Below are 57,671 nucleotides of genomic sequence, written 5' to 3' on the forward strand. Positions count from 1 at the left end.
TATTAATCCGCATTTGGAAATGACAGAAATTGCAGATCGTACACTACGATCAGGTGGTCCTGCTTTACTTTTTGAAAATCCAAAAGGTTACGATATGCCTGTATTATGCAATTTGTTTGGAACAATTAGGCGAGTAGCTTTTGGTATGGGCCAAAAGAAAATAAAAGCCTTACGTGATATAGGTAATCTATTATCTTTTTTAAAAGAACCAGAATCTCCTAAAGGGTTTCATGATTTGTTAGAAAAAATTCCAAAATTTCGACAGATACTATATATGTCAACTAAACGCGTAAAGTCAGCGCCTTGTCAAGAACAAGTATGGAACGGTCTAGATGTAGACATTAACCGTATTCCGATTATGCATTGTTGGCCTGGAGACGTTGCATCGCTTATTACATTCGGAGTTACTATTACTCGTGGCTTGCATAAAAATCGATATAATCTAGGTGTTTATCGACAACAAGTTTTAGATAAAAATAAAGTAATTATGCGATGGCTTGCTCATCGAGGTGGTGCATTAGATTTTCAAGAGTGGAAAGAAAAAAAACCTGAACAACGGTTTCCAATTGCTGTTGTGCTTGGTGCTGATCCTGCTACAATTCTTGCCGCAGTAACTCCAGTTCCAGATATTCTTTCTGAATACGCTTTTGCCGGTTTATTACGGGGTGGCAAAACTGAGGTGGTTAAATGTTTATCTTGTGATTTGGAAGTGCCAGCTAATGCTGAAATCGTGCTTGAAGGTTATCTAGAGACTTCTGAAACAGCGATAGAGGGTCCCTACGGAGATCATACTGGTTATTATAACGAAGTCGATCGATTTCCTGTTTTTACTATTACCCATATTACTCAACGACACGATGCGATATACCATTCAACTTACACAGGTCGTCCTCCAGATGAACCATCTGTAATAGGCGAAGCGCTTAATGAAATTTTTATACCTATTCTGCAAAGACAGTTTCCAGAAATTGTAGATTGTTATTTCCCGCCGGAAAGTTGTTCTTATCGTTTAGCTGTCATAACTATTAGAAAACAATATATCGGTCACGCTAAACAAGTAATGATGGGTATTTGGTCTTTTTTACGTCAATTCATTTATACTAAATTTATTATTATATGCGATGATGATATCAATGCACGTAATTGGAAAGATGTAATCTGGGCAATGAGTACACGAATGGATCCAGTGCGCGATATTGTCTTAATTGAAAATACTCCAATAGATTATCTTGATTTTTCTTCACCAATACCTAATCTAGGGTCAAAAATGGGCATAGATGTAACAAATAAATGGCCAGGAGAAACCCAACGTAATTGGGGTGTACCAATTGAGATGGACCAAAAAACGCGTGTAAATATCGATTCTATCTGGGAAGAATTGGCTATTCTAAAATAGAAAGAACCATCCGTCACATATAAGATAACATGATTTTACTAAAACTCAGTTAAAATTTATAACTTTAGATAAAAAATTTGGATAGTCTAAAAAAGAGGAGCTCCGTTCTTTTTTTTGTTTTGTCATCAAGTCAATAAGTTTATTTCAGAAAGAATAAAATTATGAAATTGACTTAATTTCTTGTCAGAAACTATGACTCTAAAATGAGAAAAGTTTTTGCTCTTCTTGCAGAACTCTTATTAAAGAGAAGTTGCTCTTTTGATTAAAGAAATGGTAAATACATTCTTATTTCGATTCTCTCTTAAGAGAGAAGACAAAAAAATGGCAAAAAGCTAAATAATAATTTAATAATTAGGAGCGCACTTAACTTACTTACATATCTGTTAAGAAATTAGTTAAATTCACAAAATCAAATTAATATGCGAACTAGCCAGTATTCACTTTTTACTCTCAAAGAGGTTCCATCCGACGCAGAAACAGTTAGTCATAAACTAATGTTGCGCGCTGGAATGATTCGTCAATTAACTGCTGGTCTTTACAGTTGGTTACCTACTGGTTTACGTGTCTTGCAAAGAATAGAAAAAATCGTGCGCGAAGAAATGAATAAAGCTGGTGCAATTGAAATTTCTATGCCAGTGATACAACCGGCTAATCTGTGGAAAGAAAGTGGACGTTGGATACAGTATGGTCAAAAACTTCTTCGATTTACTGATCGACATACGCGTTCATTTATATTAGGTCCAACTCATGAAGAAGTAATAGCTGATCTTATTCGTCATGAAATAAATTCTTATAAACAGCTTCCGCTGAATTTTTATCAAATTCAAACTAAATTTCGTGATGAAATACGTCCTCGTTTTGGTGTTTTACGTTCACGAGAATTTATAATGAAAGATGCTTATTCTTTTCATAAGAACCAAATTTCCCTACAAGAGACTTATGATTTAATGTACCAAACTTATAAAAGCATTTTTACTCGCATGAATCTAAATTTCCGCGCAGTACAAGCAAATACTGGTTCTATGGGAGGCATAATTTCCCATGAATTTCAAGTTCTTACCAGTGTTGGTGAAGATGAAATTGCACTTTCAACAACGTCGAATTATGCTGCTAATATTGAATTAGTGGAGGCCATTCCACAAAGTAGAAAACGCTCGACTCCTAAAGAAAAAATGAGAATAGTTGATACTTCTGATGTCTATACTAATGAAGAATTAATAGTAAAGTTTTCAATTCCAATAGAAAAGATCGCTAAAACATTATTAGTTCACGCCAAAAAAAATTCTAGTCACCCACTAATAGCGCTGATAATACGTGGTGATCATCAGCTTAATTTTGCCAAAGCTGAAAAACTCTCTCAGATTGCTGTTCCGCTTAAATTTGCTAGTGAAGACGAAATACGCATTGCCGTTGGTGTTAGTTCTTCTTATTTTTTGGGGCCAATAAACCTTCCATTACCATTAATTATTGATCGTAGTGTGGCCATTTTAAGTGATTTTGTTGCTGGGGCCAATGAACAAAATAAACATTTTTTTGGTATTAATTGGGAACGAGATTTACCATTACCACAAGTGGCCGATCTTCGTAAAGTTGTTAATGGCGACTTTAGTCCAGATGGAAATGGTGTTTTGCAAATTAAACGAGGAATCGAAGTAGGCCATATCTTTCAATTAGGTACCAGATACTCAGAAATAATAAACGCTAATATGCACGATCAAAATAATAGAAGTAAGATACTAACCATGGGGTGCTATGGTATTGGTATTACACGCGCAGTTGCTGCGGTTATTGAACAAAATCATGATGAACGTGGTATTTTATGGCCAGAAGCGTTAGCGCCATTCAATGTTGCTATTCTACCTATAAATATGTATAAATCTTTTAGGGTAAAGGAAGTAGCAGAAAATCTATATTATCAGCTACAAGCAAAAGGAGTTGATGTACTGCTTGACAATCGCAAAGCACGTCCTGGGGTTATATTTTCTGATATGGAACTTATCGGTATACCACACCAGTTAATCATAGGCGATCGAGATCTAAACGTTAATGAAATTGAATATAGAAATAGACGTAGTGGCGAGAAAACAACGGTTAAGCTAGATGTTGTAATTAATTTTATTATGGAAAAGTGTGTTATGATCTAAATTAGACTGAATAACTTTCTTAAAGAGATTTCTTATAAAAGAAAATACAGGTGATATTTTAGATAATTAATTTCAAATTTTTTCTTTCTAAAGCACTTAGAGTCTTTCTCTTAACTTATTTGCGTGTTTTTGGAAATTTTTTAACAGTTTTTATTTTATTTAACGATTAAAAATCGTAATTACCTATATTAGACTTTCCTTATTTGCTATATTCATAAGGTATTTATTTGGATTTGAATTTTTCTTTTTTTTATAGAATTGGTTTTTAAAGTGAACTCAGTTAGATAATAATTTATCTAAAATATTTAGATATCATTTAACTCAGCTATTACAGAATGATTATTTTTTATAATATAGAAAAATATTTCATTACTTTTTTATAATTCCAATTGCCAAAAAATTTTCCATTGAACGTCTTGATTTGCGATTCCATCTCGAGTTATAAAAACCCCTAATGCAGATATGAGTTTATCATTGTAAAATAGTAAAGGCGTACTAAGCCGCTGCCAAGGTGGTACACCTAGCTCTTGCCAAATTTTTTTTAAGGTGCGTCTACGGCTACGATTGATAATATGCAACAAACCAGATACTGATCCGAACCGAATTGATACTTCTTCCGAAGTAGTAGGAGCACGAACAATAGTTACTTTTAACTGTGATATGTTTTTTTCGTTATTAATGTTAATATAATTACAAGATGTCCTTATAACCTCTTCTTTGACTAAGTGTCGATATATAATACCAACAAACCATGAAGGTAAACATGGTTGTTCGCTTCCTACTGGCCATAAGAATTGTGTCTTGCTATCTATGAAACAAGGAACAAACTTTACAATATGAAGACGATCTTTAAAACGTCGAACAAATCGATTTTCATCAATTTTCAGTTGTGCTACTGAATCTCTTCGACTGAGAGCTACCTCTTCCCATACACGAATAAGATTTTTTCTTGTCGGCATTTTTATTGCAAGACTAGCAAGCCATCGACGAAGTAATGCTGAACGTTTAACTTCGTTCATTGCTTTTAGTGGAGTCAAATTTAATGATTTATCTGGCGCTACAACATTGGCTAATGTATCTTTTAAAAGTTCATCGAGTAACTCTTCTTGCTCAGCACAAAGTTTTGCACTACGTGCTATAGCATCTGGAAACTTCGGCCAGCGCTGCTTTAAGGACGGTAAAATTTTCAGGCGCAAAAAAATACGATCAAGTTTTAGATTTGCATTATCATCATCTTCTATCCAATGAAGTCCACATAAACGAGCGTATGTTTCTAATTCTTCTCGACTAAACGATAACAACGGTCGTAATAGGCAATATTTTAAATTTGATTCGTTTGACGATGATGACATTGCTGCTAAACCGTTTGGTCCGCTACCGCGTTTTAGTGCTAAAAGACAAGTTTCTGCCTGATCATCTTTATGATGAGCAGTAAGCAACGCTTCATTTGTTTTTAGTGTCATTAATAATGCTTGATATCGAGCATTACGCGCTCTGGCTTCAATATTTCCAGATTTTTTATTAACGGTAATGTGTTTAATATTAAAAATAACATTGTGTCGATAACATTCTCGTGCGCAATGTTCAGCCCACCAATCAGCACGATAATTCAATGCATGATGAATATGCATTGCTCGAAGTAACAATTTATTTCTTTGTTCCTTCCCAAAGAAAATAACGTCCATATCTCGCAGCATAACAAGAATATTTAGCAACACAGTAGAGTCTAAACCACCACTAAATGCTAGTAGTATAGAACGATAAGGTGCAATACAGTCACTAACATGATACAAAAATTTTTGTATCTGCTTCTCATGCTTCTTATTGATTTCAAAACTCATAACGGCAACTCTCATTTCTAGAGAGCTTTATTTTATAATTAAATTAAGAAACCAACTTTCTTATTATTTATCTCAATTCTATCTGTTAGGTAGATCTTTTTCAGTTAAACAGTCAATAATTAATGCTTAATGAAATTAAGATTTTTATTGGATTACCAACTAAATCAAACAATAAGATACTATAAGTTTCATTATTTCTTAATATAAAGTTTTTCTTAAAAAGAATTGGCAATTGCCTAATTGGTAGAGAAAATACATCCACATAAATTATGTCTTGATAAAAATTTTTTGATTATACTTAACTCTTAATAATTTTTTTCTAAAAGGATTTTCAAATTTTAGCAGTATCCATAACTCATTAATCGATGATATCGACGATTCAATAACTCTTCCGTTTTTAGACTATCAAGTTCAGACAGATCAGATAATAACTGTTTCTTTAACGATACAGTAATAGCTGATAGATTACGATGAGCTCCTCCGAGCGGTTCTGGAACAATATTATCAATTAACGCTAACTCTTTTAGTCTTGAAGCGATAATTCCCATAGCTTCAGCAGCAATAGGTGCTTTATCTGTACTTTTCCATAAAATGGAAGCGCATCCTTCAGGAGAAATTACCGAATAAGTACTATATTGTAACATATTGATCTTATCTCCCACTCCAATTGCTAATGCTCCACCAGAACCACCTTCGCCTATTACCGTGCAAATGATTGGAACTCGAAGGGAAGACATTTCTCGCAAATTTTTTGCAATAGCTTCGGCTTGACCTCGTTCTTCAGCACCGATGCCTGGATAAGCTCCTGGGGTATCAATAAACGTAATTAATGGAAGATTAAACCGATCTGCCATTTCCATCAATCGTAAAGCTTTGCGATAACCTTCTGGCGCTGGCATACCGAAATTTCTTCTAATTTTTTCTTTAATTTCGCGACCCTTTTGATGACCAATAATTATAACTGGCCGTGAATTTAAACGAGCAATACCACCGACAATAGCTTTATCGTCAGCATAAGTACGATCTCCTGCTAATTCATCAAAGTCGTTGAAGATATGATGTACATAGTCTAATGTGTAAGGGCGCATGGGATGTCTAGCTAATTGAGCAATTTGCCAAGCTCCTAAATTAGAAAATATTTTTTTTGTTAGTTCTATATTTTTCTCATTTAAACGTTTTACTTCTTCATCTAAATTAATATCAAATTTTTCTCCTTTACAGACGATTGCTGTCAATGATTCGATTTTTGCTTCTAACTCTGCGATTGGTTGTTCAAAATCAAGAAAATTTAAACTCATATCGCTCCGTTCCTATCCTTCTATTAATTGAACTCTAATTTCACTTGTTTACTGCCTACAAGTGTTCGTAAATCATTAAGTAAATGATCTGTTAAATAAACTTGCCAAATTTTTTCTCCGAAACGCACTCGCATATGTGTATCTATCTTTTGATGGAAAAGATATACAGGAGTATTTCCTGATTGATTTTTTTTTAATAATATAAGAAGGCGATTAAGGAAATGATTATTGCTTATTTGCCATTCCATTAATAAAATAACAATTTTACGTACATATTTTCTTCTTGCTTCACTAATGTCCATTAATTCACTAGAAATTAGTCTAGCACTTCTATTAAGAGAATCATAACTGACCCTTCCTTTTACAAGGATAACACGATCTCTTTTCAGTAGAAAATAATATCTTTCTAGTTCATTTGCGAACAAAACTATATCAAGTCGGCTTGATTGATCATCTAGTGTACAAATACTAACTTTATTTCCTTTCTTTGTGATTGTTTTCCGAATCGATAAAATTAATCCTACAATGGTAATAACTTTTCCACGTTCAACAAGGTAAACATCTCTTAAACGTAGACCATTTGTATAGAATTTAATTTCATGTAAATATGAAGTAATGGGATGACCGCTTAAATAAAATCCAAGTGTTTCCCGTTCGTTATCCAAAATCATTTTTTCCGTCCAGGGAGTAACACTATATGAAGATTGTATAATTTCTCGCTTACTTTTTATATCAAACATATCAGTTTGACCAATCTCTTCATTTCTAGCACGTTGATTAGCGAATTTAAGTGCATCATTTATAGAGGCTATTAGCGCAGCTCGATGATCACCAAAACAATCAAATGTTCCAGACATAATTAGTTTTTCCAATATTCTTCGACTTAATTTTTTAACATTAGCATGTGCACATAATTCAAATATTCCATTAAAGCAACCTCTTCGATTACGTGCTTCAATTATTGCTTGGATAGGTCCCTCCCCAATACCTTTAATAGCGCCTAGACCATAAACTATCTCACCATTTTGGTTAACAAAAAAACGATATTGGCTATTATTAATATTTGGTGGCAAAACCTTTAGACCCATACGCAGACATTCTTCCATTAATTCTACTATTCTTTCAGTGTTATCCATATCTGCAGACATAGCTGCTGCCATGAATTCAGCAGGATAATGAGCTTTTAGCCATAGAGTTTGATACGAAACTAATGCGTACGCAGCAGAATGTGATTTATTAAATCCATATCCAGCAAATTTTTCTACTAGATCAAAGATTTTCATTGAAAGTTCACTTTTAATTCCGATACGTTCTGCTCCAGTTTTAAAAACTAATCGCTGTTTTGCCATTTCCTCTGATTTTTTTTTCCCCATAGCGCGGCGAAGAATATCTGCTTTTCCTAAAGTATATCCTGCCAATACTTGAGCTATCTGCATTACTTGCTCCTGGTAAAGGATAATTCCATAAGTTGACTCTAAAACAGGCTTTAAGGACAAGTGTTGCCATTCAATGTCAGGATAAGAAATCTTTTCGAGACCGCGTTTGCGATTTATAAAATTATCTACCATGCCAGATTGTAGTGGACCCGGCCTAAATAAAGCTACTAACGCGATCATATCCTCGAAACAATCTGGCTGCAAACGTCTTATTAAATCTCGCATGCCACGTGATTCTAGCTGAAATACAGCAGTTGTTTCGGAACTTTTTAATAAATTGAAACTTTTTTCATCGTCTAGTGGAATAGAAGAAACGTTAATGGGTTTTTTTAAATTATGATGTACACGCCTAGCATTAATCATTTCTAATGTCCAGTTAATTACGGTTAGAGTACGTAATCCTAGAAAATCAAATTTTACTAGGCCAACATACTCCACGTCGCTTTTATCGAACTGAGTCAATTGGCAGCTCCCTTCACTATCGCAATAAATAGGGGAAAAATCAGTAATTTTTGTTGGAGCGATTACTACTCCCCCTGCATGTTTACCAGCGTTCCTTGTTATTCCTTCCAATTTTTTCGCCATATCAATTAATGTTTTGACTTCCTCGTCATTGGAATAAATAGTCTGTAGTTTTGGTTCAGTTATGAGAGCTTTTTCTAAATTGATACCAGGATCAGAAGGAACAAGCTTAGAAATGGAATTTACAAAACTATAAGAATATCCAAGTACTCGTCCAACATCACGAATTGCTGCTTTTGCTGCTAAAGTACCAAAAGTAATAATTTGAGAAACTGCATCTCGACCATACATTTTAGCTACATGATCAATAACCAAGTCACGTTTTTCCATGCAAAAATCGACATCAATGTCTGGCATTGATATACGTTCTGGATTGAGGAAACGTTCAAATAATAAACCAAACGATAGTGGATCAAGATCTGTAATTTTTAGTGCATAAGCTACAAGCGAACCGGCACCAGAACCACGCCCTGGTCCAACAGGAATGTTATTCTTCTTTGACCATTGAATAAATTCCATTACTATTAAAAAATAACCAGGAAAACCCATCTGGTTTATTACTTTCAATTCACTAAATAAACGTTCATTGTAAATTGAACGTTTTTTTTTCCGTATGTTAATATTTGGGAACAAAAATTCTAATCGTTCTTCCAAACCTTGACGAGCACATTTAATTAAATAATCTGCCGTGGATAAATTTCCAGTTGGAAATTGTGGCAAAAAATATCTATTAAGACGAATAATAACATTGCATCGTCGTGCAATTTCTACACTGTTAGATAATGCTTCCGGTAGATCGGCGAATAAATTGCACATTTCTTCTTCGCTGCGAAGATATTGTTGTGGACTATAGCTTCTTGGCCGTTTAATATCATTGAGAGTGTATCCATTACTAATTGCCACTCTGATTTCATGCGCATCAAAATCTTTTGTATCGATAAAGCGTACATCATTAGTAGCTACTATTGGTAAACCATGACGAGTTGCTAATGCAACAGCAGAGCGTATGTAATTTTCTTCACCTGATCGTCCAGTACGAATAACCTCCAAGTAGTAACGTTCTGGAAAAAATCGTCCATAAAACTCTAAACAGTTTTCTATTTGAGAAACATTATTACGTATCAAAAACTTTCCAATATCCCCTTTACTTGCCCCGGAAAGAAGAATGAGACCTTCATTATAATTAGCTAACCAATTGCGATCGATAACAGGTCCAAGAGCACTGTTATATCCACGTTTATAAGCATCCGAGATTAACAGAGTTAAATGTTTGTATCCAACATTGTTTGCTGCTAAAATTGTCAACTCTGATATTTCGTTATGAAATACGTCATTTTGGACAAAAAAATCTGCGCCAATAATTGGTTTAATGCCGAGCATATGGGCATTATCATAAAATTTGACTAATCCACATAAATTAGCAAAGTCAGTAATGGCCAAGGCAGGCATATGTAGAAGTACAGCTTTTTCTAATAACTGACTTATTTTAATTAGTCCATCAACCATAGAATAGTCACTATGTAAGTGTAAATGAACAAAACGTGGTTCTGGCATATAATGTTTCTCTATAAAAAAGAGTAAAGTGATTAAGACGTAAGAAAAATTCTTACATATCGCATCATAATAAATACACTAGATTATATGTGGGCTAAAGATTTTTGTGTAACGCGGAAGATATTAATTTAATGATATACACAGTTTCTGACTTTAAAAAATTAACGTTTTATTAATGCCATTACTGCACGTGCAGCCTGTTCATTTGCGTTACAACGAATCTTCCGATGCATTTGACGAAATGTAGTTAATAAGGAATTTATTTGATGATCACTATCTTCAAGTAAGAAACCTAAAGCATTTGCTAACGCATCTGGATGACACTTTTCTTGGAGAAATTCTTTAACTAATTCATGATCAGCTAATAGATTCGGAAGAGATATCCATTTAGTTTTTATCAAACGACGTGCTATTGCAAATGACAAAGGCTTCATGCGGTAGCCAACAACCATTGGACATTTTGCTAACATACATTCAAGTGTTGCAGTACCTGAAGCTAATAGAGCTACATTCGCAGCAATCATAGCTTGTATAGATGATCGATGATTTAAAATTCGTAATGGTAATGTTGGTGTTGTCATCGCTTTAATACGTTTAAATTTGGCACAATGATTAGAATTAACTAATGGAACAATAATTTCAAGTCCTGGAAAATTGCGATACAGTTGTTCAGCAGTACGTAAAAAATCTGCACCTAACATTTCAATCTCGCTTTGACGACTTCCAGGCAACAATGCCAGGCATGTTGCTTCGACTGGTATGCCGAGCGCTACACGCGCAGCAGTTTTATCAGGATTAAAAGGAATAAAATCGGCTACTGGATGGCCAATGAACTTGCAAGGAACATTGTGATAATCATAAATTGACTTTTCGAATGGAAATAAAGCTAATACGTTATCAGTAGCTCGACCAATTTTATGAACTCGATTTTTCCTCCAAGCCCAAATAGAAGGACTAACGTAATGAATAGTACGAATTCCACGTTGTTTTAATTTGTTCTCTAATGAGATTGTAAAATCTGGTACATCAATACCAATAAATACATCGGGTTGTAATGCAATGAAACGATGTTCTAAATCGCGGCGAATACGTAATAATTTTGGTAAATATTTAACTGTTTCAAAGATACCCATTACCATTAACTCTTCTGCATTATACCAGACCTCTATCCCTGCTGTTCGCATATTTTCTCCAGCAACGCCGAAAAATTTAACATTTGGCAAATATTCACGCAGCGCATTCATTAATCCAGCGCCAAGAATATCTCCAGATGTTTCTCCAGATACTAGACCAATAGTGACAGAACGTGATATTAATCCCATAATTATCGAATAATTCCTCGGCGAGATCGCAACAAAAAATCAAGAAAGACATTAACTACTTTGTATTCTTGCGCTAATTCTTTTAGTTCTAATTTAGCTCTCTCAAGAGTATTACCATTCCGATAAATAATCTTATATGCAGCACGTATTGCGTAAAGAGCATCACGATCAAAACCGTGTCGTTTTAATCCTTCTGTATTCAGGCCAAATAAAGTAGCATGGTTGCCTTGAGCAATAACAAAAGGCGGTACATCTTGAGAAACACCAGAACACCCTCCAATCATGACGTGCATTCCGATTGCACAAAACTGATGTATCGCAGTCATGCCGCCTATAACAGCATGATCGTCAATTATTACATGACCTCCAAGAGTCACGTTATTAGCCATAATACAATGATTGCCTATAGTGCAATCATGGGCAATATGGGTATTTACCATAAATAAATTTTCATCACCAATCCTGGTTATTTTTTTTCCTTGCATTGTCCCACGATGAATTGTTACGCACTCTCTAATGCGATTATTATTACCAATTTCTGTACGTGTCAATTCTTTAGAATACTTTAAGTCTTGATTTACATCTCCTAGCGAGGCAAATGGATAAATTTGATTATCCTCACCTATCCGAGCTATTCCTGTTACTACTACATGAGATTTGAGTATTGTTCGTGCGCCAATTTCCACTTGTGGTCCAACAATGCAAAATGGACCAATATATACATCAGCATGGATAATTGCTCCATCTTCCACAATAGCATTGTTGTGTATAAAGGCAGATTGATTAATCACCTTTAGGTCTCCCGGCGGCGAGCGCACATCATTGATGCTTCACAGGCTATTTCACTGTCAACTTTAGCAGTACCTTTGAATCGAGCTATACTTTGCCGTTCTTTAATAAATTCCACTTCGAGAATTAATTGATCACCAGGTTGAACAGGACGCTTAAATCTGGCCTCATCAATGGCAGCAAAGTAATAAAGTTCCCATGTAGTTAACTTTTCTGCGCTTTTAAATGCCAGAATACCTGTTGCTTGTGCCATAGCTTCTAAAATCAATACACCAGGAAAAATTGGTTTACCCGGAAAATGTCCTTGAAAAAATGGTTCATTAAAAGAAACATTTTTTATTGCTTTTAAGAACTTCCCTTTCTCAAAATCCAAAACACGATCTACCAGTAAAAATGGAAAACGATGTGGTAAAAATTCTAATATTTCTTCAATACGAAGAGCATGAGTATCAGTAGTCAAAATACTCTCCCTGTATATGTGGTAAGCATGATATTTAAAAAGCAAAGCTGTCTTAATCTTATTAATCTGAATAAAAAAAATAAGTAAGCGCGTGAATTACAAAAAAAAGACTGATAATCATTTAAAATCTAGACATGCACAATTTTAATTCTTATCTTATCTAGAAAGATAGTTAGTTCTTTGACAATTTTCGTTCAATAGTCTTTATTCGTTTTTTTATATTGTTAATGTTCATAACTAATGCAGCTGTTTTCCGCCATTCTTTGTTTGGTTGCAACGGAATTCCAGAAGAGTAAACTCCTGGTTCAGTTATCGAACGCATAACCATTCCCATTCCAGTAACTGTAACTTTATCACAAATAGCAATGTGACCATTGATAACACTTGCACCTCCAATCATGCAGCAACGACCTATAGTTAAACTTCCTGCCATAATAACACCGCCAGCAACTGCAGTATTATCTCCAATAACTACGTTATGTGCAATTTGGCATTGATTATCAATGATTACACCATTACCAATGCGAGTGTCATCTAACGCACCACGATCAATTGTAGTACATGCTCCAATTTCAACTCGATCACCGATAATAACGCGTCCAAGTTGAGGTATCTTAATCCAATTTCCGCAATCATTAATATATCCAAATCCATCAGCACCTATTACAGCGCCAGATTGAACCAAACAGTGTTCTCCGATAGAAATTTCATGATAAAGAGTAACATTGGCCCATAAACGTGTAGTAGATCCAATACAAGTATTTTTCCCAATAAAGCACCCAGGGCCAATTATTACGTTATCCCCGAGTACCACACCAGATTCAATAACAGTGTTAGCACCAATTGCTACCCGTTCACCCAAAATAGCGTCTGAAGCAATAACCGCTCCTGTTCCAATATCTATAGCAGGTTTTGGTGTAGTATCCATTAACTGTGCTATCTGAGCATAAGTAAGATAGGGATTTTCAACCACTAATGCAGAGCCTGCACAGAAAGGAAGGTTATCAACGGTAAGCACTACAGCAGACGCTTGACAGGAAGAGAGTTTTTTTCGAAAACGATTGTTCGAAAGAAATGTAATTTGACCAGCTTGCGCACTATCTATAGAAGCAATACCAGTGATAATGGTATTGCCATCACCATGCAATTTTGCATGCAACTGCTTCGCCAAATCAGCTAGTCGAATTGAAGACATGATAAGTCATTTAACCTGTTTTAGAACGTCGTTAGTAATATCTTTAGCATTGTTGGCATAAGCAATAGCATTAGCATTAATTACTATATCATAATTTTTTTTAGTAGCTACTATTCTCACAGCTTCTTGAATACAATTTAAAATTTTGTCACGTTCTTCTGTCTGGCGACGTCGATTGTCTTGTTCAAAAGCATGCGCTTTAGTAGAAAGATTATCACGTTGTGCAATCAACGACTTTTCTAATGAAATGCGTGCATCAGGTTCCATGTTAGAACCATTGAGCTGTAATTGTTGCATTTTAATCTTTAAATCTCGCTCCATTGATTGAAGTTCAGTAGCTCGTTTTTTGAATTCGTCTTCAAGTTTCTTAGCTACGGTCTCTCGTTGTGGTAATTGCTGAAAAATGCTTGAAATATCAACGATAGCGATTTTATCCGCAGCTTGCGAAGTCGAAGTAATAGTGAATCCTAAATTCAATAAGACTATAATGGAAAACCACTTATTCACTACAAGGCTCCTTAAATTTTTCGCAAAGAAAAATTTTTTACAAATGAATAATATTTTTTATGAAATGTTCATATATTATTTAAATGTTATCAATCGACAAGGTTTTTACCTTAAAAATCGACTATTTACCTCTAATGTTATCACATTTTTACCAAGTCTTACCGATATTAAATTGAAACGGTTCTACCTTATCCCCGTCATATTTCTTGATTGGTTTTGCATAAGAAAACGTCAGTGGACCAAGAGGTGAGATCCACTGTAGAGCAATTCCACCGGAAACTCGTATATTTTTAGGATTACTGTAATCTGGAATTTTTGCCTCAAGAGTTGTATTAGTATTCTTCCATTTGCTATCCCAAACGGTGCCACTATCAACAAATAATGAAGTTCGTATCGTATTATTTTGCCTTTCATTCAAAAACGGTGTTGTTGGGATGATAAGTTCAGTTGTTGCAATCGCCATTGCATTTCCGCCTACAGCATCATTCGATTTGCTTATTTGACATTCACTATAGTAGGTATTATTGCTATTGCATTTATAATAAACTGCTTTTGGTCCGATGGTGTTAACACGAAAACCACGAACACTATTGGCCCCCCCTACATGAAAGTTATCATAAAATGGCACATCTTTATCATCAAAACCATTGGAATAACCCATTTGAGTATGTCCTTTTAATATCCAATCATTATTTTCGTTAAGTGAAATATAGCGATAAAAATCAAAAATAACTTTATAGTACTGATTGTTAGAACCTGGCATGGTTATTTTTCCGATTAAATTTGTGTTTGTTCCGGATGAAGGAAAATACCCTCGGTTTAGATTATTAAAAACCCATCCGATTGACACAAAAAAATCATTAGCACTAATATCAAAATCGTTTTTTAAATGACTAGTCGAAATTATTTTTGAATTAATACCAAAACCTTTTAAGTAACGCCACATTGCTACTTGTGGTTGCATGTTACTTAGATCATTATGAATATAATCAAGATTAACTTTAAACGAGTGGTTGTCTCCTGCTAAAAAACCAAACATGGTATTCATACCGAAACTTCTTAAGTTATAATCAGATAAATCCGCATTGTCAGCGTAAAAGTCATTGTAAAATACTTTACCTCCCAAACTAATACCATTTGCTGTAAGATACGGATCTATCACTGATAGTTCTGTATAAGTCTGATAATCATTTTTAGCTCCATTAAAACTGAGAAGATTGCCAGTTCCAAGCCAATTATCCTGATGTATGTTAAATTGAAAACTAATACCACTTTCGCTTCCGAAACCGATACTTGCATTTAAACTACCTGTGTTGCACTCTTTTACGTTATAAATAATATCTACTTGGTCCATTGAGTTAGAAACAGGTCGAATCTTAATCTTTACATCTTGAAAATACCCGAGACGATTCAAGCGTTTTTGACCTTGATCAACTAAATTTCTTTTAAATAAAGAGTTTTCCATTTGACAAATTTCACGACGCAAAACAGAATCTTTAGTAAAATTGTTACCTTCAAAAAGAATGTAACGCACATAAAGTTTGTTTCTTACATCAACGTTAATATGTAATTCAATTGTTTTATCAGCATCATTGACTACTTTTTTTATAATTATTTGTGGATATGGAAAACCCTTTTGATAAAGCAGATTTCTAATATCACTTTCTATTTTGAAAACTTTGTCGCCATTATACAGTTCTTTAGTAAGCAAAGGCAGATTCTTTTTGGCTAAATGTTCGAGTTCTGTAGAAAAGTTAGCTATGTTACAATTAATTTTTATGTCAGTTAACGTATATCTTAAGCCTTCTGTGATTTTTAAAGTAACAAAAATCCCATTTTTATCCGGGGTTAGACTGACGTGAGTATAATCAACATTGAAACAGGCATAGCCTTGATTAAAATAGAATCTCCGAAGAGTATCTAAATCATTAATTAATTTTTGTTTTTGATACTTTCGATTATTTATAATATCCCACCATGGTAGTTTATCTTTCAGTTGAAAAAATGAAAGTAGCTTATTGGCTGTAAACATATGATTACCAATGATGTTAATTTTTTGAAGCTTAGCAGTAGCTCCTTCACTAAATATTAATTTTAAATTAACTCTATTACACTCTATCGGTGTAAGTATTGTTTCAATTTTTATATTGAATTTACCAATACTATAATAAAAGTCTTCCAGATCTTTTTTAGCGTTAAAAATATTGGAACAATTTAGGAATTCACCGACTCGAATGCCATTCAAGTCAAAATGATTTTTTAGTGTTTCTTCTTTTATTATTTTATTTCCAAAAAAAACAACACTAGCAATTATTGGACATTCTTTAACTTGTACAATTAAAGAATTTTCGTTGCGAAGTATCCGTACATGCTCAAATTTCTTAGTAGAAAAAAGATTACGAATAGCTTTACTGATATCTTCATCAGTTGTTACGCTACCAACATGAATTGGAATGCTTAATAATGCTGTATTAGTAGAAATTCTTTTTAATCCCTCAAAGTGAATTTCTTTCACCAAAAATTTTTCTGCAAAACATATGTCAACAGTATTGCTGAACAATAGCACTCCTATAAGGAATCTTCTTATTATCGTCATTCTAATAATATGTTATTTTTAATTTAATCAAGTAGCATTTGCTATTAATATCTAACTCTGATAAATAAAACCAAACTTGTTATAATGTATATGATAGAATTAGGCTGACCATAGTAATGCGAATGGAACTAAGCAAAAGCATGTTTATTCTTTTTAAGAGATTTTTTAGTATTTTTAGATATGTTGTATAAATGTATTTATAAGAACCAAAAGAAACATGTTTCTCTTACCTTAAGAGATAAGATAGTTTAAAAAATCGGTATCTAAATAAAGTGTCTGCTTACTTTTATCAAGTAAACTTAATATAAAGTCATGTTTTTCAGCTCTCTTCTCCTTGGGAAAAATGCTTAATCAGTTTTTAGTATGTTGTTTCTTTTTTTTAGACTTAATACTAATGCTAGTAGCTTTTAGTTATACTATCATTTCTAGTGACGAGTGATACAGTTACATTATAAGAAACCAATTTGTTCAAATATAAATTAATTATTCAATACGATTTGATTCCTGTTGTGTAATACAGAGTAATTTCCTACATTAGCAATTTGTAATTACGCTTTTCCTTTACGCAGAAGGAGACACTCGTTTGATAGCACAAATATTTATGGGATTAGATTGCAAAAAATTATAAATCGAGATCAACATAAATATGTTGCGGTTCAAACCGCAACAGGTTTATATGTTCGTTAACATATGCCTCTTAAATCAAAGAGTTCCGAACTCTATTTAATTGCTGACGAGTAATTTAAAAGAAAATTATAGAAATATTTTTATTGAAAATCTATAGATGTTACATAGATCGCGCAGCTTGCGTAGATACTTAAATATCTCATTTTTTAATAAATGACCTTTGGAGAAGATATTTTGCATATAAAACTTATGTTATAAACATATCCTTTTGCATTTCTATGTTACTTTCAGTAACTTTTTTCAGAATGATTTGCATACATCTTCATACTTACCATGCAATACTGCATTGAAAAATCTTTTCAACTACTTTGTTGAAGTATAAAAAAGTTGTAGTATTTCATTTCAATTATTCTAAATTAAATACTCTGAAAAATTTTTAACATAAAACATGTAAATATTGGTAAAGCAGCAATCAAACTATCTATACAATCTAAAATACCACCATGTCCAGGAATTAATCTACTACTATCTTTGATTTTAACCTCTCTCTTTAACATGCTTTCAATTAAATCACCGAGTACTGAAGCCAAAACCGTGGCAATTGATGAAACAATTAAAGCAACTGTTGATTTTGATTCAAGAGGCGCATATATTCCGAATAACCAAGAAACAGTTGCAGAAGTAATTAAACCACCGATGAACCCTTCCCAGGTTTTTTTAGGAGAAATTTTTGGTGCTAATCTATAATACCCTAAAGTACGTCCAAATATATAAGCGCCAGTATCTGTACTCCATACTAAAACCATAACATATAAAATCCACCAAGCGCCAATAAAACTATTGGTAGAATAATGGTGATATCGAAGGATTAACATCCCCCAGAAAAATGGAGAAATAGTCAAGAAGCCAAATATCAATCGTAACAGTATAGATGTACGCCAGATTGTAGAAGAATAAGGATAAGATAATATCAGGCAAAAAACTATTATAAACCACCAAAATAAAATAGTCAAAGAGATAAAATTTATTCGCCAAACTAAAAATGACGAATGCGTTGATGTCATAAAGATCATCAATAGTGTTAGAAAGATTCCATAGAGAATAGTTAGAAAAATCTTGTGGCTATTCGAGTTTAGTCCTGCTAGCTTTCCCCATTCCCAAGCGCTGAGCATACATATTGCAAGAGTAATTAACGAAAATCCGGTTAGAGATAATGAAAACAATAAAAAAATAACAATTGGTATCAGAAGAAAAGATGTAACTATACGTTGTTTTATCAAAATTTTCACTTTTCCTCTTTTTAAAATTATGAATCATTCAGGATTTGTTTTTCCAAATCGTCGTTCTCGTTTAGCGAAGGCGTTTAACGCACCTTCAAAAACAGTTTCGTCAAAATCAGGCCATAATACATCAGTAAAAAATAATTCTGAATAAGCAATCTGCCATAGTAAAAAATTACTGATACGATGTTCTCCTCCAGTACGAATAACAAGATCTACCGGAGTTAATTCATTCATACAAACCACTTGACAAAAAACGTCTTCATTTATCTGATCAGGATGTAAAATACCATTTTGAACTTGATTAGCAAGTTGCCGCACTCCTTGAATTATATCCCAACGTCCACCATAATTTGCAGCAATGTTTAAAGCTAACCCCTCGTTGTCACAAGTTTCTGCTTCCGAACGACGAATTCTTTCTTGTAACCGTATTCCAAAACGAGAGGTATCACCAATAATGCGTAATCGTACATTATTCTTACATAATACTTTAACTTCGCTATCGAGCGTTCTAATAAATAATTCCATTAATGCTGAAATTTCCTGAATGGGTCGATTCCAATTTTCACTACTAAATGCATATAAAGTTAACGCATCAAGTCGATGTCCAACAGCAAAACTTACTGCACGTCGAACTGACTTTACGCCTTCTTGATGTCCAAAGATACGCAGTTTGCCTCTATTTTGAGCCCATCGACCATTACCATCCATAATAATGGCCACGTGTCGTGGTGATGGAGGAGTAAAAATTGTTGACTCCTTTTGATTCTCGGGCAATATCACTCTTTATATATGTTCATCTTGGTAAATACTGTTCTATCAGAACAGAAGAAAAATTTGAGCATTCAAAAAATATATATTTACTATGAATAACTTCATAAGCTCAATTGCTTAATAATCAATAAGTCAAAACTGCATTATTTTTTCTGGCAAGAAAACAAACCACTTTTTAATTAGTTTATTTATTTAAAATAATAATACTCTGTTTTGCTTTTTTTCTTGCCTGATTGTCTATCGCTAGCACTTCTTCTAAGTTACGTGGTTCGGGCAAATCAACTTGTTCTAAGACGTTTCTATTTATAATAGCAATATCGGTAAAGCGAATATTTCCATGTAAAAATGCATCAACTGCAACTTCGTTAGCAGCATTAAGTGTTGTTATTGCTGCCTGACCTTGTTTACTGGCATCAATGGCTAATTGTAAACATGGATAACGTTTAACGTCTGGTTGGGAAAAACTCAACATATCAAAGTGTAAAAAATCTAATGGTGCAACACCGGACGAAATACGTTTGGGGTATGCCATTGCATGAGCAATAGGTATTCGCATGTCAGGAGAACCTAGTTGTGCCAACACGCTACCATCAGTATAACGTACCATAGAGTGAACAATAGACTGAGGATGTAATAATATTTCTATCTGTTCACTTTTAGCATTAAATAAATAACGCGCTTCGATATACTCTAAACCTTTATTCATCATGGTAGCAGAGTCTACTGAAATTTTTCGTCCCATTGACCAATTAGGGTGAGAGCAAGCTTGTTTTGGAGTTATCAAAGTTAGATCTTTTAGAGGTGTTTGACGAAATGGACCGCCCGAGCCAGTTAGTATAATACGTGATACACCATGTTCTTCTAAAGAGGAAAAACCCCATCCATGTTGAATTTTTTCTGGCAAGATTTGAAAAATCGCATTGTGTTCACTATCTACTGGTAGTAATTGAGCATGGTTAGCTCGCACTTCGTTCATAAATAGTCGACCACAAGTAACAAGTGACTCTTTATTAGCTAATAAAACTCGTTTTCCAGCACGCAGCGCCGCTATTGTTGTAGTTAGTCCTGCTATTCCAACAATAGCAGCCATGACTATATCTATTTCGTCTAGAGAGACTAACTCACAAGCTGCATGCATACCAGATAACACAGTGGTTGTAATTCCCAATTGAGATAAATTCTTCTTAAGAATTTTTGCGCTGATATTATCTTTCATACAAGCATAAAGAGGACGAAAAACGAAGCACTGTTCAGTCATTAAAGAAACATTACTTCCAGCTACTAATGTATGAGCGCTATATTGATCTGGATGATCTCTTACTACTGCTAATGTATTAATGCCAATTGATCCAGTACTGCCAAGAATTGCCAAATATCTCATGAAATTATTTCTCGTATTTGAACACGAAATTACATTAATTAATTTTATAGCTAGAAAACGGTATTAAGAAAGGAAACTGCCACAGTGATCTGATCCTATTTTTAGATAGACTAACAATTACTGTAGCAGTTTCCTTTCTTAATTTTAAAAAAGAATTATATTTCAATTAATTCTGCTTCTTTTTCTGATAAAACAGCGTCTAGATTGCTAATCCAAAAATTAGTCAATTTTTGAATATCATCTTGCAAACGACGGTGTTCATCCTCACAAATAGTTTTATCTTTCAATAATTCCTTCAATTTTTCATTAACATCGCGACGAACTTTGCGAATTGCTATTCTGCCACATTCTGCTTCGGATCGAATTACTTTTATTAAATCAAGTCGTCTTTCTTTAGTTAAAGATGGCAATGGTACACGAATAATCTTTCCATTAGAATTTGGGTTAAGCCCAAAATGAGAAGTCATAATAGCCTTTTCTATTGATGCCACTAACATATAATCAAACACTGTAATAATTAAGGTATGCGAATCCTCAACAGCAATATTAGCTAATTTGTTTAATGAAATTATTGTTCCATAGCAATTGACGGGAATATTAGCAAGTAAGCTTGGTGAAGCACGACCTGTATGGATATCCCTAATGTGGTTCTTGAATGTATCAGTACACTGTTTCATACGACATTCAGTGTCTTTACGGATTTTGTTTATCACATTTGAGACCCTCTTTCAAACTAAATTCTTTAGTAAACCGTGTGATCAATATTATCGACTCGTCTAAATTTTTCATATTATATTTATCTCGTAATTAAAGTTCCTTCTTTGTCGCCTATAACTACACGTAGCAACGCACCAGATTTATTTATATTAAATACGCGTATTGGCAAGTCATGATCTCGTGCTAATGTAAATGCACTAAGGTCCATGATTTTTAGACCTTTATCGAGTACATGCTGATAACTTAATTGTTCATAAAGCACAGCGTTTGAATTTTTCATAGGGTCGGAAGAAAACACGCCATCTACTTTCGTAGCTTTTAATACAACTTCAGCTTCAATTTCAATACCGCGAAGACAAGCAGCAGAGTCGGTAGTAAAAAAAGGATTTCCAATTCCAGCAGAGAAAATAACAACATAGTTATTTTTTAATAATCCAATAGCTTCATACCAATTATAACTATCAGAGATCCCATTAATTGGAATTGTTGACATTAAAGTAACGTTAACACCAATACGATGCAATGCCTCTCGTATTACCATACCATTTATTACAGTTGCTAACATTCCGACATAATCGCTCACTACACGACTTATGCCACTTTTTTCCAATTCTATACCACGAAATAAATTTCCACCACCAATAACTATTCCTACTTGCACACCTAATTCTACCAACTCTTTTATTTCTTGAGCGACACGATTTACTTCATTAATATCAATACCAAAACGTTTTTGACCTTGTAAGACTTCACCACTTAATTTGAGTAAAATGCGCCGATAGATTAATTTTAAATTATTTGTCATTTATTATTTATTTCCAAATAAAAAGAAAGTTTATAAAAAAAATAATCAAAACACTACCATTTAATAATGGACAAGTTAATGGTAAAGTCTCATAATACCTTTTTAATTTACTTTTTAGTTTAATTGAAGCAATCCAAAAATAACCAAAGTAATTATGTTTATAGTAAGTAAAAATCAATGTTAAACTAAATTTTTTTCTCTATCATACTCCGCCTACTTCGAAACGAATAAAATCATTAATTTTTGCGTTATGTTCACTTAATAATTGACCAACTTTTTTATTTTGATCCATGACAAAATTTTGCTCAATAAGAGAAATGCCTTCCATAAACTTACGCATACGACCATCTACAATCTTATTGATAATTCCATCTGATTTTTTTGACTGTTCAGCAATAGACCACTGAATTTGATATTCACGAGAAAAAACTTCAGTTGGTATATCATATTTATTAATATATTCTGGCTTACTGGCGGCGATATGCATCGCAATGTATTTAATTAGTTCTTTGGATATGTTGCTACCGGAAACTATAACTCCAATGCGTGTATTGTGTAGATAAAAGCCGATATGATCCCCTTCTAGAATACCGAATCGACGAATATTGATATTTTCACCAACCTGCCTAATTAAAAAAGAACATTGTTCCGCGCATACCTTTCTTAGTGTGTTAACATCAGTAATACGATCGTGTAATGCGACGTTAACAACTTTGTTACCAAAATCATTGAAGTTTTTATTTCTAACTACGAAATCAGTTTCACAGTCTAGCTCAATAATAACTCCATGTTGTTTGTTTTTGCAGATTTTAACAAAGATTGCTCCTTCTCCTGTAATGCGCTTTATTTTCTTAGCAACTTCAATTTTTCCAGTTTTGCGCATTTCTTTAATGGCTATCTCTATATTGCCGTTAGCTTTAATAAGCGCTTTTTTACATTCTAATAATCCTATTCCGGTGCGTCTACGTAATTCCACAATTAAAGCAGTAGTGATTTTGCTCATTTTCTTACAAAAACTCTTCTAGTTAAAATGTTATTAAAATTATAAAACTGAAAAATTAATCGTGATCCAGTAACAATTCATGTGAATGTCCTTCTCGAAGAGCAGCAGAAACGTAATTTAAATAAAGATCGATTGCGCGAGCAGCATCATCGTTTCCAGGAATAATAAAATTTACACCGTTTGGATCAGAATTTGTATCAACAATAGCGAAAACTGGAATACCTAAATTATTAGCTTCATTTATAGCGATATGTTCATGCTTGGCATCGATAACAAAGAGCGCATCTGGTAAGCCACCCATATCTTTGATGCCGCCTAAACTATTTTCTAACTTTTCGAGCTCACGAGTGAGTATCATTGCTTCTTTTTTTGTTAATTTTTCGAGGGTTCCATCTTGAGACTGATTTTCTAAATCTTTCAGTCGTTTTATAGACTGACGAACTGTTTTCCAATTAGTCAGCATTCCTCCTAACCAACGATGACTAACGAAAAACTGATCACAACTTTTAGCTGACCTTCTAACCGCTTCACTTGCAGCTCGTTTTGTGCCAACAAATAAAACTTTTCCTTTATTTGAGGCAATTCTATTCAGTTCAACTAAAGCTTTATTAAATAATAATACAGTTTTTTCTAGATTAATAATGTGAACTTTATTACGAGCACAGAAAATAAATGGCTTCATCTTCGGATGCCAATAGCGGGTTTGATGACCGAAATGTACGCCAGCTCGCATCATATCGCGCATGGAGACTATTTCCATAAATAAACCTCTATAAATACAGGCAATATTATAATATGTAGTCGACGTGACGTCCTTTTTTTTGCTGCAAGATTTCCTTAGTTTTGTTTCTATCCATCCAAGAACATTTAAATGACACGTACTAGTTTGCATTTACAAAGTCAAATAAAAGCTAGCTAGATAAACATAGTTCCAAAATTTCTTGGAAAGTAATTCAAGAATTAAAGTTTGACTATTTCCTTTTGTTGTTTTATTTTAGCATAAACAAGTTAATTTTTTCAAAAATCTTTAGAAATTCGAATTAGCACAGATTTTGATTAGCATTCAAAGTGCTTGAATCCTTAAAGGATAAATACTAGAAAAAACATCTTATAATGAAAAATGACTATTTCTATTAAAACAGAAAAAGACATTATGAAAATGCGCACTGCGGGTCAACTAGCTTCTGAAGTACTAAGTATTATTGAGCCGTACATTCAACCAGGAATTAGTACTGGAGAGCTGGATCGTCTCTGTCATCAACATATTACTAAAAAGCAGCGAGCTATTTCTGGATCACTTGGTTATCATGGATTTCCAAAATCTGTTTGCATTTCAGTCAATGAAGTTGTATGTCACGGAATTCCATGCGATAAAAAAAAACTTAAAGAAGGAGACATTCTTAATATCGATGTTACAATCATTAAAGATGGATTTTATGGAGATACATCAAAGATGTTTACTGTTGGAAAATCAACAGTTCTAGGTGATCGATTATGTCGTGTAACAAAAGAAAGTTTATATTTAGCAATTCGCATGGTTAAACCTGGAATTCGTTTACGAGTCCTAGGAAAAGCGATTCAACAATTTGTCGAATCTGAAAACTTTTCAGTGGTTCGTGATTACTGTGGGCATGGTATTGGCAAAAACTTCCACGAAGAGCCACAGGTATTACACTACGATGCCGATGATGGAGGTGTAGTTTTACGACCTGGGATGACCTTTACTATTGAACCTATGGTCAATGCTGGAAGCTATCGTGTTTACACTATGAAGGATGGATGGACCGTTAAAACGGAAGATCAAAGCTTATCTGCACAATATGAACATACGATAGCAGTTACTAATGAAGGATATGAAATCATAACGCTACATGCTGATGATTCCTATTAAGTCTTACTCAAAAGAATTAATTATTCAATAATATAGCAGATAATATACTTAATATAATTAACTTGTTAATTATATTAATAAGCTAGAAATTTTCTGGTACGTTTTAGTAATTGTAATGAACTTGTAATTTTAATCAAATAGAAAACAAACATATACTGTTTTTTCGTAAGATAAGATTGATAAAAATTTTATTTTGAATTTTTTTAGCACTAAATCATATTTTTTGAATTAAATTTTTTATACTCGGCGTTTATTTTCATCAAAATTTTTAAAAATTGCATATTGTCATGTTTAAAGAAGTTTAGTTAGTTTAAAATAATTCTACTTTGATATTTTTAATAAAATCTAAAAACTTAGATTAATCTCGTTAGAGATTTTTCTTTCAAGAAATTGTTCAGTGAAACAAAAAAATCTAAAAGAAACATCTTCTTAACTGCAAGAAATAAAGACTTTCTTGATTAAAATGAAAAATAATCTCTTCAATAAAATTTAATTTAAACGAATTGATGCATTCACTAAAAAAAATTATAGAAAACTTATTTGAACAACGTGATTCGGTTTTTGAAAAAAATATCGATAGTTCTGTTCGTAATTCGATTGATGAAATCATTGTAGCTCTTGATAGAGGAGAGTTACGAGTCGCAGAAAAAATAAACGGGGAATGGATTACTCATCAGTGGATAAAAAAAGCGATATTGCTTTCATTCTACATGTCAAAAAATCAGCTGATAAAAATTGGTAAAGCGCGCTTCTTCGACAAAGTAGAAATGAAATTCAATGGATGGGATCATGCCCGTTTTTACCAGGAAAAATTTCGTGTTGTACCTCTTGCTACCGTACGGAAAGGTGCTTATATTGCTCGTAATGTAGTTTTAATGCCATCCTATGTTAATATTGGAGCATATATTGATACAGGCACTATGATAGACACCTGGGCTACAGTTGGCTCGTGTGCACAAATTGGAAAAAACGTTCATTTATCTGGTGGTGCTGGCATTGGAGGCGTCTTAGAACCACTACAGACCACTCCTACCATTATAGAGGATAATTGTTTTATTGGTGCTCGCTCTGAAATAGTTGAAGGAGTAATTGTAGAAGAGGGGTCAGTTATTTCTATGGGGGTATTTATTGGCAAAAGCACAAAAATTTATGATCGTGAAACAGGTAAAATACACTATGGTCGAATTCCAGCTAGATCACTTGTTGTTTCAGGTAGCTTGCCTTCTGAAAATGGACGCTATAGTGTTTATTGTGCGGTCATTGCAAAAAAAGTTGATGCCAAAACTCGTGAAAAAGTGGCCATTAATAAGTCACTTCGTATCATTACGTGATTAGTATTATATAATATTATTATTATGATTTCAGTGAAGCAAATCATAATAATAAATAATTTATGTTTATGCGGAGTTAACAGAAAATGGAGTCTTTCTATCTGAAAAAGAATTACATTTTTTATTTTGATTGGAGAACGGAATATCCATAAAAAATGGTTTACTAATTTTTGGACTTTTTCAAAACTTATAAAAAATTTAAAAGATACTTTAGGGAATTTATAATAAACATTTTATTTTAGCAGCAAATATTAGATTCCGTTTCAAACTACCGAATCTATTTTCATAAAATAGCTAATAACCAAGGAATGAATTTTTGATTAATACTTCCATGTTTTTGAGAAGTCTTTATAAGCAAAACTAACAATATTCAGAGTTCTATTAGCCTTTTAGGTTTGTATTCATAGTGTGTCCATAGAAACTAGGACAAAACATATTTTAAGTATGTGTATCTTAAACTATCCTAAAATACCGACGAATCTAAAGAATATCTGTTTTCTGATTAACATCAATCAGTTTTATATTAAAATTGTTAGAACTATTTATTCCAAAGTAAATGAAATCTAATTTTCCTCTCTTTGGAAAAGGTTTTTAATTTTTAAGCATTCGAAAATTATAACACAAAAATTAACTAGTTATAATCTCACCGAACTTTAATTAAAATTAATCGTTGGTTATATTTTAATAGTTTTGATAATGAAAGAAATATTTCACATCTTAAATAAAATTTTTTCAAGTAAATAAAATTTATAAATGAACTAAAAAAATAAATCATTAGTTCAAAAAAACACTGATATTAAACAAGTTTATAGTAAATTGCAATAAGATATAGTTTTTTACATATTGCTTTATATTGCATAGTCTGGCATTTAATTAAGAACAAAGATTCAAGTGTAAAACAAATTCAACATATCTTATTATCATTGAGTAAAATCACTTTTTATTCATAGATGTTATACTTACCTTAAGTAAAACTGGACTTTTTATTCACTGTAACAGTATTTGCTTACTATCATAAATGAGGTAAGACTTATTATAAGGTCCTATCAAGATTGATAATGATCTTCTTTTGGAGGAATAAGAGGTCATTTTTTTGTAAAATTTTTTTTGATAAAAAAGACTCACTAACTAATTTTGGTAGTTCGTGTGTATTACTTCCAAACTTTTTTCTTTTTATTTATATTTTAATGATTTATGGCGTATTTAATACATTTCAATTTAGTCTTATGGTGTATTGAACTCTATTTAGAAATAACATTAAGCATTTTAAATGCTATCATCTGTCACTTTAATAGAAAAGAAAAAACATTAAATTGCTAGCCTTGAATAATAACTATCTTATTACAGAATTCGAATATTCTATAATGATTTAAATAAATAATTATTTCTTTACTATCTTCAAAAGAGTAATTTATTTAATTAATAAAACTAATATTTTTTTCAAATTTTTAACTTTTATAAGTAACAATTTGGTAGAAAGATTATAACCATACATTATATCAACATTTACAAAATATATTTTTAGGAATAGGTGCCGTAACTGTGAAAGAAACTAGTTATTTAGTTTTTCCTCAATATGATCCAGTAATTTGTTCTTTCGGACCGATTTCATTACATTGGTACGGATTAATGTATGTTATAAGTTTCATCTTTACTATATGGTTGGCAAAAAAACGTACAAATCTTCCAAACAATGATTGGACTAAAGAAGAAACTGAAAGGCTTCTATATGCCGGTTTTTTAGGTGCATTACTTGGAGGTCGTGTTGGTTATTTACTGTTCTACAACTTTTCTCTATTTCTTAAAGAGCCTCTTTATTTGTTTAAAATTTGGAATGGAGGTATGTCGTTCCACGGTGGACTTATCGGAGTAATTTTGGTGATGTTTTGGTTTGCTCAATGTACTCGTCGAAACTTTTTTAAAGTATCTGACTTTGTTGCACCGATAATTCCATTTGGATTAGGAGCTGGTCGATTAGGTAATTTTATCAATGGTGAATTATGGGGAAGAGTCACAATAAATTCCCCTTGGGGGATGCTTTTTCCTGGATCTCAACAAGAAGATGAACAACTGCTTTTAACTCATCCTCAATGGCATATACTGATTGAAAAATATGGAACATTACCTCGTCATCCATCACAAATTTATGAATTTCTATTAGAGGGAGTAACTTTATTTATAATTCTCAATTTTTTCATTCGAAAACCACGTCCAGTTGGAAGTGTGTCCGCTTTATTTTTGATTTTTTATGGAGTTTTTCGAATTTTGGTTGAGTTTTTTCGTCAGCCAGATAGACAACTAGGTTTGTTTGGAGGATTCTTTAGTATGGGGCAAATTTTATCATTTCCAATGGTTGTGGCAGGCTTAATCATAATGGTTCGGCATGTCAAATATACCACTCATTAGTAATGAATTTTTAAAAAAACATTCGAATAGTAAGTTTTTTAATTAGAATTATAAATTCTTCTTCTATCTACGTTCATTTAAAATGACGATCATTTATAAATGATGCCATTTATTTAAAATAAGCAAAACTTTTTCTTTTTTTTTGAAAAAATACATTTCATTCCTTGAAATGGATACACTATTAATTGTTTATAGAAAAATTGTGCATATACTAAAATAGCCATATTTAGTTTAATTTATTCAAAAATTTCTCTTCAAATGTTATTTAGTTAAATTTTTAGTCTTTAAATTAACTAGTTTTATACATATTTCAAAGTATTGATGTCCAATACTAGATAAATAATTTTTTTTCTAGAAAAACCGATCTCGATCGAACATCTTCTTCTAAAATAAAGAATTTCACATAGTTAAATTATTTAATACTGTTAAAAGTAAAAAAGCTTTCTTTTCATTATAATTAATATTAAATTGCGCGTTTTTATCCCAATTTAAAAAAACTAACTTTTCCTCCTGAAAAAAATTCAAAAGAACTAAAATGTTTACAGTTTACCATTCTAATCGACTAGATGTATTAAAGTCCATTATGGGCTCGCAAATAATAAATTGTCCACTGGAAAATCCCTTTCAACCAGAAATAGTTCTGGTACACGGAAATTTAATGGCAAAATGGTTGCAAATAGAATTAGCAAAAGAGTTTAAAATTGCCGCTAATATTAACTTTTTGTTACCTTCTAATTTTATTTGGCAAATGTTGTCTCGTCTCTATCCTGATGCTCCAAATTTAAATGATTCATTTATAAAATCGGTAATGGTATGGAAGTTGATGACACTACTTCCTTCTTTATCTAAACATCCTGATTTTGAATTAATTAGAAAATATTTACACTCTGATAAGAATCAACGTAAAAGTTTTCAACTATCAAAAAATATAGCTGATTTATTTAATCAATATTTAATTTATCGACCTGACTGGCTGGAAGCTTGGGAAAAAGGAAAATTAGTGGACGAAATAAATGAGACACAAAAATGGCAGGCGATGGTTTGGAAAGCATTGGTAGAAAACACTGAACGAAAAGAAGGATTTCTTTGGCATCAAAAAAATCCCTATCAACATTTTTTCAAAACACTTATGCAAAGCCAGACGCTTTCTATTGGACTACCAACTAGAATATTTATTTTTGGAATATCAACATTACCGCCGACTTATTTACAAATGTTACAAAGTATGAGTCATCATATTGACATTTATTTTTTATTTGCAAATCCATGCAGTTACTATTGGGAAACTATTTACAATCAGACTTTTCCTGCTCAGTTCTTGTCCCCTTTTAGGAAAAGGCATTATCAAGAATCGATAACTATTACACGAAATCTATTTCAGCATTCAAAAAAAACTGAATTATCGTTTGATAAAAAGCTAAGAGGAAAGAAAGTTGCTAACCCATTGCTTATGTCTTGTGGAAAACAAGGAGGTGATCTTTTGTTGCTTTTGGAAAAAATAGATAAGATTCTAAATATAGATGCGTTTACAAAAAAAAAAGTAAAAAAAAGAAAAAAAAACTTACTAAATGTATTGCAAAACAATATTCTAATGCTCGAAGATCAATCAGATGATGCTAAAAACTCTAAAATAAAAAATCAAAATGAAAGAAAATACTCTTTTCAAAAAAAAGACCGTTCAATAAGTTTACATTCCTGCCATAGCCAACATCGAGAAATAGAAATATTGCACAACAATTTACTAGCAATGATGACGGAGGATCCAACACTACGATTGCGTGACATTATTGTAATGGCTCCTGATATCAATCGATATATACCATCGATTACAACAATATTTGGAGGTAATATTAACAAGGAGTATCGTTTGCCTTTTTCAATTTTGAAAAATCGAACACAGTACCTTCACCCTATTTTAATAACTTTTCTCAATTTATTAAAGTTGCCGAAAAGCCGTTTTTTTTCTGAACAAATTTTTGAACTATTAGAAGTACCAGCGTTAGCGAATTGCTTTTCTATTGATAAAGAAGGAATCCGATTACTGCGAAAATGGGTGGAAGAATCTGGGATTCGTTGGGGATTAGATGATAATACTTTGCATGCATTTCACTTACCTGTTACTTTCTGTCGTCATACTTGGCAACACGGTCTAACTCGAATGCTTTTGGGATACGCTATGGACAGCGATAATGGAGACTGGAGAAATATTTTTCCTTATAAAGAATCTAGTGGATTAGTAGCTAACCTAGCTGGTCAGTTGGCAGAATTCTTAAAAAAATTAAAAAAATGGCGTGATTATCTTGCCATATCTCATTCTCTAGATGATTGGTTAAACTGTGCCAAACAAATAATTGAAGATTTTTTTAGGCCTAATTCTAAAGAAAAAGAGATTCTAAAATTCTTAGAAAGAAAATGGAAACAAATAATAATATATGGTTTAAAATCAAAATATACTCAATCTGTTTCATTGGCTATATTACAGGATGAACTAACTTCTTCTTTAGAAGAGGTAGAACAAGGAAATCAGGATTTTATGGCTGAGTCAATTATTTTCTGTACTCTGATGCCAGAAATATGTTCTATTCCGTTTCGAGTGATATGTTTATTAGGTATGAATAGTGGTATTTATCCACGTACGCAGCCAGCATTAGAATTTGATTTAATGAAGCAAAAACCTAGGTGTGGAGATCATAATTTGCGTGATGAGGATCGCTATTTATTCCTTAAAGTACTTATTTCTGCGCAAAGTTATTTATATATTAGTTTTATCGATCAAAATACTAGAAATAATTCACACTGCTATCCGTCGACACTTGTAAGTGAACTAAGTAATTACATTGCACAGAATTTTTATTTTTACGAGGATAACTTTTATATAAATACAACTGAAAATCAATTTTATCGGGCACCTTACCTATATCAGAAGCACAGTAGGATGCCTTTTGCGAAAGAAAATTTTCTTCCTAATAGCGAATGTCAAAGCTTTGCTTCAGAATGGTTAGCCGCTGCTAATGGCTCCGGAAAACCACAAAAAAACTTTTTCGTTCCTTTGAAAACACAGTTATCTCAAAATTCAACATTCTCATTAGACGATTTGTTATTTTTTTATCGTCATCCAATTCGGGCTTGGTTTAAAAAACGCTTGAAAATCACTTTCCATAAAAAAGCATATAAACTATCAGAAAGTGAGCCTTTTACTATTGACAACTTGACCAAGTATAAAATTAATAACTGGCTAATTAATTCGCTTGTTAACGGAGAGAATTCCGCTGATTTGTTTAGGAAGGCATGCGGTACTGGATTGATTCCATATGGAGTTTTTGGTGAATTATTTTGGGCTGAACAATTTCAGAATATTGAGAAACTTGCTACACAGGTCCGATTCTGGAAATCGATAAAAACGTTTAATCTTGAAGTAGATCTATTGTTAGATGATATCAGAATCTCTGGTTGGTTAACTACAGTGCATACAAACGGGTTATTACGATGGAAACCAGGTACATTATCAGCCAAAGATGGATTGTTACTGTGGTTAGAACACTTAATTTATTGTGCGCTGGGTAATCAAGGAGAAAGTAAAATGCTTGGCATACGTGGTGAATGGTGTTTCGCACCACTCTCCGTTTCCCAAGCAAAAATATTTTTAACCTCACTAGTTACTGGTTATTTTAAAGGCGTGAAAGATCCATTATTACTTCTTCCGAGATCAGGGGGAGAATGGTTGACTCATTGTTTCGATCGAACTATACGAAATATTGATTGGAGTAAAAGCTGCCAAAAACGAGCAAATGATGCACTTATCAAAACCTGGAAAGGAAGTTTTTTTACCACAGGGGAAAACAAAGATCCTTATATTCAAAGATTAATACCGCATCTGGATCAAAAACATATTCAAAATATTATCTCTATTGCGAAGCAATATTTTTTACCACCATTCATATTTAATTTAGCAGAAAATTTTTTCTATAAAAAATAGAAATAACTTTTATGTTAAAAAATTCAATAATAAGAAGGAAAATAACTTAACTTCTTTTTTAAAGAAGAATCTTAAATATTTTTGCAGTTATGGTAATTGAGAAATTATTCCAATATTAGAAATCTTTTTATTATCAACTAAGATTAGTTAGTTACATAATTTCTGATAGAGTAAAATCATCCTTACAATGTTATTCTTCTTATGGCTGAATAGTTTGAAGGTAAGGATTACCACATTGAAAATTTACAATAACCCCAATGTCTTAATTTCACCACTAAAAGGTATTTGCCTTATTGAATCATCAGCGGGAACAGGCAAAACTCATACCTTTATCACTCTTTATCTTCGTTTACTGCTTGGACTTAATAGTACTTCGACAAACTTTTCTCGTCCATTAAAAGTAGAAGAAATATTAGTAATAACTTTCAAAAAGGCTTCAATCGAAGAATTTCGTGCCAGTATTTATGAATATATTCATAAGCTTAGACTAGCCTGCTGTCAAGGTAAAAGCGAGAATGCGTTATTCAGCGCTTTTTTAGGACAACTTAATGATCATCAACTTGCCTCCTTATATTTGCTTAGAGCGGAACAGGAAATGGATAAAGCGTCTATTTTTACTATTCATGGTTTTTGTCGTCACGTACTAGCTTTTAATGTAATTAAGTCAGATATTTTATTTCAGCAGTCGATAATAAAAGATGAATCCAAACTATATCATCAGGCAAGTGCTGATTTTTGGCGTCGACACTGTTATTCTCTTCCATTAGAAGTTGCAAAAATAATACGACAACATTGGAAAGGACCAGAAAATTTACTAGCAGATTTACTTCCTTATTTGTACAGGGAACCTACTCCTACTATTTTAGTAGATGATTCAAAAGAATTTAGTATGTCTTTTTTGGCACAACATACACACATTATTGCTAATATTAATACACTAAAAAAGAAATGGCTTTCAATTTCGTCTAATCTTCTAAAAATTCTTTCCTGCTATAACCTTGATCCACATGTCTATAATAGAAAGAACATCCTATCTTGGATAGACAAAATAGATTTTTGGGCAAATCAACCTACTATCGACTATTGTGCGCCAGTTGAGTTAAAACAATTCACAATTTTTGTACTAGAAAAAACGATAACCAATCAGAATTCATCCTTTCATGCATTATGTAATTCAATAGAAACTTTCTATCATTACAGAAGTTCTTTGCGAAATCTATTTTTTTTAAAAGCTTTAAAAGAAATACGACAATCAGTACAACAAGAAAAACATTGCCAAGGAGAAATTGGATTTAATGATTTGCTAAGTTATTTTGACCAAATAATAGAAAGAGATAATGGAAAACTTGCAAAATCAATTCGCTTACAATATCCAATGGCTATAATTGATGAGTTTCAAGATATTGACCTACGACAACAGCGTATCTTTTTTCGCATTTATAAAAATAAATCTAACTGTGTACTACTTCTAATAGGTGATCCAAAACAAGCAATTTACACTTTTCAAGGAAAAGCAAATATTTTTGCTTATATAAATGCTCGCGTTGAAGTAAACACTTGTTATACTTTTGATACAAACTGGCGTTCTTCTTCTGGAATGGTCAATGCTGTAAATCAATTATTTCAGAATCTTTATAACCCATTTATTTTTAATAAAATTCAATTTTCTCCAATGAAAGTTCACAAAAACAACATTTTTTTACGACTAATAATACAAGGAAAACCACAACCAGCATTACGAATGTGGTTGCAGCCAGGAAAAGGTGTAAATATAAACGAATATCAATACTACATGGCACGTTTATGTGCCACTACCATCCATGAGTGGTTATTTGCTTCACATAACGAAAAGGCCTGGTTGGAAAATTATTGTCAAGGAAGCCAACGACGATTAACGGCTTCAGACATTACAATATTGGTACGCAATAGGGAGGAAGCCTGCATAGTACGTGCTGCACTATCAGAACTCATGATCCCAACCGTATATCTTTCTAATCAGGAAAATATTTTTTGTACTTCAGAAGCACATGAATTACTTTGGATATTACAAGCAATATTAGCTCCAGAAAAAGATAATACATTACGTACTGCACTATCTACCAAACTATTAGGTCTTAATGCCCTTGATATTGATGCTTTAAATAGCAATGAGCAATGTTTGGCGCAACAAATCGAAAAATTTATGAATTATCGCTTTCTTTGGAAGAAAGATGGAATATTCTCAATGCTTCGCCAAATAATGATAGATTATTGTATTGCAGAAAATCTTTTAGTTAATCAAAATGGCGAACATCGATTAACAAATATCTTACATTTAGGTGAATTATTGCAAGAATCTTCATTTCATTTAAAAAATGAAGATTCTTTGGTTAAATGGTTAATATCACAAATAGAAACTCCTAGTGTACAAGAAGAAACCCAATGTATACGGTTAGAGAATGATCGTCCTATGGTGCAAATTATTACAATACATAAATCGAAAGGACTAGAATTTCCAATAGTATTCTTGCCTTTCGCCGCTTCTTTTCGTATACAAAAACAACCTCTATTTCATGACAGAAAAACATTTTTAGTATGGCTAGATCTTTGTAAAAAAAAGGAAAATATGCAATTAGCAGAAGAAGAACGACTTGCAGAAGATTTGCGGTTATTATATGTAGCAATAACACGTTCTGTATATCATTGTAGTCTTGGTATTGCTCCGCTATATCGAGGCAATCGTAAAAAAGTTGGCGCTAGTGATTTGCATTTAAGTGCACTCGGTTATCTAATCCAACAAGGGCATAAAGGTAACTCTGAATATTTGCACGCACAACTATTGGCACTTGAAAAAAGATCTGGTGGAGACATTTCTTTATGCAAAGAAGCTCAAAAAATAAAAAAATCATATTTCTCACTTTTTTCATTATCAAAACAAACTCCAGTTTTACAAGCTCGCCAATGTCTCATAAAATTTCCTCGAGATTCTTGGAAGATAACCGGTTATTCTGAATTACAGCGATACAATCATCAGTCTTTAATGACGAAACTACAATCAAGTATGTCAAGTGCAGCAAATCTAATAGATGGTGAAAACAAAGGAGAAAAAAAAACATATGAAATGCCACAATTAACAATACATTCATTCCCACGAGGAACAGAAACAGGAATATTTTTACATCGCGTATTAGAAATAATAGATTTTAAAAAACCAATAAACAAAAAACAATTAAAAAAAGAACTGATACAGCATGATATCGACACTGTTTGGATGCCGGTAATAGCCGATTGGATAGAAAAAATTGTCGCTATGCGATTAAATAAAAACAATACCCTATCTCTCACAAATATAGATGCTAATAGCAGTTGTACTGAATTAGAATTTCACCTTTCTATTGATTCTTTAGTGCAGGCACATAATATAGACTCACTTTGTAGGCATTACGATCCTTTATCCGCAAAAAGCCCACCACTACACTTTCCTCAAATTAAAGGAATATTAAAGGGTGTTATTGATTTAGTATTTCGTTGGCAAGGACGTTACTACCTTTTGGACTATAAATCCAACTGGTTAGGCAACGGAAATGCTGCATATACTAGAACAGCAATAGAGAAAACTATGATTTTTCATCGCTACGATTTACAATATCAATTGTATACTCTAGCTGTCCATCGTTATTTACGTTCTCGTCTGTCTGACTATTTTTATTCACGTGATTTTGGAGGTATATATTATTTTTTTCTACGTGGAGCCGAAACAGCGGAACTAGAAAGAAGCATTTTTTACTATCGTCCAAATAAAAATCTAATCGATAAATTAGACGACCTTTTTATTAAAAAAAATGATTCTAAAAAATAAAAAAATAGGAGAAAGCATTACTAATGGAGTCCATTCTTTACGAAGCAAAACAATTAAACCTATGGAGATCAATAGATATTCAATTTGCTCTTATGGTGGCAACACCAACCCAGCCAGCATTAATGTTAGTTAGCGCTTGGTTAAGTGCTGATACTGGTGCTGGTCATACTTGTTTACCAATCAAAATGTTGACTCCAGAGAAATTATTTGATGGAAAAATGCCTATTTTAGCCAAAAAAGCATGGGAAAAAGCTGGATGTTCCTCTGTAGACGAGTGGGAAAAAATTTTACTAGCATCACAGGCAGTTAGTAATGGTTCTCACCAAACTCCATTAGTACTAGACATGGAAAACCAACTTTTATACTTGCATCGTATGTGGCGATATGAGTGTGAAGTAGCAAAATTCTTTAATACAGCTCAATCCTTTCCTATATCGGAAAATGATGAGAAAAAAATCAAAGTCATATTAAATGATTTTTTTCCTATGGAAATTAGTAGTAACAAATTAACAAATATTGACTGGAACAAAATCGCTGTAGCAATAGCAATAACTCGTTCAATATCAGTAATATCTGGAGCACCTGGAACTGGGAAAACCTTTACTGTTTCAAAAATTTTAGCAGCATTACTGCAACTTAGTAACGGAAAAAACTTACGTATATTAATGGCGGCACCCACTGGAAAAGCAGCGGTTCGATTAAGCGAAGTCGTACATTTGTCGTTAAAACATTTAGGCTTAGAAAAAAAACAAAAACTGAGACTTCCTTGCTTCGCCGTTACATTACATCATTTACTTGGTATACAACCTGACAGCAATAAGACTCGTTACCACCGCAATAATCTTCTTTATGTGGATATTTTAGTGATAGATGAAGCGTCCATGATTGATTTACCAATGATGGCTAAAATCATAGATGCAATTCCTTTGCAGGCAAAGGTTATCCTTTTAGGAGATTGTCACCAATTACTTCCAATAGAAGCAGGGTCAGTATTAAGAGATATTTTTCACTTTGCTAAAAGTGGATACAGTTTTAAACAAAAAAGAAGACTTATGCGAATAACAGGCTGTGTATTACCAAATAATAACAAAACAAACAACAATATCGATACTAATTTCAATGTAGCTGATAGTCTATGTTTGCTTAACAAAAGTTATCGTTTTGACGAAAATTCTGACATTGGCCGTTTGGCAGATATGATTAATATTGGCGATAGTGAAGGTGTGTTATCTTTATTGACATCCGAGACGATTTCAGATATAAACTACTCATCACTATGTGATCAAAAAGAAGAATATGAACTTATAATAAAAACATGTATCAACGGATACTCAGATTACCTAAAGCGAATTAAAAACTTTGATCAACCAGCTGTTATTTTAAGATCCTTTAATCAGTTTCGTTTGTTATGCGCTTTACGTGAAGGACCGTTTGGAGTTGAAGGTCTTAATAATCGTATTGAGAACAATTTAAGTCAAGCTGGATTATTTATTATCGACAGCACGAAAAATAAACACTATGCCGGTCGACCGATAATGGTCATGTGTAATGATCCATCTTTAGAACTATATAACGGTGATATAGGTGTTATTCTTTTTAAGAAAGAAGATGAAAAAAATGGATGCCCGCTTCTTCAAGCGTGTTTTTCTTTGCCGAATGGAAAAATAAAAACGGTGGCACTAAGTCGCCTTCCAAAACATGAAACCGCCTTTGCAATGACAGTGCATAAATCTCAAGGTTCAGAATTTCAACAAGTGACACTAGTGCTTCCTAATTATAGTGTTCCTATTTTAACAAGAGAACTATTATATACGGCAGTAACACGTGCTAAGTCAAGGCTATCAATTCATGCTAGCAAAGAAATAATGCGATACACTATTCTCACTAAAACTCAACGTCATAGCGGTTTAGTTAAACGACTTAATACTTTTAAAGAGAAAAGAAGACTTATAGCAATCTAGATCAATATACTGCTTTCCCTTTCAGGATAAAAGGGATCAAAATTGACAAAATGAAATAATTAGCCTTTTAGATAAAAAAACCCTTTGGACTTAATTTAAATCCCGGATTTAATAAAATAAAAAAAAGCAAGCAATAATCATTGGTTCAAAATAAATTACTAATAATTTATTTAACTAATTAAAATTAGTAGCTTTTTAGTAAAAGCAAATACACTAGAAAAATTTCTTATCTTTGATAAAGAATATAGATTATCTCTATAAATAAGAAAAGATTAATAACTTCATTTACTTTATATGAATTTTTCGTTAGCACCTAAGAGGCACGATTTAAGTGTAATCGAATTTATAAATAGTCAGAAGTCAACGTTTAATCACTCAACTCTATATTTATTGCCTATTTACTTAAGCGATAATTAACATAACAATGTTTAATACAATCTACAAGAATATTGTTTTTTCCAAATATTATGTAGTTCATTGAATATATTGTTTATATAAAGTTCTACAAACTAATTGTGTAATTAACATGTCGTTTAAAAAAATAAAACTAGAAAAAAATTTTTTGAACTTTGTCCTGACTTAATGGAATACCTATATAGAAAAAACAGCAGTGGAAAAAAGAATTATTTTTTTATCTTTTAAAGATGAGAATTTATTTAAATTGTTTTTTTTGGACGCATTGTTGGAAAAAGAATTACATCTCGAATAGTATGACTGTTAGTTAGAATCATAATTAATCGATCAATACCAATTCCAAATCCAGCAGTAGGTGGTAGCCCGTATTCTAGGGCAGTGATGTAATCTTCATCGAATAGTGTTTTGTTACCACCAGGTTCTTTAGATTTAATTTGCTCAGAAAACCGCATTGTTTGATATTCGGAATCATTGAGTTCGGAAAAACCATTACCAATTTCAAGACCCCCAATGAAGAGTTCAAAGCGATCAGTAAAGAACGGGTTATCGTCACTTTGTCTTGCTAATGGAGAAATCTCAGTTGGATAAGATGTAATAAAAATTGGTTGAATGAGCTGGTCTTGTACTTTTTCTACAAAAATTTTAGCTTGAATTCGGCCTAATCCCCAATGTTTATTAATTTTGATGTTAAGGGACTCTGCAACAGCAGAGGCTAAATTTATATCGTTCAATTCTTCAGAACGAATCTTTGGCAAAAAACGAAAAATAGCTTCTTTCATGGTCATTTTTGCAAATGGATTACTAAAGTCAAACGTTTGTTGTCCATAGTTAATTTTACTTTTGTTAAATACCCGCTGCACTAACGTATAGCATAATGTTTCTATCATTTTCATTAAATCAAGATAGTCCGCATAAGCCATGTAGAATTCCATCATAGTAAATTCTGGATTGTGACGAGGAGACAAACCTTCATTACGAAAATTTCGATTAATTTCAAACACTCGCTCAAATCCTCCTACTACTAATTGTTTTAAGTATAGTTCAGGTGCAATACGCAAATACATATTAACATTTAATGCATTGTAATGAGTAATAAATGGACGCGCCAAACCACCTCCTGGAATAGCCTGTATCATTGGCGTCTCTACTTCTATGAAGTCATTATCCATCATAAATCGACGAATTTCTGCTATAATACGAGAACGAGTTTTAAAAATTTGACGCGAGTTATCATTAACAATTAAATCAAGATATCGTTGTCGATAACGAGTTTCCTGATCAGCTAATCCGTGAAATTTATTTGGAAGCGGACGAATTGCCTTAGTTAGCAATCGGATTTCAATACATCGCACTGACAATTCGCCTGTACGGGTTTTAAATAGTTTACCACGTGCACCAATAATATCCCCAAGGTCCCATTGCTTAATTTTTTTATTATATTGTTCCTCTGGAAAATAATTTTGAGAAATATATAACTGAATTTTTCCACTTTTATCCTGTAAAGTAATAAAAGAAGCTTTTCCTATAATTCGACGAGTCATTATTCGCCCAGCAATTCTGACTTCGATATCTAATTTTTTTAGTTCTTGGTTACTTCTTTTATCATAAAGAATATGCAATTCGTTAGACAAAGAATCTCGACGAAAATCATTGGGAAAAGCAGTGCCTTGCTTACGTAGTTGAGCGAGCTTTCTTCGACGAGAACGAACTTCCTCATTGAGGTTTAGTAGCTGGCGATTCATTGGATTGTACTTTAAATATATTTTGGTAAATTCCTTTATAATCCTGTTTTAAGGCTAGCTTTAATAAAATTATCTAGATCTCCGTCCAAGATTGACTGGACATTACGCGTTTCTACTCCAGTACGAAGATCTTTAACCCGAGAATCATCAAGCACGTATGAACGAATCTGATTTCCCCATCCGATATTTGATTTAGAATCTTCTAACTTTTTTTTTTCTGCGTTCTTTTTTCTTAATTCAAATTCATATAATTTAGCCTTTAGCTGTCTCATTGCTTGATCTTTGTTCTTGTGTTGCGAACGATCGCTTTGACATTGAGTGACAATGTTTGTTGGCAAATGAGTAATACGTACGGCAGATTCAGTTCGATTGACATGTTGTCCTCCTGCACCAGAAGCACGATAAACATCAATATGAAGATCTGTTGGACTAATTTTAACGGTAACATCGTCGTTGATTTCTGGATAAACAAAAGTAGAACTAAACGACGTATGACGACGACCTCCAGAATCAAAAGGACTTTTTCGCACTAATCTATGTACGCCAGATTCTGTGCGTAACCAACCATATGCATAGTTTCCTATAACTTTTATCGTTGTCGATTTGATGCCAGCTATTTCTCCTTCGGACTCTTCGATGATTTCAGTTTTGAATCGATGTGATTCAGCCCATCGTAGGTACATTCTAAGCAACATGCTAGCCCAGTCCTGAGCTTCTATCCCTCCAGATCCAGCTTGAATGTCGATATAGCAGTCAGCGCCATCATGTTTATTTAAAAACATACGATGTAACTCTAATTTAGTTAATTGTATTTCCAAATCATTCAGTTCAGACTGAACTTCAAAAAAAGTTTCTTCATCTTTTTCTTCTATTGCAAGCGTTAATAGGTCACTAGTATTTTTTAAATTTTTTGTGAGTTTTTGAATAGACTTTATCGTTGATTCTAGGGATGAATATTCCTTACTTAAAGCCCGTGCTTGCTTTGGTTCATTCCAAATATTCGGCTGCTCTAATTGTATTTTTATTTTATTAAAGTATTTTATTTTAGAATCGTAATCAAAAAATTTCTTTATAAGAAATATCCTCTCTAATAAATCTCGGATACGACTTTTTACTTGATGAATTTCAAACATAAATTAATTTTTAATTTTTCTTCTTAAGAAAGAACTAAGCACCTTCACAGTTCTTATAAAGATTATCTCACAGACCAGAGTAAAAAATACAATGTTTATAATAAAAATTTTTGTAAAGGATTTAATTGGTTAATAGTGGTAGATTGCTTATGAGAAACTAATATTCCTTTACAAGGATTAAAAACCTCAACTTAGTCTTATCAAATCCAGTTTGATCTTTCTACTCATCATTAGTGTAGTAATCTTACTTATGTTTTTACATTTTTGATTAGTAAAAATTGTTTTCAACTAGAAAGATAGTTTGTACTTTAGTAATTGATTACTGTATTTTCCTTTTTTTGATTGTTTTTTATAAAAAAGTTCAAATTAATTAGTTGCACAATAAACTGATTTGTTATTTCTATTTCAATCTTTGATAATTATTTATATTATTTTTACTCTTAAAAAAGTACTATTAGCTTTTCAAGTTAAGGAGATCCTTTGTGTCATTATTAACTCAAGTTCCTTTTTATGCATGTTTACCGCCATCGCTATCTAAATATTTATCTTTATCTCTTATTTCTCTAGAAGATTGGGCGTTAGTGATAGTTAATGGTAAAGATGCTAAAAAATATCTTCAAGGACAATTAACATGCGATATTCTATCGCTAGATTTTAATCATTTTAGTTTTGCTGCTCATTGCAATTCCAAAGGAAAAATGTTTAGCCATTTACTTGTTTTTCATTATCGCAATGGAATTGCGCTTATCGAACGTCGGAGCGTACGAGATATTCAAGTTGCTGAATTAAAAAAATTCTCTATTTTCTCTAAAACAGAAATTATTACTGATGATAATACAACCTTATTAGGAATAGCAGGTACACAAGCTAAAAAAATGCTAGAACATTTTTTTTCTGTTCCAGATAAGTCTTATCCTGTAAGCCACCATCATGATACTGTATTAATTTATTTTAGTCTTCCAATACCACGGTATTTACTAATAACAACACCAACAGTTCGTAATATGTTATATTATATGTTGAGTAAAGAAACTCAACTTAAAGATAGCCAACAGTGGCTATTACTAGATATTGAATCGGGTTATCCAATCATTGATATAGCTAACATTACTAAATTTATCCCTCAGTCAACTAATGCAGAGGCATTAAATGCTATTAGCTTTAATAAAGGATGTTACTTGGGTCAAGAAACAGTAGCGCGTGCTAAGTATTGTGGGACTAACAAAAAGTCTCTTTATTTTTTATCTGGTAAAGCAAATAAACTTCCTACCGTGGGCGATTCATTAGAGCTTAAGGTAAAAAAGGATTGGAGACGTACAGGAATAGTTCTAGCTTCCTGTCGATCAGATAAAGGTACTGCTTTGGTGCAGGCAGTATTAAATAATAATTTAGCATCTAGTGATTTGCTACGTGTATGTAATGACGTCAATAGTCTTTTATCTATACAGTCTCTTCCGTGCCATAATCAATGATATTAATCAATATATTTAGTTCCTTCGTTTTAGTGCTTAAATATTTAAATTATTTTGATCAATTCTCGAAAAGATGAATAGCTAGAAAATGACAAACGGTCCCTATCAGAACAAATCCATGCCATATAGCATGATTAAAAGGTATTCGTTCCCAAAGATAGAAAACTACTCCTAGTGAATAAATCATGCCTCCAGCACTCAATAACAAAAAATTCGTAATAGGTAATTTTTGAAAAAGCTGATATATAAGTATTATTGAAAACCACCCCATACTTAAATAAGTAATAATCGAGATAATCCGAAAACTACGATTTATTACTAATTTGAATATAATTCCGCTTATTGCCATGATCCAAATAGTTATTACTAACCATTTGGCTATAGAAGAAGCCAGAACAACCAGTAAAAGTGGTGTATAAGTACCGGCAATTAACACATAAATTGCACAATGATCAATTTTTTTAAGCCAATTTTTAGTCCGAAGGTTAGTAATAGCATGGTATAAAGTTGAGGATAGGTAAAGCAAAATCATGCTTCCACCATAGAGACCATAGCTCATCATAACGAGAGCATTGGCACCAGATTTTTCTGCTTGATTAAGCATTAAAATTAAACCAATAATGCTAAATACTACTCCTAAACCATGAGTAACACTACTAATTATTTCTTCTATTAAAGAATATTGTTTGATTAGTGATTTGTTTTCCATAGGATTTCTAATTTTAATTAGATAATACATATCTACTACAATTAATTTTTGCTTGCAAGTAAAACCTTTAACCAAAAATTAGAAATGATAGATCAATTTGATTGTATATGTCATAACTTTTAAGTTAACTGTTTGTGCGATAAAACTGATTCTCTTGCTAAAGCTTTTTCGATTAAAAACTATCTTCCTTTTCATAAGATTAAATCGACTAAAGCATTTTTTATGTCATTTTCATCTTTGATTATTAGGAATAATAATTCTTGTAAAGAATTTAATCTTAAAAGATTCTGTTAAGTTTAACTAGGTAACTATTCAAATATTCTCTAGGCATTATTTTATAAAATATTTCAATTGAAATTGCTATGTGTTTCAAACACATAAAATTTGTTTATCCCATACAGAAATTTTATTTTAATTTAAACAAGTCATTATGATAAATAAATATGTTAAGAATTTACTTCTTTGAAGCTTATTACTATTCAATCTAATAAGTCGAGGAAATAAATAACAATTTAAAAAATTTTAGTATTTTTTCTTTATCTAAGGATGGATTTTTCTGCCTTTAAATGAATCTTGAAGAACAAGTTCTTTATTCGCTATATAAGCGAATAAAGAACTTGTTCTTCAAAACTTTAAGATCTTACTGTTTTTTTTCTAGGATTTAAACTAAATAAATAATTTATTTAAATTAAAAAATCTTTCCTTTTACCAACCATGGGGATGGTTTTTGAAATCCCATTATCTTACGAATAAAATGTAATTTTATCTCTGGAAAATTATTTCCTAACCACAATCCAATATGTCGAAGACATCTTTTAGTAGGATGTTGGTGAATAAAAAGTTCATAAAACCATTGCATTTCTTTTAGCATTAATATGGCATTACATTTTCGGTTGTATGAATGAAATTGCCAATAAGGATAATGACCAATATCTTTGCCTTCGTTCTGAAGGCAATGTAGCTTTTCTAAAGCCATCGCAACGTCCATAAATCCTATATTTACATTATGCCCTACCGGTGAATAAATAGTATGAGCAGCATCGCCCAACAAAATTAGGCGATGTGTAGCAAAATTGCGAGCATAACAACCAGTAAACAAAAATACCTGTCTTTTATCTTCTTGGAGTTTACATAGCCCCAAAATTAAATCAGCTCTTCTTGAAAGAAGAACATTAAATATATTTATAGATTTTTCTAGATATTTATATGCCATGATCGCTGGCAAAGACCAAATAATAAAACTAAGATAAGAATCTTTTAATGGTAAAAAAGTTAAAATTCCATCATCGTAGAATATTTGTCGAATGATACCTTTATGCGGCAATTCTGTGTGAACAATGGCTGTCATAGTATGGTGCTGATAGTTTCGAAAGATCATCGGAATTCCTGCACTTGTCCGTATCCAAGAACACATATCATCTGCTGCTATTATTAGTTTAGCCTGCAGTTTACGATTGTCATTAAGCTTAATAAAAACTTTGTCCTTTTCCCAACTTACTTGATGGAGTGGATTAGAGATTATAAGCTGGACATTTTCTAACTTTTCTACTCTTTCCAACAAAACTTTTTGAAGCAAAGTATATTCTATAATGTATCCAAAATCTTGATCTATTGATTTAGAATAATCAAAATGTACACGTCCGAAACCATCTTGTTCTGAAATTATCACCTTTCGAAAAGAGTTGATTTGCTTTGCAGAAAAAGATTCCCAAATATGTAAATGCTGCAACAACAACTTGCTTGCATTATTTATAATGAATATCTTTAAATCTTTCTGACTTAGTTGAGACACCTCTTCTGATTTTTTGGATGTAATAATTGCGATTCGCAATCCAGATGCGTACAAACCACATGCTAATGATAAGCCAAAAATACCATTACCGTTAATAATTAAATCAAACGCTTCTTGCATAGAAGTCTCAGTCATTAAGATAATGTGTTAATCCTAAAAAATTTTTTACTAGTATTTTTCGCAACATCGGACTGCAAGCTAAGGTAAAAAATCCGATATTACGGGCAATCACTAGTGGCAAACAATGATTACTAAACAGATTAATTAGTCCGTCTGTAATGTTAATTACATTTTCTCGATCTAGTTTGCGAAGCTGTTGGTAACGTAATAATACTGCATAACTACCAATGTCTTCTTTTTTCGTTATAGCTTGTATTATTGTTTTTGCCAGAATAAACGCATCACGAAGGCCAAGATTGCACCCTTGACCAGCAATTGGATGTAAAGTTTGAGCTGCGTTACCGACAAGTACTAGCCGATGACTTATTTGCCTTTGTGCCACTCGCAAATATAATGGATAATATTGACGTTTTCCAGAAACAGAGATATCCCCAAATTTCCAGCTAAATATTTTTTGTAAGGCTTTGCAAAATTTTCTATTATCCCATTTACTGATTTCTTGTCCAAGATCTTCTTGAAGACACCAGATAAACGAGCTACGTAAATTAGATATGGGTAACACTGTTAATAATCCTTGAGAAGTAAAGTATTCAAATGCATTTCCATAATGAGGGATATTTGTATTAATGTTGGCAACTATTGCAATTTGTTGATAACTACTTTTTTTCCAATAAATACCGCAAGGGGATATTGATTTTGATTTTGCGCCCTCGGCAACTATCACTAATTTTGTATTTAACTCTTTGCCATTATCTAAGGTAATAATTGTTTCTTGATTCTGTTGCTTAAGAAAAACAATTGTTGCTGGACAATGTAGTTGAACACCTGGAGCTTTTTTCAATAACTCAAATAATTTCTTGCCTGCTTTACGTAATTCTATAACGTAACCTAATTCTGAAAGTTGATAATCTTTAGCTGAAATATAAATTTTAACGAATTGTCTTTGAAGGATTACTTCTATTTGTGTAATTATGGTAGAAATAGAACGTAATGTTTCCCAAATTCCTACCGAATCCAAACGACAACAAGTTCCTATTGCTAAAGCAATAGCTCGAGAGTCAAATCCTGCATGATTATGATTTTCTGGAACTTTCGATTCTATCAAATTAATTTGTAAAGCACCACGACTAAGATATGAAAGTGTCAATGCCAACGTTGCACCAACCATGCCTCCACCGATAATGCTAATGTTCATTAGATCTCCTTAAAAACACAAACCTCTTCTAAATCCGTAACAATCATATATAGTTAATCTATTGAAAATAAAACTTTTTAATTTATTTTCAGTGTGTGAATTAGCAAAATACTTCGATATTAAGACTTAATTTCAGAAATTTCACGCTCCTAATTAAGGAGCAAGATTTTAAAAAACATAGTAATTATTATTTGCCTGTCAAATTAGAATAGCTTTCTAGGCAGCCGTTCCGTTATCAATGAAGTAAAAAATTTTTAATAAATTTTTTCGGAAATTTTTTTCAGAAAAAATTTGTGTTTTTATTTATCTATGAGAGAACTCTTTTTTATGAATTTGAAATTTAACTGTAAAAGCTTAATCGCTTAATTGATTTAGCCAATTAAGCGATTAAATAGTACTTAAAAATATATGTCAGTTTAAACCAAATCAGCAGACAATATTTCATTTGATTGAAAAATTTTAAATATTATAAAAAATTTTTTATTAATCTGATTTAATTTTAGATAAAAATTCGAACAAAGCATGTTCTTTATTTAAATCTCAAAAAGATCAACACAATCGATGCTTAATTGTGAATTAAAACGATTGGATTTTTTAAAATCCATTCATATCTTAATTCTAATTAAAAAAAATATTTTCGCTTAAAAATTAATAAGCGTTCATATAAAAACTAAAATTTTTCTATATGTAATATAGCTGTTACTAGCATTAAATTAATAATAAATAATAGAACTGATTTTTTTCAAAAAAGTTAAAGTTTGCTTCCCCTTAGAAGGAAAGTATTAAATAAAAAATTAATCTTATATTTTGGTTTTATTGACTAATATAGATGATTGGTTTATTGAAATAACTTTAAAATTGATTTTTAATTCTTTTAAAGAAAAGTTTACCCTTCTTAAGGTTTTCAATTAAAGTTTATGACTAACCTTAGTTATAGACAAAAATATCAAAAATAAATTATTAAAAAAATTTATTTAATTAGTCTTATTTAGAAGGTGAAGTTTTTCTGTTTAAAATGGAATATTTTTTTTAAATCCATTTGAATATTAAAGGGTATATAGTAACTAACCAATAATCAAAACTGATTAATAACTCTTACCCCTTGTTCGCTTCCAATAAGTGCCAAGTCGGCGCACCGTCGCGCAAACAAACCGACAGTTACCACTCCTGGAATGTTGTTAATTTGTTCTTCGAGTGAAAGTGCATCCAAAATAGTTAAGTTATAAACATCTATAATAATATTTCCGTTATCAGTTAAAACACCTTGACGATGCATCGGGGTTCCACCAAAACTAACTAATATACGAGTTACTAAAGAGCGTGCCATAGGAATGACTTCTATAGGAAGTGGAAACTTATCGCCAAGTGTTTTTACCAATTTACTTGAATCAACAATACAAATAAATTTATGTGCTGCTGTTGCAATAATTTTTTCACGAGTTAATGCAGCTACTCCGCCTTTAATCATTTGCATATTGCTATTGATTTCGTCAGCGCCATCGATATAAATATCCAAGCAATCTAAATCATTCAAGTCAACTAACGGAATACCCAACCTTCTTAATTTGGCAGAAGAAGTTTCGGAACTAGACACTGCTCCCTTGATTTGATGTTTAATAGATGCTAGTGCATCAATAAAATATGCTACAGTGGAACCAGTGCCTACCCCTACAATTTCGTTAGGTTTAATATATTTCAGTGCAGCCCATCCCACCATTTCTTTCAGTTTATTTTTCATTATAAACACATCGCAAGTTTTATATGATTCTTAATATGAGAACAAGTATAAATCAATATTCAAAGACTAATGCAATGACTGCTGAACCCTTAGTTATAAAAGATTTTATACGAATAAAATCTTGTCTCTAGATTTTTCTAGAAAATTGTTTAGTTTTAAATTAAAAAATTCTAAATTTTTAATTTCACTCTTTTCAATGGTAATATTTTCTGATAGAAAGCGAATATAAATGAAATCTTTTATCTTGGTTTGATCTAATTCAACAAAAACAAAGAAGAGGTCCCGATAATTCTCTTAGAAAAGAGAGGGGAATTTGTCAATTCCATAAAATGGAAGTAAGTTACTTAAAACAATTATCAAGAGACATTTTTCTATTTCTATATATACACACAACAAAATTTTACAAAATATTAATAGCATTCAGTTGATTAAAGGCCAATTCTAATCTCAAAATTATCGAAGTTTGACCAGAACGTATCCATACACGTGGATCATAAAATTTTTTATTAGGTTTATCTGTACCATCTGGGTTTCCTAACTGAGTTTTTAGATAGTTCTTGTTCTTTTGAAAATATTCTAAAATACCTTGCCAAGTAGCCCATTGAATATCAGTATCAATATTCATCTTAACTACACCGTAATTAATAGCTTCTTTGATTTCCTTTTCTGTAGAACCAGAACCGCCATGAAAAACTAAATTCAAAGAATTTGGTGGAAGTTTAAACTTTTTAGAAATATATTTTTGTGAAATTTCTAATATTTTTGGCATGAGTTGCACATTCCCTGGTTTATATACACCATGTACATTTCCAAATGCAGCTGCAATAATGAATCGTGAACTAATATTACGTAATCTTTCGTAAGCATAAGCAATGTCTTCTGGTTGAGTATAAAGTGCCGAATTATTTAAACGATCATATTCTAATCCATCCTCCTCACCTCCAGTACAACCTAGTTCAAATTCCATGGTGATTCCTAATTTTTCCATACGAGAAAGATATTTGACACTAATATTAATATTCTCTTCTATAGACTCCGCTGATAAGTCAATCATATGCGATGAAAATAATGGTTTTCCAAAGGAATTATAATATTGTTCATCTGCATCCAACAGTCCATCAAGCCACGGCAATAATTTTTTAGAACAGTGATCGGTATGTAAAATAACAGGAATATTGTAATATTTAGCCATACGGTGCACATGCTCTGCGCCAGATATAGCACCCAAAACAGCAGCTTCCTGGTTGCTTATTTTTAGACCTTTCCCGGCTATAAAAGAAGCGCCTAAAATAGAGAATTGAATAATAATTGGTGCGCGCACTTTAGCTGCTGCTTCTAATGCAGCGTTAATAGAATCCGTACCTATGCAATTAACAGCAGGAAGAGCAAAGTTATTTTTTTTTGCTATAGTGAATATTTTTTGGACATCATTTCCAGTAACAACTCCAGGCTGAATATATTCCAAGATTTTTGGCATACTTGTTCCTAGTTATTTTATATTCTTGTTATCTTTTACGATTAAAATGATTTCTTTTCGAATTATAGAGAATTTTCTATAAAAAATTCCATTTTCTTAATCACGTTTCATGCGTTCTTCAAGAACATTTACAGCTGGAAGTGCTCCCATTTCGATGTATTTAAGAAATGCACCGCCACCAGTAGAAATATAGGAGATTTTTTTATGAATGCCAAATAAATCAATGGCTGCCAGGGTATCTCCTCCTCCAGCAACAGTAAACGCTTTGCTATTGGCAATAGATCGAGCTACTATTTCAGTACCTCTTCGAAAATTAGGAAGTTCAAAAACTCCAACTGGACCGCTCCATAAAATAGTTTTTGCTTTTTTCTGAATTTCTAACAAACTCGTAATAGAGATATCACCCAAGTCTAGAATAATTTCATTATCTTGAATTTCGCTTACATGTCTTAAAACTGCAACTTCTGTTCCAGAAAAACTATTAGCAATGTAAACATCGACTGGAATTAAAATATTGTTATTTTTCATTAAACGTCTAGCTTCCGGAAGAAAATCGATTTCATAATGCGACTTACCAACATTTCTTCCTTGTGCTGCTAGAAAAGTATTAGCAATGCCACCAACAACAACAAGTTGATCAGCAATTTTTGCTAAAGCATTTAATGTGGTCAATTTTGTAGATATTTTTGACCCTCCAATAACAGCTATCATTGGCCTTTCTGGATAAAGAAGAATTTTCTTCAAAGTTTCTAACTCATTAAGTAAAAGTTTACCAGCACAGGCAACATTTGCAAATTTGCTTACCCCATGGGTCGAAGCGTGAGCTCGATGAGCAGAGCCAAAAGCGTCCATAACAAAAATATCACATAACGCAGCATATTTTTTTGCTAACACTTCATCATTTTTTTTTTCTCCTTTATTGAACCGCACGTTTTCCAAGATTACTAGCTCTCCGTTGGCGACTTTTACTCCATCAAGATAGTTTTTTTCTAGACGAACTGAGGGAAAAAAATTACTTCGTAAGTAGTCAACAATTGGCTGCATGGAAAATTTTTCATCATAATCCCCCTCTTTCGGACGGCCTAAATGAGAAGCAACCATGACATAAGCGTTGTTTTTTAAAGCAGTTTCAATGGTAGGAAAAGAGTATTTAATACGCGCATCAGAAGTCACTTTTCCATTTTTAATTGGTACGTTTAAATCAGAACGAATAAGGACATGCTTACCGGTTAGATTTACATCTGTCATTTTAAGTATAGTCATTATAACTTCTCCTATGATATACTTTTAGTTTGATAATCAGCTTACCTTATATGAAATGTTTTTCGATCAAAAAAATCGATTTATTAAGAAATACATAATATAATCCCTCATTCCTTTAATAATTTATTATGAATCGATGCTGTCTTGCTTAAGGTAAACATTACTCTCATTAAATCATCAAAAAAATCCTTTAAATAGATTTCTCTTGATAAATTTTTTGGTTAGCAATCAGTGCTTTCCAAGCAAAAATTAAAAAATCAAGCCGTTATTAGGAATAACGTATCGAGATCTATTTAAATAAAGAAATCATGATAGGATTCATTTTTTTCTAAATTGCAATGAATTATTTTCTGTTGAAAACTTTTACTTGCAATTAATTTAAATTTAAATGCAATTGAATTTTAATTTATAAAATTTTTTGATGGAACAATGCAAAAACCAACTACTACTTTAGTAGTAGTATCTTCAATTTAGTCTGAATATTACTGTTTTATAGACACAAAGCTTTCTAAAGCTAACATACAATATTCTATTATTTTTAATAGAAATTAAAATTCGTTAACTGTTTTAGCATTTTTCTTCAAAAGAAGAATCTTCGTTAATTTATGAAATAAATATAGAATTAATAATAAAGATTACTATGTTTTATTTGAAATAAATTTGATAAGGAACAACTATTTATTTCTATAAATGCATCAATTAAAGCTAATGTTTGATATAATTTATTGTAATGCTAGTGAATTTAATTTCACTAAATTTTAAATTATAACATATAATTAAAGCATACTTTATTTGGACTAATAAATTTTATAAAATTTTTTACAGTTAATTTGTGAAAGATTTCGTTTTTCTTTAGACAAGATTTTTGGTATATCAAAAACATTTAAAATAGCTTTTAAGCTAAAAGATTACTATTTGAGTATTGATGGTCTTTTATGACTAGCGTTTCATTTTCTAATTAAAATAGTTTCTGATTTTAGAGATTTGAAAAATCTCTAAAAGTTAATTACTAAAATTGTTAGTCACTACTGATAGTAATAGTTTTTCTTTAATTAATTTTATCCAATTAAAGTGGAATCCATATACTCATTTATTAAAATGTATAGAAAACTCTTACTTTATAAGTCGTTCTAGATACATGTATGAAAAACTAAATCAGTAGTAAGTCCTTTCGGATATTAACAAAATTGAAGGTTGCATAAAAACAAGACTATATCAGATTTTTAGCTGATTTTTGAATGAGTCTTTCTGAATACTTTTTTGTACAAGGATAAATGTTAAAATTTTTTAAAATCAATTAACGTTTCATAAAAAAATTTTATCTTTAATTTTAAAAAGAGAATATTAGATTAGCAACTTAACTGATCTTTTTAAGACTTTATCTCTAAATGAACAGATTAAAAACTATTTGAAATAATTAATGTTTTTAGCAATAACTATATATAAAGTTATTTATTTCGAATAAAGGTTAAAATTTATTAGCTATATAAGGTATATAATATTGACTAGTTTTCTTCTTTTATTACTACAGTGCAGAAATTTTAAGTTGAATAAAGTTGCATGTTAAAGAGCGCTTCTTATTTGATTTTTTTAATTACTTGGACCATTTTTCCATTTTCTGTTGAAACTAAAATACGAAAAATTACTAATTTTAATCAAGCAAAAGCAGAATTGATAAAAATTGATTACGATACTCCAGGTACTTTTTATTGCGGCTGTCGCATTCATTGGCAAGGAAAAAAAGGAGTGCCAGACTTAGCATCTTGTGGTTACCAAGTGCGTAAAAATAATGCACGTGCTAACCGTATCGAGTGGGAACATGTGGTCTCAGCATGGGAATTTGGGCACCAACGCCAATGTTGGAGAAACGGTGGACGTAAAAACTGCGCCAATGATCCAATATATCGAAAAATTGAAACTGATTTACATAATCTGCAACCCGTAATTGGTGAACTTAATGGTGATCTTGGTAATTACCGCTACAGCCAATGGCGTGGTGGAAAAAATCAATACGGTCGTTGTGAAATGAAGATAGATTTCAAAAATAGGAAGGCAGAACCACCATCTCGTGCTCGAGGTATCATTGCTAGAACTTGTTTCTATATGCGAGATCGCTATCATCTTTATCTTTCTCAAGAACAGGTAAAGCTTTTTGAAAATTGGAATAATACTTATCCAGTAAGTGAATGGGAATGTAAACGAAATCAGCGAATTGCTGCTATACAAGGAAATTCTAACCCTTATGTACAACAAGCATGCAAATATTAAAAGAAATATTATGATTTAATAATCAGCATTGACTTTTTATCTAGAAGATCTCTTAGCAAAAAGAAAAATATATACATATTTTATCATTTTAACGATTATTAGCTACAGACTAATAAGTATATATTTAAATATTTTATTTCTGCTTCTGAAAGTTGTCAAATAAGTTAAATGCTAATAACCTAATTGTTAATCTAAAATAGTAGATTATTTTTCTTGGGCTCATAGAGTCTTATAAAAATCTTGATAAGAATTAATATGTTATTAATATCAAATACAATAGATTTGAATAAATTAAATTAGAGTTCAGTTTTTTCTTTAAAAGCTAGTTACTTCTTTCTATTATGTTATCATACTAGGTTTTTAAAAAATTTCTAATTAACTCATGAATTTACAAAATCATTTTCTTATCGCGATGCCCTCACTCGAGGATCCGTTGTTTAAACGTTCTGTGGTTTATATTTGTGAACATAATAAAAATGGCGCCATGGGAATTGTAATTAATAAACCTGTCAGACAATTCACTGTGGAAAATGTATTGCACAAACTTAAAATCATGCCAACAAATTGTAATTTAACTGTTCAACTTAAAAAGCCAGTATTTTCTGGCGGGCCATTAGCAGATGATCGTGGCTTTATTCTTCACACGCCATGCGAAGGATTTATTTCTAGCGTCAAAATTTCTGCACAAACAATGATTACTACATCTAAGGATATTTTAGAAACATTTGGAACCATAAACCAGCCTAATAATATATTAGTAGCACTTGGTTATTCAGGATGGGAACAAGGTCAACTGGAATGCGAATTAATGGAAAATACATGGCTCACTACGCCTGCTAATAATGAAATTTTATTTTCTACTCCTATTTCATCCAGATGGCGGGAAGCTGTCAAAACTCTTGGTGTCGATATTCATAATATTGTTCAACAAGCAGGCCATGCTTAAATGGTTACCGTTAGAAACGTAATAGCATTTGATTTTGGTATAAAAAATATTGGAGTAGCTATCGGTCAGTATGTAACTTGTACAGCCAGTCCATTGACAACAATCAAAGCTCGAGATGGTATTCCGAACTGGAAACATATCAAAACATTATTTCATGAATGGGAACCAGTAATAGCAGTGGTGGGTTTACCGCTAAATGTGGACGGTAGTGAACAGATTTTGACTGCCAAAGCACGTACTTTTGCTACTAGCTTAAGAAATCGCTTTGGTGTATTTGTAAAACTACACGATGAACGATTTAGCACCGTTCAAGCCCGTTCAAACTTGTTTGAACGAGGTGGTTATTGCGCTCTAGAAAAAAGACGAATAAACTCGGAATCGGCGGTTATTATATTAGAAAGCCAACTAAAAAAACCTTTTACTCTAAAATAGAAGCAAAACAGTGAATTACATTCATAATATCTTTCCGTTTTGTTTTTCTTTCTTAAGAAAGATTTCGTCAAAATTTAGTAATAATTAAGAGAAAAATTCACTTGTGCGATTCACAAGCACACTAGCAGGATTAAAATAGTGTTGTAATTTGCGTTATTGAACTAACGAATGTAATTCGATTACAATTAAGTTAGAGTATAAAACATTTTAAGTCACTAACATCGGAATTTACACTGTTTAAATTAAAGAATAAAGATAATAATTACTTATCGATATTCTGAATAAATATTTAATTTTAAATCTTGGTTATGACATGTTGTTGAAAACTTTCTTATAAAGAAAAAAGCAGCCGATTCTTCTAAAGAATCGATATAACATGTAATAATCTAACTGATTAATTATTTTTCCATAATTCTTTTCTTTAAATTTTCTGAATAACCTTCGCTAATTGATAATCAGTGCATCTAAAAGGCGCCCGCTTTACGAAAATTTTATAATTTGAAAAAAAGACATAGTGCTTTATTTATTAGATAATTTATTGAGAAAAATTTATAAGAAGAAAAATAGTTTTTGATTTTTTAAAATTTATTAATTCATTCTAGATCTAGAGAATGAAAGGAGATATTTTACTATGTGTTAATGAGTGTAGCTGGAATTTAGTTTTTTTTGAAAAACGTGTATTTTGATTGCATAATTTCTTTTTCTTAGAGACAAACTTCTTCTTAAGAAGAGAAGTAAAAAATCTATAAATTTTTAAGTTACATCACAAGCAATTCCGTTTTGTCAATGAAAGTCTTTTAAGATAATACTAAATTCAGTTAAGTGTTTACTTTGTAACTTACTTTTAATAAACACACTAATTAGCAATTAATCCGTTTGATTGTTTTAAAAACAAAAAAATAAAAAACTAAAAAAATATATTTTTTATATGTATACATAATAAAATTAAAATATGTAAGTCGACACTTTGTTTATTCCATATTATAAATAAATAGACTTACTAATAAATAAATTTTTATTATTTAAAATGAAAATGACTAACGAAAAAAGTGTTATCGTGCCCTAATTTGTGCAATGCTTATAGTTAAGCAAAGTTTAATTGGATGATGATTTTTTTGATTTCATATATCACTTTTTAAGTTAAAAATAGCTTAATTCGTCTTTCTTATTAAATTGACTGCAATGAAAATAAAATAATGGTAGTTTATCGATATCGAAACTTGCTATTCTTCTCTTAGTTCTAACTAATAAATAAAACAAGTAATCAGGCAAGCTTGAATCATTAAGAATAAAACTATTACGTATATATCAGCGACCGATAGATGAAAAAAAATCCAGACGAATTATTAGTGCAATAGCCGATAATCTTGGATAAGGGAATTGTATTTTATGCTGACACTAATATTTTTTTTCAAAACGCTAATCGATCTTTATATTATGATTTTACTATTACATGCATGGATGGAATGGATATGCTGCGATCTTCATAATGCTTTTTCGCAGTTCATTATTAAAATCACTAAACCTGTAGTTAAAACAATCGATTATATCACTTCAAAAAATAAATTTCGCAATTTTTTTTCTCTTTTTGCAGCGTTTTTTCTTGCAGTAATTAAGTTACCATTACTTACGCTATTTGAAATACATTGTCTCATTCTAAATCCTATCTATTTGTTTGTTGGTATATTAGAATTATTAAAAGAGACAGGGAAATTAATATTTTGGATGATGATTACACGCTCTTTATTTAATTGGATTAGTCGAAGAAAAAAACATCCGATGGATATAGTTCTTTATCAACTAAGCGAACCGTTCGTATATCCTATTCGTCGAGTTTTACCAGTCATAAACGGCATTGATTTTTCATCATTAATTGTGCTTTTTATTTTATATATATTAAATAATATTTTTGCAAATTTA

The 57,671-nt window shown here is 31.9% G+C and carries 37 protein-coding genes (2 of these 37 cut by a window edge); 13 read left to right on the forward strand and 24 right to left on the reverse strand.

The window, feature by feature from the left end:
* Positions 1-1,396, forward strand: partial view of a 4-hydroxy-3-polyprenylbenzoate decarboxylase gene (gene ubiD / locus JK145_RS00960; protein WP_220665008.1) — the 3' portion only. Its footprint begins 92 nt before the window's first position; only the last 1,396 of its 1,488 coding nucleotides appear in the window; the start codon falls outside the window, past its left edge; the stop codon is at positions 1,394-1,396.
* A 419-nt stretch (positions 1,397-1,815) separates the two neighbouring features.
* Complete coding sequence (locus JK145_RS00965; protein WP_220665009.1) at positions 1,816-3,540, forward strand: proline--tRNA ligase; 1,725 nt, start codon at positions 1,816-1,818, stop codon at positions 3,538-3,540.
* 377 nt (positions 3,541-3,917) lie between these two features.
* Here JK145_RS00965 and tilS read toward each other — a convergent pair whose 3' ends face one another.
* From tilS to rpsB, 16 genes are all read right to left on the reverse strand, one after another.
* Positions 3,918-5,396 carry a tRNA lysidine(34) synthetase TilS gene (tilS, locus tag JK145_RS00970; protein WP_255555779.1) on the reverse strand — a complete coding sequence of 493 codons (1,479 nt, stop codon included), beginning with the start codon at positions 5,394-5,396 and terminating at the stop codon, positions 3,918-3,920.
* Between the two features lie 323 nt (positions 5,397-5,719).
* Complete coding sequence (accA, locus tag JK145_RS00975; protein ID WP_220665010.1) at positions 5,720-6,679, reverse strand: acetyl-CoA carboxylase carboxyl transferase subunit alpha; 960 nt, start codon at positions 6,677-6,679, stop codon at positions 5,720-5,722.
* Positions 6,680-6,702: 23 nt separating this feature from the next.
* Complete coding sequence (gene dnaE, locus JK145_RS00980; protein ID WP_220665011.1) at positions 6,703-10,191, reverse strand: DNA polymerase III subunit alpha; 3,489 nt, start codon at positions 10,189-10,191, stop codon at positions 6,703-6,705.
* A gap of 161 nt (positions 10,192-10,352) precedes the next feature.
* A complete protein-coding gene (lpxB, locus tag JK145_RS00985; protein WP_220665012.1) occupies positions 10,353-11,513 on the reverse strand; it encodes a lipid-A-disaccharide synthase in 1,161 nt (386 codons plus the stop codon).
* Positions 11,514-11,515: 2 nt separating this feature from the next.
* Positions 11,516-12,304: an acyl-ACP--UDP-N-acetylglucosamine O-acyltransferase gene (lpxA, locus tag JK145_RS00990; protein ID WP_220665239.1), complete on the reverse strand. Its 789-nt coding sequence runs from the start codon at positions 12,302-12,304 to the stop codon at positions 11,516-11,518.
* 2 nt (positions 12,305-12,306) lie between these two features.
* Complete coding sequence (fabZ, locus tag JK145_RS00995) at positions 12,307-12,762, reverse strand: 3-hydroxyacyl-ACP dehydratase FabZ (RefSeq protein ID WP_220665013.1); 456 nt, start codon at positions 12,760-12,762, stop codon at positions 12,307-12,309.
* Positions 12,763-12,934: 172 nt separating this feature from the next.
* The gene (lpxD, locus tag JK145_RS01000) at positions 12,935-13,957 is read right to left on the reverse strand and encodes a UDP-3-O-(3-hydroxymyristoyl)glucosamine N-acyltransferase (RefSeq protein ID WP_220665014.1); all 1,023 of its coding nucleotides are present in this window, start codon (positions 13,955-13,957) and stop codon (positions 12,935-12,937) included.
* 6 nt (positions 13,958-13,963) lie between these two features.
* On the reverse strand, positions 13,964-14,446 hold the full coding sequence (locus JK145_RS01005) for an OmpH family outer membrane protein (protein ID WP_220665240.1): 483 nt from the start codon (positions 14,444-14,446) through the stop codon (positions 13,964-13,966).
* A 166-nt stretch (positions 14,447-14,612) separates the two neighbouring features.
* Positions 14,613-17,060, reverse strand: a complete 2,448-nt coding sequence (bamA, locus tag JK145_RS01010; protein WP_220665015.1) for an outer membrane protein assembly factor BamA — start codon at positions 17,058-17,060, stop codon at positions 14,613-14,615.
* Positions 17,061-18,103: 1,043 nt separating this feature from the next.
* Positions 18,104-18,967 (reverse strand): phosphatidate cytidylyltransferase, encoded by an 864-nt coding sequence (locus tag JK145_RS01015; RefSeq protein ID WP_220665016.1) that lies wholly within the window; start codon positions 18,965-18,967, stop codon positions 18,104-18,106.
* Positions 18,968-19,000: 33 nt separating this feature from the next.
* The gene (gene ispU, locus JK145_RS01020; RefSeq protein WP_255555802.1) at positions 19,001-19,744 is read right to left on the reverse strand and encodes a (2E,6E)-farnesyl-diphosphate-specific ditrans,polycis-undecaprenyl-diphosphate synthase; all 744 of its coding nucleotides are present in this window, start codon (positions 19,742-19,744) and stop codon (positions 19,001-19,003) included.
* Between the two features lie 181 nt (positions 19,745-19,925).
* Positions 19,926-21,122: a 1-deoxy-D-xylulose-5-phosphate reductoisomerase gene (gene ispC, locus JK145_RS01025; RefSeq protein ID WP_220665017.1), complete on the reverse strand. Its 1,197-nt coding sequence runs from the start codon at positions 21,120-21,122 to the stop codon at positions 19,926-19,928.
* Between the two features lie 155 nt (positions 21,123-21,277).
* Positions 21,278-21,835: a ribosome recycling factor gene (frr, locus tag JK145_RS01030; protein WP_220665018.1), complete on the reverse strand. Its 558-nt coding sequence runs from the start codon at positions 21,833-21,835 to the stop codon at positions 21,278-21,280.
* A gap of 83 nt (positions 21,836-21,918) precedes the next feature.
* Entirely contained in the window at positions 21,919-22,644 is a 726-nt protein-coding gene (gene pyrH / locus JK145_RS01035; protein ID WP_220665019.1) for a UMP kinase, read from the reverse strand.
* A 202-nt stretch (positions 22,645-22,846) separates the two neighbouring features.
* Positions 22,847-23,647 (reverse strand): translation elongation factor Ts, encoded by an 801-nt coding sequence (gene tsf, locus JK145_RS01040; RefSeq protein ID WP_220665020.1) that lies wholly within the window; start codon positions 23,645-23,647, stop codon positions 22,847-22,849.
* A 55-nt stretch (positions 23,648-23,702) separates the two neighbouring features.
* On the reverse strand, positions 23,703-24,407 hold the full coding sequence (gene rpsB / locus JK145_RS01045; protein WP_220665242.1) for a 30S ribosomal protein S2: 705 nt from the start codon (positions 24,405-24,407) through the stop codon (positions 23,703-23,705).
* Between the two features lie 360 nt (positions 24,408-24,767).
* Between rpsB and map the strand changes: the two genes are divergently transcribed.
* The 6 genes from map to recD all read left to right on the forward strand — a co-directional run bounded on the left by map (position 24,768) and on the right by recD (position 39,050).
* A complete protein-coding gene (gene map, locus JK145_RS01050; RefSeq protein WP_220665021.1) occupies positions 24,768-25,538 on the forward strand; it encodes a type I methionyl aminopeptidase in 771 nt (256 codons plus the stop codon).
* Positions 25,539-26,044: 506 nt separating this feature from the next.
* On the forward strand, positions 26,045-26,869 hold the full coding sequence (gene dapD / locus JK145_RS01055; protein WP_220665022.1) for a 2,3,4,5-tetrahydropyridine-2,6-dicarboxylate N-succinyltransferase: 825 nt from the start codon (positions 26,045-26,047) through the stop codon (positions 26,867-26,869).
* A 1,542-nt stretch (positions 26,870-28,411) separates the two neighbouring features.
* A complete protein-coding gene (gene lgt / locus JK145_RS01060; protein WP_220665023.1) occupies positions 28,412-29,275 on the forward strand; it encodes a prolipoprotein diacylglyceryl transferase in 864 nt (287 codons plus the stop codon).
* A gap of 535 nt (positions 29,276-29,810) precedes the next feature.
* A complete protein-coding gene (gene recC / locus JK145_RS01065) occupies positions 29,811-33,251 on the forward strand; it encodes an exodeoxyribonuclease V subunit gamma (RefSeq protein WP_220665024.1) in 3,441 nt (1,146 codons plus the stop codon).
* A gap of 235 nt (positions 33,252-33,486) precedes the next feature.
* A complete protein-coding gene (gene recB / locus JK145_RS01070) occupies positions 33,487-37,089 on the forward strand; it encodes an exodeoxyribonuclease V subunit beta (RefSeq protein ID WP_255555780.1) in 3,603 nt (1,200 codons plus the stop codon).
* Positions 37,090-37,112: 23 nt separating this feature from the next.
* Entirely contained in the window at positions 37,113-39,050 is a 1,938-nt protein-coding gene (gene recD, locus JK145_RS01075; protein WP_220665026.1) for an exodeoxyribonuclease V subunit alpha, read from the forward strand.
* Between the two features lie 656 nt (positions 39,051-39,706).
* Here the strand turns inward: recD and lysS are convergent.
* Positions 39,707-41,206 carry a lysine--tRNA ligase gene (gene lysS / locus JK145_RS01080; RefSeq protein ID WP_220665027.1) on the reverse strand — a complete coding sequence of 500 codons (1,500 nt, stop codon included), beginning with the start codon at positions 41,204-41,206 and terminating at the stop codon, positions 39,707-39,709.
* Between the two features lie 35 nt (positions 41,207-41,241).
* Positions 41,242-42,339 carry a peptide chain release factor 2 gene (gene prfB / locus JK145_RS01085; protein ID WP_220665028.1) on the reverse strand — a complete coding sequence of 366 codons (1,098 nt, stop codon included), beginning with the start codon at positions 42,337-42,339 and terminating at the stop codon, positions 41,242-41,244.
* Positions 42,340-42,821: 482 nt separating this feature from the next.
* On the opposite strand from prfB, the gene ygfZ reads away from it, so the two are divergent.
* On the forward strand, positions 42,822-43,811 hold the full coding sequence (gene ygfZ / locus JK145_RS01090) for a tRNA-modifying protein YgfZ (protein WP_220665029.1): 990 nt from the start codon (positions 42,822-42,824) through the stop codon (positions 43,809-43,811).
* 58 nt (positions 43,812-43,869) lie between these two features.
* Here ygfZ and JK145_RS01095 read toward each other — a convergent pair whose 3' ends face one another.
* From JK145_RS01095 to JK145_RS01120, 6 genes are all read right to left on the reverse strand, one after another.
* On the reverse strand, positions 43,870-44,520 hold the full coding sequence (locus JK145_RS01095) for a hemolysin III family protein (protein WP_220665243.1): 651 nt from the start codon (positions 44,518-44,520) through the stop codon (positions 43,870-43,872).
* 688 nt (positions 44,521-45,208) lie between these two features.
* Entirely contained in the window at positions 45,209-46,447 is a 1,239-nt protein-coding gene (locus JK145_RS01100; protein WP_220665030.1) for an FAD-dependent monooxygenase, read from the reverse strand.
* Positions 46,440-47,627: a 2-octaprenyl-6-methoxyphenyl hydroxylase gene (gene ubiH / locus JK145_RS01105; protein ID WP_220665031.1), complete on the reverse strand. Its 1,188-nt coding sequence runs from the start codon at positions 47,625-47,627 to the stop codon at positions 46,440-46,442. The genes JK145_RS01100 and ubiH overlap by 8 nt, the downstream gene beginning before the upstream one ends.
* Positions 47,628-48,702: 1,075 nt before the next feature.
* Complete coding sequence (rpiA, locus tag JK145_RS01110) at positions 48,703-49,365, reverse strand: ribose-5-phosphate isomerase RpiA (protein ID WP_255555781.1); 663 nt, start codon at positions 49,363-49,365, stop codon at positions 48,703-48,705.
* Between the two features lie 400 nt (positions 49,366-49,765).
* Complete coding sequence (gene fbaA / locus JK145_RS01115) at positions 49,766-50,842, reverse strand: class II fructose-bisphosphate aldolase (protein ID WP_220665032.1); 1,077 nt, start codon at positions 50,840-50,842, stop codon at positions 49,766-49,768.
* A 96-nt stretch (positions 50,843-50,938) separates the two neighbouring features.
* Positions 50,939-52,105 (reverse strand): phosphoglycerate kinase, encoded by a 1,167-nt coding sequence (locus JK145_RS01120; RefSeq protein ID WP_220665033.1) that lies wholly within the window; start codon positions 52,103-52,105, stop codon positions 50,939-50,941.
* A gap of 1,560 nt (positions 52,106-53,665) precedes the next feature.
* Here JK145_RS01120 and endA point away from each other — a divergent pair.
* The 4 genes from endA to JK145_RS01140 all read left to right on the forward strand — a co-directional run.
* Positions 53,666-54,373 (forward strand): deoxyribonuclease I, encoded by a 708-nt coding sequence (gene endA, locus JK145_RS01125; protein ID WP_220665034.1) that lies wholly within the window; start codon positions 53,666-53,668, stop codon positions 54,371-54,373.
* A 382-nt stretch (positions 54,374-54,755) separates the two neighbouring features.
* Entirely contained in the window at positions 54,756-55,319 is a 564-nt protein-coding gene (locus tag JK145_RS01130; protein ID WP_220665035.1) for a YqgE/AlgH family protein, read from the forward strand.
* Complete coding sequence (gene ruvX, locus JK145_RS01135; RefSeq protein ID WP_220665036.1) at positions 55,320-55,751, forward strand: Holliday junction resolvase RuvX; 432 nt, start codon at positions 55,320-55,322, stop codon at positions 55,749-55,751.
* A 1,389-nt stretch (positions 55,752-57,140) separates the two neighbouring features.
* A protein-coding gene (locus tag JK145_RS01140; protein ID WP_220665037.1) for a YggT family protein crosses the window boundary here: on the forward strand, positions 57,141-57,671 show its 5' portion. 27 nt of this gene lie beyond the right edge of the window; the window shows 531 of its 558 coding nt (coding positions 1-531); it begins with the start codon at positions 57,141-57,143; its stop codon lies off the right edge, out of view.

Origin of the sequence: Sodalis sp. CWE (assembly GCF_019646055.1) — a bacterium.
GTDB lineage: Bacteria > Pseudomonadota > Gammaproteobacteria > Enterobacterales > Enterobacteriaceae > CWE.

Bases quoted from the DNA above. Each gene is read 5' to 3' on its own strand.
- JK145_RS00965 (WP_220665009.1), top strand. From the start codon at position 1,816: ATGCGAACTAGCCAGTATTCACTTTTTACTCTCAAAGAGGTTCCATCC.
- tilS (WP_255555779.1), bottom strand. From the start codon at position 5,396: ATGAGAGTTGCCGTTATGAGTTTTGAAATCAATAAGAAGCATGAGAAG.
- accA (WP_220665010.1), bottom strand. From the start codon at position 6,679: ATGAGTTTAAATTTTCTTGATTTTGAACAACCAATCGCAGAGTTAGAA.
- dnaE (WP_220665011.1), bottom strand. From the start codon at position 10,191: ATGCCAGAACCACGTTTTGTTCATTTACACTTACATAGTGACTATTCT.
- lpxB (WP_220665012.1), bottom strand. From the start codon at position 11,513: ATGGGATTAATATCACGTTCTGTCACTATTGGTCTAGTATCTGGAGAA.
- lpxD (WP_220665014.1), bottom strand. From the start codon at position 13,957: ATGTCTTCAATTCGACTAGCTGATTTGGCGAAGCAGTTGCATGCAAAA.
- bamA (WP_220665015.1), bottom strand. From the start codon at position 17,060: ATGACGATAATAAGAAGATTCCTTATAGGAGTGCTATTGTTCAGCAAT.
- ispC (WP_220665017.1), bottom strand. From the start codon at position 21,122: ATGAGATATTTGGCAATTCTTGGCAGTACTGGATCAATTGGCATTAAT.
- pyrH (WP_220665019.1), bottom strand. From the start codon at position 22,644: ATGACAAATAATTTAAAATTAATCTATCGGCGCATTTTACTCAAATTA.
- tsf (WP_220665020.1), bottom strand. From the start codon at position 23,647: ATGAGCAAAATCACTACTGCTTTAATTGTGGAATTACGTAGACGCACC.
- rpsB (WP_220665242.1), bottom strand. From the start codon at position 24,407: ATGGAAATAGTCTCCATGCGCGATATGATGCGAGCTGGCGTACATTTC.
- map (WP_220665021.1), top strand. From the start codon at position 24,768: ATGACTATTTCTATTAAAACAGAAAAAGACATTATGAAAATGCGCACT.
- dapD (WP_220665022.1), top strand. From the start codon at position 26,045: ATGCATTCACTAAAAAAAATTATAGAAAACTTATTTGAACAACGTGAT.
- recC (WP_220665024.1), top strand. From the start codon at position 29,811: ATGTTTACAGTTTACCATTCTAATCGACTAGATGTATTAAAGTCCATT.
- recD (WP_220665026.1), top strand. From the start codon at position 37,113: ATGGAGTCCATTCTTTACGAAGCAAAACAATTAAACCTATGGAGATCA.
- lysS (WP_220665027.1), bottom strand. From the start codon at position 41,206: ATGAATCGCCAGCTACTAAACCTCAATGAGGAAGTTCGTTCTCGTCGA.
- prfB (WP_220665028.1), bottom strand. From the start codon at position 42,339: ATGTTTGAAATTCATCAAGTAAAAAGTCGTATCCGAGATTTATTAGAG.
- JK145_RS01095 (WP_220665243.1), bottom strand. From the start codon at position 44,520: ATGGAAAACAAATCACTAATCAAACAATATTCTTTAATAGAAGAAATA.
- JK145_RS01100 (WP_220665030.1), bottom strand. From the start codon at position 46,447: ATGACTGAGACTTCTATGCAAGAAGCGTTTGATTTAATTATTAACGGT.
- ubiH (WP_220665031.1), bottom strand. From the start codon at position 47,627: ATGAACATTAGCATTATCGGTGGAGGCATGGTTGGTGCAACGTTGGCA.
- rpiA (WP_255555781.1), bottom strand. From the start codon at position 49,365: ATGAAAAATAAACTGAAAGAAATGGTGGGATGGGCTGCACTGAAATAT.
- fbaA (WP_220665032.1), bottom strand. From the start codon at position 50,842: ATGCCAAAAATCTTGGAATATATTCAGCCTGGAGTTGTTACTGGAAAT.
- JK145_RS01120 (WP_220665033.1), bottom strand. From the start codon at position 52,105: ATGACTATACTTAAAATGACAGATGTAAATCTAACCGGTAAGCATGTC.
- endA (WP_220665034.1), top strand. From the start codon at position 53,666: ATGTTAAAGAGCGCTTCTTATTTGATTTTTTTAATTACTTGGACCATT.
- JK145_RS01130 (WP_220665035.1), top strand. From the start codon at position 54,756: ATGAATTTACAAAATCATTTTCTTATCGCGATGCCCTCACTCGAGGAT.
- ruvX (WP_220665036.1), top strand. From the start codon at position 55,320: ATGGTTACCGTTAGAAACGTAATAGCATTTGATTTTGGTATAAAAAAT.